We start from the raw sequence: 57,671 nt of genomic DNA on the forward strand, positions 1-57,671 counted from the left end.
CCGGGTTGCTCAAGGTCCTGCTGGCGATGCGCCACGGCATGCTGCCGCCGGTCGCCGGACTCGGGGAGCCGAACCCGCACCTGCGGCTGGAGGGCAGCCCGTTCCAGCTGATCCGGCAGGCGACCCCCTGGCATCGCCCGCCGGGCGGTGGCCGGCGTCGCGCCGGGATCAGCTCCTTCGGCTACGGCGGAGTGAACGCCCATCTGGTGGTGGAGGAGCCGGACGAGCCGGCGGTCCCGGCGGCGTCGGCGCCCTCGGCGGGTCCGCTGGTGTTCCCGCTCTCGGCCCGGACCCCCGAGGCGCTGCACCGCTATGCGACCGCGCTGCGTGCCGCCCTGGACTCGGACGTCGAACTGGTGGACGTGGCCCACACGCTGCGGCACGGCCGGGACGCGATGACCGAACGGCTGGCGGTGACCGCCGCCGACCGGCCGACGCTCGTCGCGGCCCTCGGCGCGGCGATCGACGGCACCGGCCACCCCGCGCTGGCCCGCCCCGACGGCGTCGCACCCGCCGACCGGTGGGTGGCCGGAGCCGAGGCCGGCTGGCCGGACACCGGCGGCACGCTGATCCCGCTGCCCACCTACCCGTTCGAACGACGCCGGTGCTGGGTCGGCGCGGAGCCGGAGCAGCCCGCCGTACCCGGCGAGCCCGCGGGCGTCTACGCGCCGCGCTGGCAGCCCGTCGCGGACATGAGCACCCGGCCGCCGGCCGACGGACCGGTCTGGCTGCTCGGCGGCGACGACTACCCGGCGAGCGACGTGCACCGGGTCACCTCCAGGTCGTTGGACTCGCTGCCCACACCCACCGTCGTGCACGCGGTCGTCACCGGCGGCGAACCCGCCGTCCGGGAGCTGTTCCGGGTGATCCGGCACCTGCAGACCCGCCCGGCCGGCGCGGGCGAGCTCACCCTGACCGTGGTCACCCGCGCCGCCGCGGCGGTGGACGGACCGATCACCGACCCGGTCGCGGCGGCCGCGCACGGGCTGCTGAAATCGGCCCGTCGGGAGTGCGAGAGGTGGCGGATCAGCGCGATCGACGTCGGCCCCGGTGACCCCACCACGGTCGCCGCCGCCACGCCGGGCGACTACGCCCTGCGCTCGGGTCGCTGGTACCAGCAGGTGCTCCGGCCGCTCGACGACACCCGTGCCCGGCCGGTGTTCCGCGACGGCGGGACGTACGTGCTGGTCGGCGGCGCCGGGGACGTCGGCCTGGACCTGGCCGAGCACCTGGTCCGGGAACACCGGGCCAGGGTGGTGCTGATCGGCCGGACCCGCCCGGACGGCGCCCGGGCCGCCCGGATCGCCGCGTTCGACCCGGCCGGCACGTCCGTGGAGTTCCACCAGGCCGACGCCCGCGACGCGGAACGGATGCGGGCGGTGTTCGACCGGATCGGCGTGATCCACGGGGTGGTGAACGCGGCGACCGTGGCGCGGGACCGCTCTCTGGCGGCGCTGGACGAGGACTGGTTCGCCGAGGGGCTGCACGCGAAGACCCGGACCACGCTGGCGGTCGCCGAGGCGATCGGCGGCCGCGACCTGGACTTCTTCGCGATCTTCTCCTCGCTGCAGTCGTTCCTGGGCAACCCCGGCCAGGCCGCGTACGCCGCCGCCTGCACGGCCCAGGACGCGATCGGGCAGGCACTCGCCGCCCGGCTGCCCTTGCCGGTCCGCGTCCTGAACTGGGGGCCGTGGTCGGGCTCGGCGCTCACCGAGCGCCACCGGGACCGGCTGGCCGCGGCCGGTCTTCATCCGCTCCCGCCCCGTACGGGCATCGAGGCACTGGCCGGCGTGCTCGGCCGACAGGAGGTTCAGGTGGTGGTCGTGTCGGGTACCGAGAAGGCGCTGGCCGGAATCGGCGTGCGCACGCCCGACCCGGAGCCGGCCCCGCCGGCTGTCACGTCGGCCATGCCGCGGCCCGGTTCGCCGGATGCCGAACCGTGGCGTGCGGCGGTGGCCGCCGACCTGCTGGCTCTGGTGCGGGGCGTGGCCGGGCTGCGCGCCGACGAGCTGACCGAGCACGACCAGCTCAGCCGGTTCGGCTTCGACTCCATCATGTACACCAAGCTCAGCCACCAGGTGAACGTGCGCTGGAACCTGGACGCGACCCCGGCGGCGTTCTTCGGGGTGGCCACCGCCGGCGAGCTGGTGGCGAAGATCATCGAGGAGTACGGGGAAGAGCTGGCCCGGCACTTTCTGCCCACGGCACCGACCAGCTCTCTTCCCGAGCCTCCCACCAGCTCTCTTCCCGAGCCTCCCACCAGCTCTCTTCCCGAGCCCCCCACCGGCTCGCTTCCCGAGGCGCCCACCGCTGCGGTCGTCGCCACGGCTGCGGCTGTTCCACCAGGGGCCGCCCCTTCGTCCGGACCGGTCTTTTCCGGCGGGGCCGTCGCACCCTCCGGTCGGATCGCGGGCGCCGGAGCCGCCAGGGTGACGGAACCCGCCGGTGCCGACGGCGTCGCCATCGTCGGCATGGCCGGGATGCTGCCCGGCTCCGACGACCTGGACGAGTTCTGGGCCCACCTGGCCGCCGGCGACGACCTGGTCACCGAGATCCCCGCGGACCGCTGGGACTGGCGGCGCATCCACGGCGACCCCGAACCGGGGGAGTTCCGCACCACCGCCCGCTGGGGCGGGTTCCTGCGCCGGGTGGACCTGTTCGACGCCGACTTCTTCGGCATCTCGCCCACCGAGGCGGTCGCGATGGACCCGCAGCACCGGCTGGTGCTGGAAGCGACCTGGACGGCGATCGAGGACGCCGGTATCCGGCCCTCCGACCTGGCCGGCACCGACACCGGTGTCTTCGTCGGCAGCAGCACCTACGACTACTTCGAGCTCCAGCACGCACTGGGGGTGCCGCTCGACGGGTACAACACCGTCGGCCGGGCGCACGCCATCCTGTCCAACCGGGTGTCGTACCTGCTGGACCTGCACGGCCCGTCCGAGACGATCGACACCGCCTGCTCGTCGTCACTGGTCGCCGTGCACCACGCGGCCGAGGCGATCCGGCGCGGGGAGTGCACGGTCGCGCTGGCCGGCGGCGTCAACGTGATCGCGTCGCCGACGCTGTTCGTCGACATGAGCCAGGCCGACATGCTCAGCCCGGACGGCCGCTGCCGCGCCTTCGACGCCCGCGCCAACGGCATCGCCCGGGCCGAGGGGGTGGGTGTCGTGGTGCTCAAGCGGCTCGCCGCGGCCCTCGCGGACGGGGACGTCATCCACGGCGTGCTGCGCGGCAGCGCGATCAACCACGGTGGCCGCAGCAACTCGCTCACCGCGCCGAACCCGGCCGCGCAGGCCGCCTGCATCGTGGCCGCGCACCACCGCGCCGGGACCGACCCGCGCACGGTGACCTACGTGGAGACCCACGGGACCGGTACCGAACTGGGCGATCCGGTCGAGATCGAGGGCCTCAAGACCGCCTTCCGGCGGCTGTACGCCGAGCACGGCACCGACGGCACCGGCCACCGGGTCGCGCTCGGCGCGGTGAAGAGCAACACCGGTCACCTGGAGGCGGCCGCCGGCGTGACCGGGCTGATCAAGGTGCTGCTCGCCATGCGCCACCGCGAACTGCCCGGCAACCCGCACCTGGAGACGCTCAACCCCTACCTGCGCCTGGACGGCAGTCCGCTGCACGTGCTGCGCGACCGTGAGCCGTGGCGGCGCGTCACCGGCCCGGACGGCACCGAGGTGCCCCTGCGCGCCGGGTTGAGCTCGTTCGGTCTCGGCGGTGTCAACGCGCACCTCGTGCTGGAGGAGTTCCGCACCGGGCCGAGCGCCGGTCGCACCGGGCCGTACCTGTTCGTGCTGTCCGCCCGCGACGCCGAGCGGCTGCGCGGCACCGCCGAGAACCTGGCCTGCTGGGCGCGGGACGCCGACGCGGTGGACCCGGCCGCCCTCGCCTACACGCTGCAGACCGGCCGGGAGGTCTTCGCCGAGCGGCTCGCCGTGGTCGCCGACGACCTCGCCGGACTGGTCAAACGCCTGGAGGAGTGGCTGGCCGGCACGACCGCAGACGGCGTCAGCGCGGGCGACGGGCGGGGGACCGGCACGGCGCTGCTGCTGGACGGCCCCGAGGGACGCCAGTACCTGCGCACCGTCGTCGCGGCCGGCAAGCTCGACAAGATCGCCCGGCTGTGGGTGGACGGCGTCGCGATCGACTGGGCCGAGCTGTGGCCGGGGGAACCGGTCCGCCGGGTTCCGGCGCCGACCTCCGCCTTCGCCAGGCAGAGCCACTGGATCACCCCCGGGCCACGGTTCGACCAGGCGCAGGCGGCTGCGGCCGGGCTCGCCGGAATCGACGCGGAGCAGGCGGCCGACGTATGGACCGAGCCGGCGCCTGCCGTACCGGTACCCCTGTCCGAGCCCGCGCCGGCACCGGCCGGTACGGACGCCGCCGCGTCGGCACCGGTCGTCACGGACGCCGCCGCGGCGGCCGTACCGGTACCCGCGTCCGAGCCGGCGCCGGCAGCGGCCGGTACGGACGCCGCGGGCGACCCGGAGGCGGCTGTGCGGGACCGCGTCCGCACCCTGCTCGCCGCGCACCTGGGCATGGCACCGGACCGACTGCCGCCCGACCGGGTGCTGTCCGACGTCGGTGTGGACTCGCTGGGGCTGCGCCGCCTCAGCCGTCGCCTCGGCGCGGCCTACGGCGTCGACATACCGGCCCGCATGTTCGGCGTCGGACAGACCGTGCGCGCTCTGGCCAGGGCCGTGCACGACAGGTACGGACCACTGCCCGCGGCCGCCGCACCCGAGCCGACACCCACGCCGACCGCCGCGTCCGGGCCGGTGTCCACGCCGGTCGTGGTGTCCGAGCCGGCGTCCATGTCGGCCGGGGCATCCGAATTGGCGTCCATAGCGATCGCCGCGTCCGAGTCGGCGGCCACGCCGGGCGCCGCGCGTGAGTCGGCGGCCACTCCGGTCGCCGTCCCCGAGCCGTCCCCCGCACCCGCCGCCGCCAACGGAGTCGGCGCACTGCTGGCCGGGCTGCGCGACGGATCGGTCACGGTCGACGACGCGCTGGCCGAGCTGCGGCAGGGGAGCGTCCGATGAGCCCGGCACTGCGCGAGGTCCTCGCCGCGGTCGCCGCCGGCGAGCTGCCGGACGAGATCGCCGAATCGCTGCTGCGCGGCCTGACCGAGCCGGTGCCCCAGCCGGTGCCGGGGCCCTACCCGCTCAGCCGTGGCCAGGCGTCGCTCTGGGCGATCCACGCGAACCGGCCCGGCACCACCTCCTACAACCTGCCGCTGGGGCTGTGGCTGGGCGACGGGATCGACCCGGACGTGCTCACGCGGGCCCTGATCGCCGTCGTGGAACGGCAGCCGGGACTGCGGATCGCCGTCCGGCTGGACGGGACCACGCCGGTGCAGGAGATCACCGAGCGCCCCGCCGAGGTGATCCGCCTCGACCTCGGGCATGTCACCGACGGGGAGTTCGCCGCACGTGTCCGGCGCCTGGTGCACACCCCCTTCGACCTGGAGCACGACCCCCTGCACCGGATGTGGCTGATTGCGGCCCCCGGTGGCCGGACCCTGCTGCTCCTGGTGTTCCACCACATGATCACCGACGGGATCTCCAGCCACCTGCTGCTGCGCGACATCGTTGCCTGCCACGACGCGCTGGCCGGACGAGGGGTCCTGCCGCCGGTCGAGCCGGCCACCCCGTACCGCGAGTTCGTCCGCAGCCAGCGGGAACTGCTCGACGGGCCGGAGGCCGAGAACCACCGCCGCTGGTGGCGCGACCGGCTGGCCGGTGCCTCCAGCGGTCCGGTCCTCGACGCGATCACCGATCGGCACCGGGGCGGGCCGCCCACCGCCGACACCGGCGAGATGGTGCAGTTCCGGCTGCCGGAGGCCACCTGGGCGGCCCTCCGTCAGGTTGCCGGCGCGGCCGGGCTGACCCCGTTCAGCGTGCTGCTGGGTGCCTTCGCCGCCCTGCTGCACCGGCACTCCGGTCACCGCGACATCAGCGTCATGGTGCCGACCGACGGCCGGATCTCCGAGCGGTTCGACCGCACCGTGGGCTATCTGATCAATCCGGTGGTGGTACGGGTCGACTGCGACCCGCGGCGCAGCGTCGCCGAGCTGATGACCGCCGTGCACGACCACATGGCGCAGGCCGAGGAGCACAGCTCCTACCCGTTCGCCGCCGTGGTCGGTGACCTGCGCGGCGCCGGTGACACCGCGGCCTCCTTCGACATCGGCTTCTATCTGCAACAGGGCGTCGGCGGCGACCAGGACATGGCCGCCGGGCAGACCGTCTTCCGCGACGCCCTGGCGCTGACCCAGGAGGGTGAGAACCCGCTGGTCGTCGAGGTGGTGGTGCGCGGGCCGGAGGCGCTGGTCTACCTCAAGTACGACCGTGAGCTGTTCGACCCGGCCACCGCCGAGCGGCTGGCCGAGCACTACCGGCTGCTGCTGGAAACCGTGGCCGCCGACCCGCGGCAGCCGATCGGCGGCCTGCCCCTCACCACCGCGGCGGAACGCGCCCTCGTCGACCGGGCCAACGACACCCGGGCCGCCCGGCCGCGCGCGACGACCGCGGCCGGCCTGGTGCTGGCCCGCGCGGCGTCGGCCCCGGAGCGGCTGGCGGTGGTGGACGCCGACGGTGCCACCAGCTACGGCGAACTGGCCCGGCGGGTGCACGCACTGGCGCGGACCCTCGGCGCGTCCGGCGTGGGCCGCGGCGACCTGGTGGGTGTGCTGTCCGGACGACGAGCCGCCATGATCGTGGCGATGCTGGCGGCGCACACCGTCGGTGCGGCCTACGTGCCGCTCGACCCGGATTTCCCGGCCGCCCGCCTCGCGCACATCTGCACCGACGCCGGTCTCGCCGCGGTCCTGGTCGACCCGGCGTACGCCGACCGCCTGCCGGCCGGGACACCGGGCGCCCGCATCCCGCTCGGCGACCCGGGCGACGCCGCCGCGGGCGACGCCGCCGCGGGCGACGCGGCCCCGGACAGGCAGGGCGCCTGCCACGACGACGATCTCGCGTACGTGCTCTACACCTCCGGGTCCACCGGCCGTCCCAAGGGCGTCGAGGTCACCCACGGCAACCTGGTCAACTTCCTCACCGCGATGGCCGACCGGCCCGGGTGCGCCGCCGACGACGTACTGCTTGCCGTCACCACGGCCGGGTTCGACATCGCCGGCCTCGAACTGCTGCTGCCGCTCACCCGGGGCGCCACCGTCCACATCGCCCCGGCCGAGGTCACCCGGGACGGCTTCGCGCTGGCCGGCCTGCTCGACAGCAGCGGCGCGACCATCGTGCAGGCCACACCGGCCACCTGGCAGATGCTGCTTGCCGCCGGCTGGCGCGGCCGGATACCCAGGCTGCTCTGCGGCGGGGAGGCGCTGAGCACCGAGCTGGCGGCCGACCTGCTCGACCGCTCCGGCGAGCTGTGGAACATGTACGGCCCGACCGAGACCACCATCTGGTCCTCGGCGCTGCGGGTACGCCGCGACCGGCCGATCACGGTCGGCACGCCGATCGCGAACACGACCTTCCACCTCGCCGGGCCGGACGGTGGCCCGGTCCCGTTCGGCGCCACCGGGGAACTGCTGATCGGCGGTGACGGCGTCGCCCGCGGCTACCGCGGCCGCCCCGAACCGACCGCTGAGCGTTTCGTCGAGGAGGACGGGCGGCGGCGCTACCGCACCGGGGATCTGGCCCGGTGGACCGAGACCGGCGAGATGCTGCTGCTCGGCCGCGCCGACCGGCAGATCAAGCTGCGCGGGCACCGGATCGAACTCGGTGAGATCGAGGCGGCGATCCGGCGTACCGGCGCGACCGGCGAGGCGCGGGTGGTCCTGCGCGAGGAGCGGCCCGGGCATCCGCGCCTGGTCGCCTTCGTCGTCGCCGAGCCCGCCGCGGCCGCGACGGTCGCCGGGCGGATCGAGGAGTGGCTTCCGGCGTACATGATCCCCTCCCGAACCGTGCCGATGACCGCGCTGCCGATGACCCCGAACGCCAAGATCGACGCGGTCCGGCTCGGCGGCGGCTCCCTGGACGAACTGATCCGCGAGTTCGGCCACGCCGAGCTGCCGCGGGAGCCCCGGCCGCACGACGACGGCCGGCTGCTGGCCGTCCTGCGGGAGCTGACCGCGGGTGTGGCCGGGGTGGCGCCGCAGGACATCCCGGTGGACCGGCCGCTCGGCGAGGCGGGTTTCGACTCGGTCGGTTTCACCCGGCTCGCGATGGCGGTCCGCACCCGCTTCGGCGTCCCGATCAGCCCCACGCTCTTCTACGCGCACCCCGCGCTCAGCGCACTCGCGGCCCACCTCGACGCCGACCACCCGGGCGCCTTCACCGAGACCCAAGGCGGGGCCGCAGCCGAGACCGGCGCCGGGACCGCAGCCGGAGCCGCAGCCACGACCGAAGGCGAGGCCGAGTCCGTCCCGGCGGTGGCCGCCGCCCGGGTCTCCGGGCCCGCGGTACCTCCCGCGGCCCTCGGCTACCCGCCCGTGGCGATCATCGGCGTCGGCGGTCGGCTGCCCGCCTCCGGGTCGCTGCACGAGTTCTGGACGCACCTCGCCGAGGGCCGCGACCTCACCGCGTCGTACCCGCTGGAGCGCGGCTTCTCCGCGCGGGTGTTCCCGGAGCGCTTCCGCGGCTCGTTCGTGCGAGACGTCGACGCTTTCGACGCGGGGCGGTTCCGGATCTCGCCGCGCGAGGCGGCCCAGATGGATCCGCAGCACCGGCTCCTGCTGCACGCCGCGGACGAGGCCCTGCTCGACGCCGGACTCGTGCCCGCGGCGCTGGCCGGGAGCCGTACCGGGGTGTTCGTCGGTCTCAGCGGCGCCGACTACCTGAGCCTGCTGGGCCCGGGCTCGCCGGAGATGGGCGATCACTTCCTGATCGGCAACGTCGCCTCGATCGCGGCCAACCGCATCTCCTACGTGTACGACCTGCACGGCCCCAGCGCGGTCTACGACACCGCCTGCTCCAGCTCCCTGGTGGCCATCCACCGCGCGGCCCGCGCCCTGCACCTCGGCGACTGCGAACTCGCCCTGGCCGGCGGCGCGAACCTGTTGCTGTCCCCGCACGGCTTCACCGGTCTGCGCCGCGCCGGCATGCTCAGCCCCGACGGGCGGTGCAAGACCTTCGACGAACGTGCCGACGGCTACGGCCGGGGCGAGGGCGTGGTCCTGCTGGCGCTCAAACTGCTGGAGCGCGCGATCGCCGACGGCGACCCGGTGCAGGGCGTCCTGATCGGCTCGGCCGAGAACCACGGCGGCCACACCCACTCGCTGACGGTGCCCAACCCGCAGGCCCAGCGGGACGTCCTGCTCGCGGCGCACCGGGCGGCGGCGGTGCCGCCCGACACCATCGGCTACATCGAGGCGCACGGCACCGGGACGCCGCTCGGCGACCCGATCGAGGTGGACGCGCTGCGGGAGGCGTTCGGGCAGCTCTACCGCGACTGGGGGCGGCCGGTCGTGGCGGGACGCACCGGGCTCGGCTCGGTCAAGTCCAACATCGGCCATCTGGAGGCCGCCGCCGGCGTCGCCGGCGTGGTGAAGGTGCTGCTGAGCATGCGGCACCGCCTGATGCCCGGCCTGGCCGGCCTGGGTACCCCCAACCCGATGATCGACCTGGCCGGCAGCCCGTTCCGGCTCCAGGCCGAGGCACAGCCCTGGGAGCCGCCGGACGGCGTGCCGGCACGCGCGGGCGTCAGCTCCTTCGGGATGGGTGGCAGCAACGTACACGTCGTCGTGGCGGAAGCGGAGAAGCACTGATGGGTATCAGCACCGAGGACCGTGCCGCCCGGCTGGTCGTCCTGTCGGCCGGCGGCCGCGACCAGCTCGACCGGTACCGGGCCGAGCTGGTCAACTGGCTGCAGGCGCACCCGGAGGCGGCGCTCGACCGGATCGAGAGCACCCTGCGCACCGGCCGCGAGGAACTGGCCGAACGCCTCGCCGTGGTCGTGACCAGCGTCGCCGAGCTGACCGATCGGCTGCTCGACGGCACCGGGGTGGTCACCGGCACCGCCGGGCCGGCCACCGGCGAGCCGGTCCAGGCCTCCGACCTCCACGAGACCGCCCGGCTCTGGGTCGCGGGCACCCCGGTCCGCTGGCCGGAGCGGCCGGAGCGGCCGGAGCGACCGGAGCGGCCCGAGCGGCATGGCCGGCGTCCGGCCCGGCTGTCACTGCCGCAGCCGCCGCCGGTGACCCGCCGGTACTGGATCAAACCGCCCGCCGCCCTCACCGCCGGGCCGGCCGAGCGGCTGCTCACCGGCGACGAGTTCTTCCTGCGCGACCACGCGCTGGGGCAGGTGCGCATCCTGCCCGCCGTCGCGGCCCTGGAGTTCGCCGTCGACGCCGCCGCCCGCGCCGGGCACGGGCGCGCCACCGGCGTCGAGAACGTCCTCTGGGCCCGGCCGGTCCTGTGCACCGGCGAACCGGTCCGGGTACAGCTGCGCTTCGTGCCCGTCGCCGACGGTGTCGCCTACGAGCTGCGGCGCGTCGACGGCACCCCGGACGGCGAGCTGTGCTCCACCGGCACCCTGCGTTTCGGCGCCGCCGCACCGGCCCCGTCCCTCGACCTGGCCGCGATACGCGCCCGCCTGCCCCGGGCCGCCTCCGCGGACGACTGCTACGCGGTCTTCGCCGCGCTCGGCGGCGGGTACGGACCGAGCCTGCGCGGGCTGCGGTCCATGCGGTCCGTCCAGGGCGAGGCGCTGGCCGAGGTCGCCGTTCCCGACGCCGCGGACCTGCCGTTCGACGACTTCACCCTGCACCCGTCGCTGCTGGACGCCATGCTGCAGGCGGCGCTCTGGACCGCCGCCGACCCGTCCGCGCCCCGGCCCCGTGAACTGCCCTTCTCCATCGACCGGGTGGAGATCCTCGGGCCGCTGCCGGATCACGGGTACGCCCATGCCGTCGCCACCGCGTCGGGCCACGACATCGCACTCGCCGACACCGACGGCCGCATCGCCGTCCGGCTGCACGGCGTGGTCACCCGCGCCGTCAAGGATCCGGCCGACGCGGTGGCCACCCACCTGCTGGCGCAGCGCTGGCAGGACGCCCCCGCCCGCCGCGGCGCCCCCGTCGGCCGCACGGTGTTCCTGGGAGCCGACGAGGACGCGCCCCTACCGGACTCCGGCCCGCTGGTGGTGGTCCGCCTGGGCGACGACGACCCGGTGCCCGGCCTGGTCCGGCTCTTCCGGACCTGGGCCGCGCGGCCCAACCGGCAGCCGGTCCGGGTGCTGCATGTGTTCCGCCCGTCCGGTACCGCCGCCGACGCCCGGCTGCTGGCTCTGGACGGCATGGCGCGCAGCATCGCCAACGAGCACCCGGACTTCCGCGCCGCGGTGATCGCGACCGACGACACCGACCTGCGGGCCGTCGCTGACGTCGAGGCCGCGGCGGACCACGAGTTCCGGGTCCGGTACACCGCGGCCGGCCGTCAGGTCCCCCGCTGGGAGCCGATCGTGCCCGCCCCCGCACCGGTGCCGCTGACACCGGCCGGGACGGTGCTGGTCACCGGTGGCGCGGGCGCGCTCGGCCGGCACCTCGTCACCCATCTGGGCCCGTCGGCGCGGTACGTGCTCACCGGCCGGTCCGCCGACGCCGACCTGACCGCCCTGCGCGACGCCGGGCTCGATGTCCACTACCTGCCCTGCGACCTGGGCGTACCGGGCGCGGCCGAGCGGCTGGTCGAGCACGTCCACCGGATGTTCGGCCCGTTGCGCGGGGTGCTGCACCTGGCCGGGACCACCCGTGACGCGTTCCTGCTGCGCAAGACCGACGAGGACATCGCCACGGTGCTGGGGCCGAAGGTCGACGGCACGCTCGCACTGGACCGGGCCACGGCCGCGGATCCGCTCGACTTCTTCGTCTGCTTCTCCTCGATGTCCGGCGCGGGCAGCCCGGGCCAGGCCGACTACGCGTACGCGAACCGCTTCCTCGACGCGTTCGCGGCCTGGCGGCGCGGCAGCGACCGGCCCGGCCGCAGCCTCAGCGTGCTGTGGTCGCTGTGGGCCGACGGCGGCATCCGGATGGACGCCGACGACGCCGCCCAGGCCCGTATCGCCGGCCGCGCCGGGCTCCGTCCGCTGCCGACCGCAGACGCCCTGCGCGCCTGGGACCGGGCGCTGGGCCACGACGGCGATCACGTGCTCGTGGCGCACGGCGAGCCGGATCGCATCCGCGGTCTGCTCGACCCGCCCGCGCAACCCGCGCCGGCTCCGGTTCCGGTTCCGGTTCCGGCGGCGGCCACCGGGCCGACCACCGCGGCCGCCGAGGACTTCCTGCGCGGCGTGCTGGCCGAGGTCCTCGACTACCCGTCGGAGGACATCGACGCGGACACCGCCTTCGAGCAGTACGGCATCGACTCGCTGCTGATCATGGATCTGACCCGGCGGCTGGAGGACCACTTCGGATCACTGCCGAAGACCCTCTTCTTCGAGTACCAGGAACTGCGCGGGCTCGCCGGCTGGTTCGCCGAGCAGCATGGCGGCCGCCTCGCCGAACTCACACCGGCTCCGGCTCCCACGCCGGTTCCGGCGCCGGAACCGTCATCGGTGTCGGCACCGGCACCGGTCGTCCCGGAAGCCGTAGCGGCCGTACCGGTCGCCGTCCCGAGGGGCGACCGTCCCACGCCGCCCGCCACGAACGTCCCGGAGCCCATCGCGATCATCGGCGTCGCGGCCCGGTTCGCCGAGTCCGACACCCTCGACGAGTTCTGGGCGAACCTGCGCGCCGGCCGCGACCTGGTCACCGAGATCCCGGCGGACCGCTGGGACTGGCGCGCCTACGACAAGGCCACCCCGGCGGACCGCGCCGCCGAGTACAGCCGGTGGGGCAGTTTCCTGCGCGGCATCGACCGGTTCGACCCGCTGTTCTTCGGTATCTCCCCGCGGGAGGCGGAGATCATCGACCCGCAGGAGCGGCTGTTCCTGCAGACCGCCTGGCACGCCATGGAGGACGCCGGGCTCACCCGGGCCGACCTGCGCGCCCGCCGCGTCGGTGTGTACGCCGGCGCCATGTACGGCCTCTACCAGCTCCACGAGGCCACCGACGGACGTATCGGAGCGTCGTCGCACGCGTCCATCGCCAACCGGGTCTCGTACACCCTGGGCGCGACCGGCCCCAGCCTGGGCGTGGACACCATGTGCTCCTCGTCGCTGACGGCCATCCACCTCGCCGTGCGCGACCTGCGGTCCGGTGAGGCCGAGATGGCCCTCGCCGGGGGCGTCAACCTGCACGTCCACCCGTACAAATACCGGTTCCTCGGCCAGGGCAGCTTCACCTCCAGCGACGGGCGCTGTCGCAGCTTCGGCGCGGACGGCGACGGCTACGTGCCCGGCGAGGGCGTCGGCGTGGTGCTGCTCAAGCCGCTGTCGGCCGCCGTCCGCGACGGCGACCACATCCACGGCGTCGTCCTGGGCAGCTCCGTCAACCACGGCGGCAGGACCAACGGCTTCACCGTGCCCAACCCGGTCGCCCAGAGCGACCTCGTCGAGCGGGCGATGGCCGAGGCCGGGGGCGACGCCGCCACACTCGGGTACCTGGAGGCGCACGGAACCGGCACCGCGCTCGGCGACCCGGTGGAGATCCGGGCGCTGGGCCGCGCGCTGGGCGCCTCCGGCCTGCCCCGGGGCAGCCTGCCGATCGGCTCGGTGAAGTCCAACATCGGCCACCTGGAGTCGGCCTCGGGCATGGCCGGGCTCTGCAAGGTGCTGCTGCAGATGCGGCACGGGGAACTGGTGCCGTCGCTGCACGCCGACCCGGTCAATCCGAACATCGACTTCGACTCCACGCCGCTGCGGGTGCAGACCGAGGCGGCCCCGTGGCCGCGCCGGGACGGCCTCCCGCGCCGCGCCGGGATCAGTTCGTTCGGCGCGGGCGGAGCCAACGCCCACCTGGTGGTCGAGGAGTACGTTCCCGGGCCGGCGCCGGCCGCCGCTCCGGGACCCTGGCTCTTCCCGCTCTCCGCCCGCACCCCGGAGAGCCTGCGCGCGCTGGCCGAGCGGTTGGCCGACGCCGTGCAGAACGGCCTCGCCGACCGGCTCGCCGACGTGGCGCACACGCTGCAGCACGGCCGCGAGGCCTGGGCCGACCGCATGGTGGTGCTCGCCGCCACGGCGGACCAGCTGGTCGCTCGGCTGCGCGCGGGCACCGGGCCCGGCGTGTGGACGGGCACCGTCCGCGGCCGTGCCGCCTCCCGCGCCACCGCTCCGACCGCCACGGACCCGGCCGCCACCGACCCGGCGGTCCTGGCCGCCGCCTGGACCGCCGGCGCGACCGTGACCTGGCCCGGCACCGGCCGGCGGCTGCCCCTGCCCGGCTACCCGTTCGAGGAGCTGCGCTGCTGGCTCACCGAGCGGATCTGGGCGCCGCCGGCGGCGCGCGGCCCGGCCCCGCATCCGCTGCTGGACGAGATCGAGCCGGCCGACAGCGTGGACGGCCTGACCTACCGCACCGCCTTCCCCCCGGAGCACCCGCTGATCGACGGACACCGCGTCGGCGACCTGCGGCTGCTTCCCGCCGCGGCGGTCCTGGAGATGGCCCGGGCCGCCGCCGCGAGCGCCGGGTACCGGGCGCCGGTGCAGCTGCGCGACGTCCGGTGGCTGCGTCCGCTCGTGGTCACCGAGGCCGCGGCCACCGCCCGGACCCGACTGCACCGCGACGGCGCCGGCCTGGCCTTCACCCTGCTCGGCGACGGCGGCGACCGGCTGGCCGAGGGCGTTGTCGAGGCGATGGCCGACGACCTGCCGGAGCCGGAGCCCGTACCGGTCGAGCTGATCCGGGCCACCCTGCCGCATCGGCACGACGGCGCGGACATCTACGCCGACCTGGCCGGAGCCGGCCTGGTCTACGGCCCGGCGCTGCGCGCCGTCGAGTGGATCGCCTCCGGCGCCGACGAGGCGCTGGCGAGCCTGCGCGTGCCGGCCGAAGCCGCTCGGTTCGCCGGCTGCGCACTGCCACCCGCCCTGGTCGACGGTGCCCTGCACACGTTCGCCGTGCTGCGCGACCGCGCCGGCGGCCCGCCCATGGTGCCGTTCGCACTCGCCGCCGCCGAGGTGTTCGGACCGCTGCCCGAACAGGTGTACGCCCATGTCCGCGCCGTCGGCCCGGACCGGTACGACCTGACTCTGACCGACCCGGACGGCACCGTTCGGGTCCGGCTGCGCGACCTGTCCCTGCGCCCGGCTCCCGCACCGCGGACGTCCGGCGCCGGGCCCGCGGAGCCCGCCGAGCCCGCCGAGCCCGCCGAGTCCGCCGTGACCGGGCGACCCGTCGACGACCTGATGTACCTGCCCCGCTGGTCCCCGGTACCTGCCGAGCCGTCGCCGGCGTCCGGCTCGGACACCTGGCTGATCCGTCCGGCCTCCGCCGCGCCGCTCGCCGCCGCCCTCGCCGCCCGGCTCGGCGGCTCCGTCACCGAGATCGAGCCCGAGCACTTCACGGCACCGGCCGGGCGCCCCGGCCAGGTGATCGTGCTCTCCGGCCCGGCGCGAGGACGCACCGATGACCCGGCCGCCCTCGAACTCGCGCAGGAGCGCGGCGTCCTGGCCCTGTTCCGTGTCGCCAAGGCGCTGCAACGGTCCGGCGCACCGGTACGGCTGACGGTGGTCACCGAGGACGCGCTGAGCACCGGCACCGAACCGGTCCGCAACCCCTACGCGGCCGGCATGCACGGGCTGGCCCTGTCCCTGGCCCAGGAACATCCACGCTGGCGGGTGGCCGTGGTCGACCGTTCCTCGGCCGACCCGATCTCCGCGGACGTCCTCGACGTGCCGGCCGGCGGCCCGTACGCCCTGCGCGCCGGTGTCCTGCACCGGCGGAGCCTGGTCCCCGCCGCCACGACACCGCGCGAGACGATCCGCCACGGCGGGGTCTACCTGATCCTCGGCGGTGCCGGAGGACTCGGCCTGGAGCTCACCGAGTGGTTGGTGCGCGGCTACCGGGCCAAGGTCGTGCTGGTGGGGCGCAGTGAACTCGACGCCGACCGCCGCGACCGGCTGCGCCGCCTCGACCCGGCCGGTGAGCTCGTCTCGTACCGGCGGGCCGATGCCACCGACCCGGCGGCGCTGGGCGAGGTGGTCGCGGCGGTCCGGGCCGAGCACGGCGCGCTGCACGGGGTCGTGCACGCCACCATCGTGCTGCGCGACCAGACCGTCGCCACGATGACCGAGGACACCTTCCGGGCCGTGCTGGACGCCAAGACCCGTACGTCGGTGGCACTTCACCGCGCCCTGGGCGATGCCGACGGGCTCGACTTCGTGCTGTTCTTCTCCTCGGCCGTGGCCCTGTCGGGCAGTGCCGGGCAGGCCAACTACGCCGCCGGATCGACCTTCGAGGACGCGTTCGCACACCACCTCGACGATGTGCTGGCCGCCCGCTCGGCCGTCATCAACTGGGGCTACTGGGGCACCGTCGGCATCGTCGCCGACGACCGGCACCGCGAGCGTCTGGCCCGGACCGGGATCCACTCGATCACCCCGGCCGAGGGCATGGCGGCCGTGCACGCCGTGCTCGGGCGCACCGACCGCCAGGTCGTGGTGATCAAGGCGACCGCCGAGGTGCTCGCCGCCGCCGGAGTCGAACGCCCCACCGCAGGGCAGCCCTGCGACGAGCTGGCACCCGCGGCGGCAGCGCTGCCGCCGGTGGCCCGGCTGTTGACCGAGTCCGACCAGGCACGTCTGGACGAGGTCGTGCTCGGCTGGCTCTGGGAACTGTTCCGGGGCGAAGGGGTGTTCCGGACCGGCGGCGAACGGTGGACCGCCGACGCGCTGCGGGAGCGGCTGCGGATCGCCGACGTGCAGTCCCGGCTCTTCGCCGAACTGCTGCGCGTGCTCACCGTCGCCGGTTTCCTGTACGACGACGGCGGCGCCCTGACCGCCACGGGCCGCCCGGCCCCCACCGACCCGGAGAACGACCTGGTCGCGCTCTGCGCACGGCAACCCGCGCTGAACCGCATCGACCGGCTGCTGAGGCCCTGCATGCACCATCTGTTCGGGGTGCTCCGCGGCACCGTCCGCGCGACCGAGGTGATGTTCCCCGGCGGCTCCACGGAGCTGGTGGAGGGCGCCTACAAGGGCAGCCCGGTGGTCGACCGCGCCAACGAACTCGTGGTCGCCGCCCTGCTGGACCGGGTGGGCCGGCTCGGCGGACCGGTCACGGTCGTCGAGGTCGGCGCCGGAACCGGCGGCACCACCGCGAGCCTGCTGCCCGCCCTGGCCGCCACCGGCGCGGAACTGGCGTACGTCTACACAGACATCTCGCCCGCCTTCCTGCAGCACGGCCGGCAGCGGTTCGCCGAGCGCTACCCGATGGTGCGCTTCCAGCAGCTCGACATCTCCGGCGACCCGCTCACGCAGGGCTTCCCGCCCGGCGGCGCGGACATCGTGGTCGCGGCGAACGTCCTGCACGCCACCCCGGACCTGACGCACACCCTGCGCGCGGTCGCGACGCTGCTCAAGCCCGGCGGGCAACTGGTGCTCAACGAGGCCACCAGCAACGTCGTCACCGCCACGCTCACCTTCGGTCTCCTCGACGGCTGGTGGCTGCACCGCGACACCGGCCTGCGTCTGCCCGGTTCGCCGCTGCTGTCGGGCCCCGGCTGGCGCACCGCGCTGGACCTGGCCGGGTTCGCCCGCAGCCGGGCGTTCCCCGCCGACGAGGGGCTCACCCAGCACGTCGTCGTCGCGGAGACGGGCCAGGCCGGGCCGGTGCCCGTCTCCGCACCCACGGCGGAGCCGGCCCCCGCCCCCGCCGCCGACCCCGCCCCCGCCGCCGAACCGGCGTCCGAGCCGCCCGCCGACGGCGCGGACCGGCTCGTCGAGGCCGCCCGTGAATACGTCAAGGACGCGTTCGTCCAGGTGCTCCAGGTGCCCCGGGACCGGCTGTGGCTGGACGAGACCTACGAGAACTTCGGGGTCGACTCGCTCACCGTGCCCCGCATCGCCGACCTGCTCGCCGAACGCATGGGGGACCTGCCGGCCACGCTGCTCTTCGAGCACCCGACCATCCGCGACGTCGCCGACCACCTGGTCGAGCGCCATCCGGACAGCGTGCGGGCTCTGGTGGCCGACCAGCCCCGGCCCGCGCCGCCCGTGGTCACCGAGCGCCCCGAAAGGCCGGCCGGGACGGCGCCGGCCGCCGACACCCGGATCGCCGTCATCGGCGTCGCCGGCCGGTACCCGCTCGCCGACGACGTCGACAGGTTCTGGACCAATCTGCGAACCGGGCGGGACTGCATCCGCGAGGTGCCGGCCGGGCGCTGGGATCCCACCCGGGCACCCGAGGTGAACGGCACACCGGTCAGCCGGTGGGGTGGCTTCCTCGACCGCATCGACGAGTTCGACCCGCGGTTCTTCCAGATGTCGATGCACGAGGCGGAGCTGACCGACCCGCAGGAGCGGCTGTTCCTGCAGACCGCCTGGCACACCCTCGAAGACGCCGGCTACCCGCGGGCCCGGCTCCGCGGCAGCCGAGTCGGGGTCTACGTCGGGGTCATGTACGGCCACTATCAGCTCTTCGAGGACGAGCGCGGCCTGGCCGGCGGGATGGGCTACGCGTCGATCGCCAACCGGGTCTCGTACGCGCTCGACCTGCACGGCCCGAGCCTCGCCGTCGACACCATGTGCTCGTCGTCGCTGACCGCCATCCACCTGGCCTGCGAGGCGCTGGCCGGCGGCAGCGCGGACTACGCGCTCGCCGGTGGCGTCAACCTCACCCCGCACCCCCGCAAGTACCGGCAGCTCGCGGCCGGCGGATTCACCGGAGAGTCCGGCCGCTGCCGCAGCTTCGCGGCCGGCGGCGACGGCATGGTCCCCGGCGAGGGCGTCGGCGCGGTCCTGCTCAAGCCGCTGGCCGCGGCCGAGCGCGACGGTGACCGCATCCTCGGCGTGATCCTCGGCAGCGCGGTCAACCACGGCGGCAAGACCGGCGGCTACGCGGTGCCCAGCCCCGGCTCCCAGAGCGAGGTCGTCACGAGCGCGCTGCGGGCCGCCGGCGTCGAACCGGCCGGCGTGTCCTACGTCGAGGCGCACGGCACCGGCACGGCGCTCGGCGATCCGGCCGAGGTCGCCGGACTGGCCCGGGCGTTCGGCGACCGCCCGGCCGGCTCGGTCGCCATCGGCTCGGTGAAGTCGTCCATCGGACACCTGGAGTCGGCGGCGGGCATCGCCGCCCTGACCAAGGTGCTGTTGCAGTTGCGCGCCGGGGAGCTGGCGCCGTCACTGCACGCCGAGCACCTGAACCCGGCCGTCGACTGGGCGGACGTGCCGTTCCGCGTCCAGCGGGAGGCGGCGCCGTGGACCGGCCCGCAACCGTTGCGCGCCGGTGTCAGCGCCTTCGGCGCCGGTGGCTCCAACGCCCACCTGGTCGTCGAGCAGTACCGGGCCGAACCGCGGCCCGGCGTCGCGCCGGTGCCCGCCGTGTTCCCGTTCTCCGGGCGGGACGCGCAGGCGCTGCGCCGGGTCGTCGAGCGGATGCTGAGCCGCCTGCGCGGTGCACCGGACGCACCGGGCGCGACGGGCCTGGCGGAGATCGCCGCGGCCGCCGGAGTGCCGGTCGGCGCCGTCGACGAGCCGCTCGACGAACTCGGCCTGGACCCGGCCACGATCATGCGGCTGGCCGGGCGGGACACCGCCCTGCACCCCGGCGCCGTGCACAGCGGATCGACCCTGCGGCAGCTCGCCGCGGCCCTGCCGGACGCGGCGGACCTCGACCTCGGCCGGCTCTCCTACACGCTGCAGACCGGGCGTGAGGCGATGGCACACCGGCTCGCCGTGGTCGCCCACCGGCCGGACGAGCTGATCGACCAGCTCGACGCCTTCCTCGCCGGGCGGCCCGCGGGCTGGACCGGCGTGGTGACCACGGAGCCGGGCGCCCCGGCCGCGCCGAGCGCCGATCCTCGCGACAACGCCCGCCGCTGGGTGCAGGGCGAGGTGATCGACTGGGCGGGCACGCCCGGCAGCGCGCCGGAACCGTTGTCACTGCCCGGCTACCCGTTCGAGCCGGTCCGCTGCTGGATCCGGCCCCCGGCGCCGACGGCCGCCACGCCGCCGCCCGCCCGCCCGGCCGGCTCCTCCGGCTCCGCGCTGCCCACCGTGCTGCGGCTGGTCAGCGGGGTCAGCGGCTACCCGGTGACCGACCTGGACCCGGCCGCCTCCTTCCACGATCACGGCCTGGACTCGCTGGCGTTGCTGAGGCTGGCCGGTGACGTCTCCGCGGCGTTCGAGGTTCCGGTCGGCCCGGACCAGCTGCTGGCCACCCCGACGGCCGCGTCGCTGGCCGACTGGCTCGCCCGCGAACACCCGCGGGACGTGCCCGCACCGTCCGCGACGCCGGAACCGGACGACCCGGTGGTGATCGTCGGCATGGCCGGGACGCTGCCCGGCTCCACCGACCTGGACGAGTTCTGGGCCGCCCTGGCACGCGGCGGCGACCTGTTCACCGACATACCCACCGACCGGTGGGACGCGGGGGAGCACCACGGCGACCCGGCCGCGCACCCGGAACACACCCGGGTGACCCGGGCCGGCTTCATCGGCGGCATCGACCGGTTCGACCCGCTGTTCTTCGGCATCTCCCCGCGCGAGGCCCGCTGGATGGACCCGCGGCAGCGGCTGCTGATGCGCACGGTGTGGGCCGCGCTGGAGGACGCGGGCATCGACCCGGGTGCCCTGGCGGGCAGCGACACCGGCCTCTTCGTCGGCGTCGGCTCCTCCGAGTACGCCGAACTGATCCAGCGCTCCGGCGCCGCCACCGACGCCTACTCGTCGACCGGCCTGGCCCCGTCGATGCTGGCCAACCGGATCTCGTACCAGCTCGACCTGCACGGCCCCAGCGAGCCCGTGGACACCGCCTGCTCCAGCTCGCTCGTCGCGCTGCACCGGGCGGCGGAGGCGCTGCGCCTCGGACGGTGCGACACCGTCATCGCCGGCGGCGTCAGCCTGATGCTGTCCCCGGTCACCTTCGCCTCGCTGGAACGCGCGGGGATGCTCAGCCCGGACGGCGTGGGCCGGGCCTTCGACGCCGACGCGGCCGGCTACGTACGTGGCGAGGGGGTCGGCGCCGTCGTCCTCAAGCGGCTCAGCCGGGCGCGCGCCGACGGCAACCCGGTCCTGGCCGTACTGCGCGGCACCGCGGTCAACCACGGCGGCCGCGCCAACTCGCTGACCGCGCCGAACCCGCGGGCCCAGGCCGACGTGATCCGGCGGGCCCACCGGGAGGCCGGGGTCGACCCGGCGACGATCGGCTACCTGGAGACGCACGGCACCGGCACGGTCATCGGCGACCCCGCCGAGACCAACGGGCTGCGCGAGGCGTTCGCCGACCTCTACCAGGACTGGGGCCACGACGCGCCGGCCCGGCCGCACTGCGCGCTCGGCGCGCTGAAGAACACCGTGGGCCATCTCGAACCGGCCGCCGGCATCGCCGCCGTGCTGCGCGTACTGCTGTCGATGCGGCACGGCCGGATCAGCGGCGACCCGCACGGGCCGCGGCCGAACCCGCACCTGGGCCTGGAGGGCACCCCGTTCGAACTCGCGACCGGGCCCCGGGAGTGGGCGCCGCCCGCACCCGGGGTGCCGCGCCGGGCCGGGGTGAGCGCCTTCGGGTACGGCGGAGTCAACGCGCACCTCGTCCTTGAGGAGTACCCGGCCGAGGAGCCGGTCCCGGCGCCGGGACCGGAACCGGTCGTGTTCGTCCTGTCCGCCCGGGACCCCGAGCGGCTGCGGGCGTACGCGCGCTCCTTCGCCGACCGCCCGGACCGCTGGGCGCACGACCTGGCGGGCACCGCGTACACCTTGCAGACCGGGCGTGGCGCGTACCCCGAGCGGCTGGCCTTCGTCACCGACTCCGCCGAGCACGCCGTCGCCGTGCTGCGGCGTTTCCTCGCCGGCGACACCGCGGGCCTGCACACCGGGCGGGTCGGACGGGACGCGGACCGGACTCCGTACGACGGCCACGGCGACGAGGAGACCGCGGCCGCCTGGATCCGGGGCGCACAGGTGGACTGGCAGCGCCGGTGGGCCGCCCCGCCGCGCAGGCGCTCGCTTCCGGCCTACCCGTTCGCGCCGGAACGGCACTGGTTCACCGAGGGCACGCCCGCCCGGCCGGTCAGCTGCTTCACGGCGACCTGGCAGGAGGAGCCGGTCCCGGCGGCCGGCGAGCACCCGGGCCGGGTGCTGGTCCTGGGGGATCTGCCGGTGCCCGGCGCGGTGCACGTCCAGGTCGGCACCGAGTACCGCGACGAGGGCTCGGTGATCACCGTCCGGCCCGGCGAGCAGGACGACTACGCGCGGCTGCTCGCCGAGACGCCGGCCCGGATCGTCCACCAGTGGCCGCTGCTCGCACCCGGCCGCGACGACCTGGGGATCGAGGCGATGTTCCGGATCGCGAAGGAACTGACGGCCGGCGGCGCCCGTACCCCGGTCCGGATCCAGGCCCTGGTGCCGGAGGACGCGCTTGCCGAGGCATGGGGCGGGTTCGACGCGTCGTTGCGGGCCGCGCTGCCGGGAACGACGTTCGGCGTCGTCCGGGTCGACGGTGCGGGCGACACCTCCGAGCTGCTCGCCGAGGTCGCCGCGCACCGGCTGTCGAGCGCGGCCGTGCGGCTGTCGGCGTCCGGCCGGACGGTGCGGGTGCTCAGCGAGATCCCCGCCCGTCCGGTGCTGCCCTCGCCGCTGCGTGACGGCGGCGTCCACCTGATCACCGGTGGCCTCGGCGGGCTGGGTGTCCTGCTCGCCCGGACGCTGCTGTCCCGTGGCGCCCGGGTGGCGCTGACCGGCCGCTCGCCGGCCGCCGAGCGGGCCGGGCAGCTGGCGGAGCTGCGCGCGCTCGGCACCGTCGAGTACTACCAGGCGGCCGTGGAGGACCGCACCGCGATGACCCGCGTCGTGGCCGAGGCGACCGCCGCCCTCGGCGGCCTCGACGGGGTGTTCCACCTGGCCGGCACCGCCTCGCGCACCCCGCTTCCCGGCAAGGACGTCGAGGAGCTGCGGGCGCACCTGCGCGCCCGGATCACCGGAACCGAGGTGCTCGACGAGGTCACCCGCGACCTGCCGCTGGACCTGTTCGTGCTCTACTCGTCGCTGGCCGGGCAGCTCGGTGACTACGGCCTGGTGGACTACGCGGTCGGCGCTCGCTACCTCGACGGGTTCGCGGACCTCCGGGAGCGGGAGCGTCTCGCCGGCCGCCGGCGCGGCCGTACCGTGTCGGTGGACTGGCCGATGTGGCGCGCCGGCGGGATGCACGTGGATGCCGAGGACGAGCGCCGCTATCTGGCCGGCACCGGTTTCCGCTACCTGGAGACGGCCGAGGGCGAGCAACTGCTCGACCTGGCGCTGCGCCTGGACCGCCCGCAGGTGGCCGTCCTGCCCGGTGACCCGGCCCGGATGCGTGAGCTGGTCGCCGGGATGCGCCTGCGCGACGACGGCGTGCCGGCCCTTCCGGCGCCGCCGCGGACTCCGGCGCCGGCCGTCGCCGCCTCCCCGGAACTGGCCACGCAGGTCCGGGAGCTGATCGGCGAGATCCTCGGGATGACTCCGTCCGCTCTCGACCCGGACGCCGGCTTCGGCGAGTACGGCCTGGACTCCTTCGGCCTGCAGAACCTGGCCGCGGCGCTGGCCGCCCGCTACGACGTGACCGTGGCGACGACGACGCTGTTCGGCGCCAACACGATCACCAAGCTCGCCGCGCACCTGGCGGACGAGCTGCCCCCGGCCCCGGCCGCGGTGCAGGCCGAGCCCGGCCCCGCGCCCTCGGAGCCCGTGCCCGCGGCGCCCGAGGCCGTGCCCGCGCTGCCGGAGTCCGTGCCGCACGGCGTGTCCGCGTCCGCGAGGGGCTCGCGGGGCGGCGCTCCGGCCGACCACGAGCCCATCGCGATCATCGGCCTGGCCGGGCGGATGCCCGGCGCGGACGACCTCGACTCGTTCTGGCGGCACCTCGCCGAGGGCCGGGACCTGGTCACCGAGACGCCCGCCGACCGCTGGGACTGGCGGGAGGTCGCCCGCCGCTTCGGCGGCACCGCCCGCTGGGGCGGCTTCCTGACCGGCGTGGACCACTTCGATCCGCTGTTCTTCCGCATCTCACCGGCCGAGGCGCAGGTCATGGACCCGCAGCACCGCCTCTTCCTGGAGCACACCTGGGCCGCGCTGGAGGACGCCGGGTGCCGCCCGGACCGGCTCGCGGGCGGCCGGGTGTGCGTCTTCGCCGGGGTGCAGTTCACCGACTACGAGTCGATGGTGCTGCGCGGCGAGCACGTCAACGCCCACGCCGGCACCGGTCTGGCCCGCACCATGCTGGCCAACCGCATCTCCTACCTGTTCGACCTGCGGGGCCCGAGCGAGAGCGTCGACACCGCCTGCTCCAGCTCGCTGGTCGCCCTGCACCGCGCCGTGCGGTCGCTGCGCGCGGGGGAGAGCGACCTGGCCGTTGCCGGCGGGGTGAGCCTCGTGCTGTCGCCCCAGACCGTGGTCGCCGGCAACCAGCTCGGCGTGCTCGCGCCCGACGGCCGGTGCAAGGCGCTCGACGAGCGCGCCGACGGGTACGTCAAGGGCGAGGGCGTCGGGGTCGTCGTGCTCAAGACGCTGTCGCGGGCTCTCGCCGACGGTGACCGGGTGCACGCGGTCCTACGCGGCAGCGCGGTCAACCACGGTGGCCGCGCGTCGTCGCTCACCTCACCGAACCCGCTCGCGCAGGCGGAGCTGCTGGTCGAGGCGTACCGGGACGCGGACGTGCCGATCGAGACGGTGTCCTACGTCGAACTGCACGGCACCGGAACCGCCCTGGGCGACCCGGTCGAGATCGACGGGCTGATCCGTGCCCACCGCACGCTGGCCGCCGGACCCGCGGTCACCTGTGGCATCGGCACGGTCAAGAGCAACATCGGGCACCTGGAGCCCGCCGCGGGCATCGCCGGCGTGATCAAGGTGGTGCTCGCCATGCGCCACCGGCAGCTGCCGCCGACCCTGCACCTGTCCCGGCTCAACCCGCTGATCGAGCTGGACGGCACCCCGTTCGAGCCGGTCCGCGAGACCCGGCCGTGGGCGCCGAGCGACGCCGACGGCACTCCCGTACCGCTGCGCGCCGGGGTCAGCTCGTTCGGCTTCGGCGGGGTCAACGCCCATGTCGTGCTGGAGGAGCCGCCAGCGACGCCCGCGCCGGTGGAGTCGGCCGGGCCGGAGGTCTTCCTGCTGTCGGCGCGGGACGAGGCCGCCCTGCACCGGTATGCCCGGGCGCACTGGACGTTCCTCGGCGACCAGCAGCCCGCGCTCTCCTCGCTCGCCCACACCTCGCAGGTGGGCCGGGTTCCGATGCCGGTCCGCCTGGCCCTGGTCGTCACGTCCGTGGCCGAACTGCGGGACCGGCTGGCCGCCTTCCTGGCCGGTGACATCGAGGCGACCACCGTGTCCGGCGACCACGACTGGCTCATCGAGCCGGAGGGCGTCAGCTACCTGCGCCGGCTGGCCCGGGAGGGGCGGCTCGACCGGATCGCCCGGCTCTGGCAGGACGGCGCGGCGGTGGACTGGGCCGCGCTGCGCACCGACCGGCCCGCCCTGACGTCCATGCCGACCTACCCGTTCGCACGCGAACGGCACTGGCTGGCGACCCCGTCAGCGGCACCGGCGGAGGACGATGCACGACGCCTGCTGGTCAAGGTGTGGGAACCGGTGCCCACGCCGCCCGGGCCGGCGCCGCACGCGCCGGTGGTCCTGGTCCGGGCCGAGACCGAGGCGCTGGCGACGGCGGCGTTCGGTGACACAGCCCGGGTGGTCCGCCTGGACGACACGGACGAGGAGAGCGGGCTGCGGGCCGCGGCGGCGATCGGCCGGGCGCCGGTCGTGATCGACCTCGTCGACCTGTCCGCGGTGCCGGTGTCCGACGTCCGCGTCGACTGGGCACGCATCGTGCTGGCCCGCGAGCTGACCGCGGCGAACCGGACCACCGGCTTCGCGTATCTGCACCTGACCCGGGGACTGGTCTCCTTCCGCGCGCACAGCCCGACGCTACGGGGCGCGGCGTTCGCGGGGCTGGTCCGGATGCTCTCCGCCGAGTACCGCGGGGTGTTCGCCCGCACCGTCGACGTCGACGTCATGGATCCGGACGCGCTGCGGGACGTGGTCGCCGCGGAGCTGGCGGCGACCGACCCGGTCACCGAGGTGTGTGTGCGTGACGGCGCCCGGTACACCCCGGCGCTCCGTCCCACCGCCAACGCCCCGGCGCCCGCCCGCTGGTCGGCCGACCTGGCCGGGCGGCCGGTGGTGATCAGCGGTGGGACCGGCGCGCTCGGCCGCCTGCTGGCCGCCGAGCTCGTCGAGCGGGGAGCGGACCGGCTGGTCCTGCTCGGGCAGTCCCCGCTGCCGGCCCGCGAGAACTGGGCGGAGCTGATGGCCGCGCCCGACACCGATCCGGCGCTGGCGACCCGGCTGCGCGATCTCACCGCGCTCGAACGCCCCGGGGTGCGCCTGCTGATCGAGAGCGTCCCGCTGGAGCGCGCCGGGGAGGTGCTGGACCGGATCCGGCAGGAGTGGGGACCGATCGCCGGGATCGTGCACTGCGCCGGTCTCGGCGTGATGACCGACCCGGCCTTCATCGGCAAACGCACCGCCGACATGCGGCGGGTGCTGGAACCGAAGACCACCGGCCTGCAGGCGCTCCTGGACGCGTGCGCGGACGACCCGCTGCGCTTCGTGGTGCTGTACTCGTCGGTCGCCGGTCAGGTGCCCGCGCTGGCGGCCGGGATGAGCGACTACGCGCTGGCGAACTCGGTGCTGGACCGGGTCGCCGAGCACCGGAGCGCCACCGGCGCCGGCACGCCGGTCTTCCGGTCGGTGCAGTGGCCGAGCTGGCAGGCGGCCGGCATGCCGGAGGTGGAGACCGCGGCGTACCGGGAGCTGGGGCTGCGGACCCTGGGCCCGCAGGACGGCGTGGCGCTGCTGGACGCGGCGCTGGCCGGGCCCGACCCGGTCGTGCTGCCGTGCCTGGTGGACCCCATCCGGTTCGACGCCCGCGCCCTGCTGACGGTCGCCGCACCCGAGCCTCCCGCACCCGCGCCCGCCGCGCCGGTCGCCGCCGCGGGCCCGCCCACGGGGCACGGGACCCGGGCCGGTGACGGCGTACGACGGCTCACCGAGGTCTTCGCGGCGACGTTGCGCCTTGACACCACCCAGATCCGGCCCGACGCCGACTTCGCCGACCTCGGTGTGGACTCGATCATGATCGCCCAGCTGCTCGCCGCGCTGGAACGTGACCTCGGGGTGGTCGCCGAACCCTCGGCGCTGCTGGAGAACCCGACCATCACCCAGCTGGCCGCCGCCCTCGACGACCAGCTGCCGGACGAGCCGGCGTCCGAGAAGCCCGAATCGGCGCCCGAGGAGCCGGAACCGGTGCGCACGCCGGAACCGGTGCGCACGCCGGGGCCGGTGAGCTCGCCGGGGCCGGTGAGCTCGCCGAAGCCGCGACTGCCGCGGGTGCGGGAGCCGGAGCGGGGAATCGCGGTGGTGGGCATCGCCGCCCACTTCCCCGGAGCGCCCGACCACGCCACGTTCTGGCGCAACCTGGTCGGCGGGGTGGACTCGGTGACCGAGGTACCGCCGTCGCGCTGGGATGCCGATCGCTTCTGGCACCCGGCCCCGGAGCCCGGGAAGACCGTCAGCAAGTGGGGCGGATTCCTGGACGCCATCGAGGACTTCGACCCGGACTTCTTCCGGCTCGACCCGGCCGGGGCCGCCCACATCGACCCGCTGGTACGGCAGTTCCTGGAGGCCGGAGCCGAGTGCCTGGCCGACGCGGGCCTGACGCCCGCCGAGGTGGCCGGTCGCCGGGTCGGGGTCTTCGCCGGCGCCCGGGCGGCGAACTTCGGCGCGCACCATGCCGCCGCGACGACCCACTCGATCAGCGGCATGGCGCAGAACTTCATCGCCGCCCACCTCTCGCACCACCTCGATGTGCGCGGCCCCGCCGTGGTGGTCGACACCGCCTGTTCCTCGGCGCTGGTCGCGGTGCACCTGGCCGCCCAGAGCCTGCGCACCGGCGAGTCCGACCTGGTGATCGCGGGCGGTGTCGAGATCCTGCTCGACGAGGTGCCGTTCGTCGGCATGAGCGGCGCCGGGGCGCTGTCGCCCAGCGGCCGGTGCCACACCTTCGACGAGCGCGCCGACGGCATCGTCCTCGGCGAGGGCGTCGGCGCCCTGCTGCTCAAGCGGGTCGAGGACGCGATCCGCGACGGCGACCGGGTGTACGCGGTGATCGAGGGCAGTGCCGTCAACAACGACGGCCGCACCATGGGCATCACCACGCCGAACCCCCGGGCGCAGCGCGAGGTCGTCGAGGCCGCGCTCGCCGCCGCCGAGGTGTCGCCGGCGCAGCTCGGTTACGTCGAGGCGCACGGCACCGGCACCATGATCGGCGACCCGATGGAGCTGAAGGCGCTCACCGAGGTCCTGCGCGGCGCTACCGACGAGCTCGGGTTCTGCGGTGTGGGCAGCGTGAAGACCAACATCGGGCACACGCTCAGCGCGGCCGGAATCGCCGGTCTGATCAAGGCGGTGCTGTCGGTGCACCACGGGCAACTGCCGCCCACCCTGCACTGCGCGACCCTCAACAGGCGCTTCGCCTTCGACCGGTCGCCGCTGTTCCCGGTCCGCGAGCTGCGGGACTGGACCGGGCGGGACGGCGTACGCCGCGCCGGGGTCAGCTCGTTCGGCTTCGGCGGCACCAACGCCCACATGGTGGTGCGCCAGGCTCCGGACGGCCACGTCCCGCGGCGCGAACCGCTGGACCCGCCGCGATATCGGCGGCGCCGCTTCTGGTTCGACGTGCCGGCACCGACCTCCGCCAACGGCAACGGGCGCCACGACGCCCCGGTGCCGCCGACGCCGTTCTTCCAGATCCAGTTCTGATGCGCGGGGAAGAGAACCTGATGGACTCCTTGGACGGGCTGACCTGTACCGTCGTGATCCGGGGCAGCGACCCCGTGCTGCGCGACCATCGTGTGCACGGCACCCGGATCCTGCCCGGGGTGGCGTTTCTCGACATCATCCTGCGGGTGGTGCAAGCCCGGGGCGCCGACCCCGGCGGGGTCGAACTGCGCCGTGTGCTGTTCCGCAACCCGGTCGCCGCCGGGCCGGACTTCGACACCGAGCTGACGCTGCGCTTCGCCCGCGCCGACGGCCACTTCCGGGTGTCGGTCACCGGCACCCGCCGCCCCTCCGGGCAGAGCGAACCGGTCCTGGACTGCCAACTGCACCTGGGCCGGCCGTTCCCGCAGCGCCGACGGGACCTGGAAGCCCTGCGCGCCGCCGCACGGCGGACCGTCGACATGGCCGACCTGTACGCGACGGTCCGCGCGACCGGTATCGAGCACGGCGTGTTCATGCGGGCCCTCGGCACCCTGCACGCCGGGCCGGACGAACTGCTCGCGGACCTCTCGCTGAGCGACCAGGCCGCCGAGTACGCCGAGTACTTCCACCTTCATCCCGCGGCGCTGGACTCCTCGACGCTGCTGCCGACCCAGTTCGCCGAGGCCGTGCCGGGTGACGGGGCACGCCCTTACATCCCGATGCTGATCGAATCGGTCCGGGCCGCGGGACCGCTGGGCGCACGGACCCTGGTGCACGCCACCCCGCCGCGCCCGGCCGGTCCCGACGGCGATCTGACCACGTGCGACCTGGAGTTCCACGCCCCGGACGGGACCGTCGTCGCCTGGCTGCACGGCCTGACCTCCAAACGGATCCGGGACGCCGCGGCGATCACCCGCCTCGACGCACACCCCCCGGCGGCGCAGGATGCCGACCGGATCGTGCATGAACTGATCGAGGCGAGGACCGGCCACGCCGACTTCGACGAGACGGCCGGGTTCTACGAACTCGGCCTGGACTCCACGGCGCTGCTGGGCATCGCCGCCGACCTGGAACGGGTCTTCGGCGTCGACTTCTCACCGACTCTGCTGTTCGAGCACAACACGTTCACCCTGCTGGCCGAACATCTCCGTCAGTACGAGGTCGTGGCCGCCCCGCCCGCGAAACCGGCGACCGAGACGGCCACCGGGCCCGAGACGGCCACCGGGCCCGAGACGGCCACCGGGCCCGAGACGGCCACCGGGCCCGAGACGGCCACCGGGCCCGAGGCGATCGGCGGGAGCGGGACGGCCGCCGGGACCGAGGCGAGCGGCAGGACCGGCACGGTCGCCGGAACCGAGGTGCTCGCCGGGACCGAGGTGCCCGCCGAGGTGGTGTGGTTCGAGGCGTACTGGCACGCGGTCGCGCTGCCGCCGCCCGGAGGGCCCGCGGCGCACTGGGTCACGACCGGCGCCCACACCCGGGCGGACTGGCCGTCCGCGCTCGCGGACACCGCCGCGACCGGTGTGCTGTGGCAGCCCGCCGACCCGGCCGACCTCACCGGTGAGGCCGTCGCGCTGAGCGAGTTCCTGGCAGCGGCGATCCGCGCGGGGCGGCGCACCCTGCGGCTGGTGTGCCACGTCGAGGACGACGACGCGCCGGTCACCGCGGTCACCGGTCTGTTCCGCACCGCGGTGCGGGAGAACCCGGGCCTGCGGGCCGCGGTGGTCCGTTCGCCCCGCCGGGCCGACGCGCTGGCCGAACTGGCCGCCGGGGCACCGGACGTGGAGGTGCGCCACGCGCACGGCACCCGCCAGATCCGGCTCGTCCGGCCCATGCCGGCACCGGCGGACAGGGCGTCGCTGCGGGAGCGCGGTGTCTACCTGATCACCGGAGGGCTCGGCGGGGTCGGGCTGGCCCTGGCCCGGCATCTGGCCCGGTCGGTACGAGCCCGGCTCGTCCTGTGCGGCCGTACCCCGGCCGGTCCCTCCGTGATCGCCGAGCTGACAGCCCTCGGCGCCGAGGTGGTCACCGAGGTGATGGACGTGACCCGCGCGGCCGACGTGGACCGGGCGGTGCGCACCGCGGTGGACCGCTTCGGAGCACTGCACGGCGTGGTGCACGCCGCCGGTGTGCTGCGTGACGGCCTGCTGGTGGGGAAGAGAGCCGATGACGTACGGACGGTGCTCGCCCCCAAGGTCGACGGCGCCCGGCACCTCGAGGCGGCAACCCGGGACCTGGGCCTGGACTTCCTGCTGCTCTGCTCGTCCACCGCCGGCACCTGGGGCAATCCGGGTCAGGCCGACTACGCGTGCGCCAACGCGTTCCTGGACCTGTTCGCCGGCACCCGCCGCGACATCGTGTCGGTGGGCTGGCCGGCCTGGGCGGAAGGCGGCATGCCGGTCGATGACGCCGCGCTGCGCCGGACGGGGCTGCGCGGGATGGAGACCCCGGCCGCCGTGGACGTGCTGCTGGCCGCCGTGGGCAGTGGCCGCTCCCACGTCGTGGTCCTGAACGGGGACGCGGCCCGGATCGCGGCCCAGTTCACCCCGCCCGGGACGGACCCCGAGCCGGTCGGCGCCGACGACGACGCGATCGCCGTGGTCGGCATCAGCGGCCGTTACCCGATGGCCCGCGACCTCGACGAGTTCTGGGCGAACCTGCGCGATGGCCGTGACTGCATCAGCACGGTGCCGGCCGACCGGTGGGACCACGCGGCGATCTACTCCGAGGACCGCCGGACGCCGGGACGCTCGTACGGCAAATGGGGCGGATTCATTTCGGGGGTGGACGAGTTCGACGCGGGGTTCTTCCACATCTCGCCGAACGAGGCGGCCGTACTGGACCCGCAGGAGCGGCTGTTCCTCCAGGAGGCGTGGCACGCGTTCGAGGAGGCCGGCCATGCGCCGTCGGCCTGGCGCGGCCGGTCCGTCGGCGTGTTCGCCGGGGTGATGTACAACCAGTACCAGCTGTACGGCGTCGGCGCGGAGCCGGGCCCGGTGCCCTCGTCGTTCAGTGCCTCGATCGCCAACCGGGTGTCGTACTTCCTGGACCTGCGCGGACCGAGCATCGCCCTGGACAGCATGTGCTCGTCCTCGCTGACCGCGCTGCACCTGGCCGTCGAGGCCATCCGCCGGGGGGAGTGCGAGGCGGCCCTGGCCGGTGGCGTCAACCTGGCCGTGCACCCGAACAAGTACCTGCTGCTGAGCCAGTCCTCCTTCCTGTCCACCGACGGGCGCTGCCGCGCCTTCGGCGAGGGCGGGGACGGCTACGTGCCCGGTGAGGGCGTCGGTGTGGTGCTGCTGCGCCGGCTGCGGGACGCCCTGCGCGACGGCGACCACGTGCACGCCGTCATCCGCGGTACCGCGGTCAACCACGGCGGCCGCACCGCCGGATTCTCCGTGCCGAACCCGGCATCGCAGGCCGCCCTGATCGCCGGGTCCCTGCGGCGCGCCGCGGTCGACCCGGCCCACCTCGGCTACCTGGAGGCGCACGGCACCGGCACCAGCCTCGGCGACCCGATCGAGGTCGCCGCGCTGGAGGACGCCTTCGACCGGATCGGTGCCGGCCCGGGCCCCTGGCCGCTCGGGTCGGTCAAGTCGAACATCGGGCATCTGGAGTCCGCGGCCGGCGTCGCGGCGCTCACCAAGGTCGTGCTCCAACTGCGTCATCGGGAACTCGTCCCGTCCCTGCACGCCGATCCGCTGTCCAGCGCGGTGCGGTGGGAGACCGCTCGGTTCCGGGTTCAGCGCGAACGGGCGCCGTGGCCGGGACGTGCGGACGCGCCGCGCACCGCGGCGATCAGCTCCTTCGGTGCCGGCGGGGCCAACGCGCACGTCGTCCTCGCCGACTGGCCGGAGCCGCCGGCCGTGCCGGAACCGGCCGAACTGCGGCTGTTCGTGCTGTCCGCCCGGGACGCCGCCCGCCTCGACGAGAGCGTGGCCCGGCTGGTGACGCACTTGGAGGGCACCGCCGCGGACGCGACCGCGGCCGTGACCGCGCTGCTGACCGAGGTCGGCGCCACCGCGGCACGACCCGACGAGCCGTTCGCCGAGCTGGGCCTGGACTTCCCACGTCTGGCCGACCTCGCCCACCGCGTCGAGGCGCTGTTCGGAAGCCGCCCGGCGATCGACGGGGAGACCACCGCCGCGAGCCTGGCCGCCGCCCTGGCCACGACCGCCGTCACGGTGGATCCGGCGGCGCTGGCGTACACGTTGTGGTGCGGGCGTGAGCACCTGGACGAGCGGCTCGCCGTCGTGGCCACGACCACCGCCGAGCTCGTGACGGCGCTGCGCACCGGGGTCGGCTGCCACCGCGGCCGGCGGCGCAAACCGGCCGCCGCGGTGACCGCCGACGGCCTCGACGCGCTCGCCGCCGCCTGGGTCACCGGGGCCGAGATCACCCCGCCGCTGCCGTCGCGAGCGCGCCGGCTGTCGCTGCCCGGCTATCCGTTCGCCCGGGACCGGCACTGGGTGGCCACCGGCACGGACCCCGGCCGGGTGCGGGACGACCTGGTGGAGCTGCCCGACGGGCACGTGCTGTCGGCCAGGATCTCCCGGGACGGCCACGGCTGGCTGGCCGACCACGCCGTCGACGGCAGCACGCTGGTGCCCGGGACGTTCTTCGCCGACCTGGCACTGCGGGCCGGCGCCCGGCTCGGCCGGCCGGTCGTGGCCGAGCTGGTGATCGAGGCGCCGCTGCCGTTCGGCGACGCCGACCTGCGGCTCACCGCGGCCCGGCCCGGCGGCGACGGGCGATGCGCCTTCGAGGTGCACGCCCGCGCCGCCGGAGAACCGGCCTGGACCCGGCACGCGACGGGCACCCTCGCCCCCGCCGACGGCGCCCCGCCCGGGCCGCCACCGCTTCCCGACGACGCCGAGGAACTCGACCTCACCGGCTTCTACGACCGGCTGCCCGGCTACGGTCCCGCCTTCCAGGGCCTGCGCCGCGCCTGGCGGGCCGGCGACACCGTGCATGCGGATGTCACCGTGCCCGGCGGCGGCGCCGGCCCGTACGCCGTGCACCCGGTCCTTCTCGACGCGGCGCTGCACACGGTGGCTCTCGGCGGATTCGTCCCCGGCGACCGGGCTCACCTGCCGTTCGCCTGGTCCGCGATCCGGGTCGCGGCGAGCGGCGCGGTCGCCGCGCGGGCCTGCGTCACCCCGGTGCGGCCCGGTGTCGTCTCGGTGCGGCTCACCGATGCCGACGGCGCGCCGGTCGCCTCGGTGGACGCGGTGACCCTGCGCCCCGCCGGAGCCTCGGCCGACCCGCTGTACCGCGTCGACTGGGCGCCCCTCGACGACGTCGTCCCCCTCTCGCGCGGCCGGTACGCCGTCGTGGGCCAGGACCGGGACGGCATCGGCGCCGCGCTCACCGCCGCGGGCGTGACCGTGACCCGGGCGGACACCGTGGCGGCGCTGACCGAACCCGCCGACGCGGTGATCGTGCCGGTCGCCGCCACGGGCACGTCGGCGTCCGCCGCCTTCGAACTGACCCGTGACGTCCTCGCCCAGGCGCGGCACTGGCTCGGCGAGACCCGTTTCGGCGCCGCCCGACTGGTCTTCGTCGCCGTGGATCCGGGCCCGGCCACGGCCGCCGCCTGGGGGCTGCTGCGCTCGGCGCAGTCCGAGCACCCGGGCCGCTTCGCTCTCGTCGAGCTGTCCGGGGCGGACCCGGCGGCGGCCCTGCCACGTGCCCTGGCCACCGACGAGCCGCAGTTGGCGGTTCGCGACGGGCGGCTGCTGGCGGCCCGTCTGGTGCGCGCCCCGGTCACCGAGGCGCCGCCACCGCGCCGACCGGGCACGCTGCTCGTCACCGGCGGCAGCGGTGGCCTCGCCACCCCGGTGGTGCGTCACCTGGTCGACCGGCACGGATTCACCGACGTGCTCCTGGTCAGCCGTAGCGGACGCGTCCCCGCCGGTCTCTCCGGGCTGAACGCGCGGATCGAACCGGCCGCCTGCGACATCGGTGACCGGGCCGCGCTGGCCGCGTTGCTGGCCGGCCGGACGATCAGCACCGTGGTGCACGCCGCGGGCGTGCTCGACGACGGTGTGGTGACCGCGCTGGACGCCGACCGGCTGGAGACCGTGTGGCGGGCCAAGGCCGATGGCGCCCACCACCTGCACGAGCTGTTGCCCGAGGCCGAGCTGGTGCTCTTCTCCTCGGCGGCCGGCGTGCTCGGCGGACCCGGCCAGGGCAACTACGCCGCGGCCAACGCGTATCTGGACGCGCTGGCCCGGCACCGGGTCGCGGTGGGTGGCCGGGCGGTGTCGGTGGCCTGGGGGCCGTGGGATCTCGACGACGGTATGGCCGCGGACCGGGAACGGCTGGCCCGGGCCGGCCTCGCAGGGCTGACGGCCGAGGCGGGACTGCGTCTGCTGGACGCCGCCCTGTCCGGTACCGAGCCCGAGGTGGTCGCCCTGCGCTGGGGTTCGGACGCCCCGGCGGCCGTACCCCCGATTCTGCGCGGCCTGCTGAGCGCCGCACCGGCGGTCGTCGCCGACCCGGGCCTGGCCGGGCTGGGAGCCGCGGAGCTGCGCGCCCGCCTCTCCGGCCTGGTCCGCGGCGAGGCCGCGGCCGTGCTCGGGTACGCCGGTGCCGCCGCGGTCGACCCGGGGCGCTCCTTCCAGGAGCTGGGTTTCGACTCGCTGAGCTCGGTGGAGTTCCGCAACCGGCTCGGCGCGGCGCTCGGCCTGACGCTGGAGGCGACGCTCGTCTTCGACCATCCCACCCCCGGCGACCTGGTGGAGCACCTCGCAGGGCGGTTCGACGGCGACACCGGCGGGACCGACGACCTGCCGGCGCTGTTCGCCGACTTCGACCGCCTCGCCGCGGATCTGACCGGGGCGGCCACCGACGAGGTGTCCCGCGGCCGGGTGGTGCGACGGGTGCGTGAGCTGCTCACCGCCCTGAGCCCGGAGACCGCCGAGGCGCCGCTGGACGTGTTCGCCACCGCCACCGACGACGAGGTGTTCGCCCTGATCGACGCCGAGCTCGGCAGCCCCGTACCGGGTCAGGAGGACCGATGAGCAGCGAGGACAAACTCCGTGACTACCTGCGCCGTGTCACCGCGGAACTGCAGGTCACCCGCCGCCGGCTGCGGGAGGCGGAGAGCCGGTCCGCCGAGCCGGTCGCCGTGGTCGGCATGGCCTGCCACTACCCGGGCGGCGTCGAGTCGCCCGAGGACCTGTGGGCGCTGGTCGCCGAGGGCCGCGACGGCATCACCGGGTTCCCCCGTGACCGCGGCTGGGACGTGGACGGGCTGTACCACCCCGACCCCGACCACCCCGGCACCTCCACGGTCCGTGACGGCGGGTTCCTGCACGACGCCCCCGCCTTCGACGCCGGATTCTTCGGCATCTCGCCGAAGGAGGCGCTGTTCACCGACCCGCAGCAGCGGCTGGTCCTGCAGACATCGTGGGAGGCGGTGGAGCGGGCGGGCCTCGACCCGGCGGCGCTGCGGGAAACCCGTACCGGGGTGTTCACCGGGGTGATGCACCACGACTACCCCGGTGCCCAGGGCGGCGGCAGCGTCGTCTCCGGGCGGGTCGCTTACCAGCTCGGGCTGCGCGGCCCGGCCGTCACCGTGGACACCGCGTGCTCGTCGTCGCTGGTCGCGCTGCACCAGGCGGTCCGTGCCCTGCAACGCGGCGAATGCGACATGGCGCTGGTCGGCGGGGTCACCGTGATGGCCACGCCGAGCGCGTTCGTCGAGTTCAGCCGGCAGCGCGGGCTCGCCCCGGACGGGCGGTGCAAGCCCTTCGCGGCGGCCGCGGACGGCACCGCCTGGTCCGAGGGTGTCGGTGTGCTGGTGCTGCAACGGCAGTCCGCCGCGGCGGCGGCCGGCCGCCGGGTCCACGCGATCGTCCGTGGCGTCGCGGTCAACTCAGACGGGGCCAGCAACGGCCTGACCGCCCCGAACGGCCCCGCGCAGCGCCACGTGATCCAGGACGCCCTGGTCGACGCCGGTCTCACCCCGGCCCAGGTCGCGGCGGTGGAGGCGCACGGCACCGGCACCCCGCTGGGTGACCCGATCGAGGCGCAGGCGGTGCTCGCGGTGTACGGCGGCGACCGACCGCGACCGCTGTGGCTGGGCTCGATCAAGTCCAACCTCGGGCACACCCAGGCCGCGGCGGGCGTCGCCGGGATCATCAAGATGGTGATGGCCATGCGGCACGGGGTGCTGCCCCGCACGCTGCACCTGGACCGGCCCTCGCCGTACGTGGACTGGTCGGCCGGATCGGTCGAGTTGCTGGCCGAGCCGGTGCCGTGGCCGGCCGGCGACGAACCGCGCCGCGCGGCCGTCTCGTCCTTCGGCGTCAGCGGTACCAACGCACACGTCATCCTCGAAGAGCCGACCGCGGCCACCCCGCCCCTCGGCACCGCGCCCGCCACGGCCACCCCGCCCCTCGGCACCACGCCCGCCACGGCCACCCCGGCACCCGTCACCGCGCCCGCCGCGTCATGGCCGTGCGCCTGGGCCGTGTCCGGCCGGTCGCCCGCCGGGCTGCGTGCCCAGGCCGCCGCGCTCGCCGCCGATCTCGGCGCCCGGCCCGACCAGGCCCCGCGGGACGTCGCCTCGTCCCTGGTCACCACGCGGACCGGACACGAGCACCGGGCCGTGGTCTGTGCCCACGACCGTGCCGAACTGCTCGCCGGTCTCGCCGACATCGCCGCCGGACGGCCGTCACCGACGGTGGTGGAGGGCGTCACCGGGGCGCCCGGTCCGGTGGCCTTCCTCTTCCCCGGCCAGGGATCGCAGTGGCGGGAGATGGCGGTGCGGCTGCTTGAGAGCAGCCCGGTCTTCCGGGACCGGATCGCCGAGTGCGAGGCCGCGCTCGCGCCGTACGTCGACTTCGAACTGACCGCCGTGCTGCGCGGCGAGCAGGACTACGACCGGGTCGACATCGTGCAGCCGGTGCTGTTCGCGATGATGGTGGCCCTTGCCGAGGTGTGGCGTTCGGTGGGCGTGACCCCGGCCGCCGTCGTCGGCCACAGCCAGGGGGAGATCGCCGCCGCGTACGTCGCCGGTGCGCTGACCCTGCCGGACGCCGCCCGGGTGGTGGCGCTGCGCAGCCAGGCGCTGGTGGAGTTGTCCGGCCTCGGCGGCATGATGTCGGTGGCGCTGCCCGCCGAGCAGGTCCGCGAACGCCTGCGCGCCCGGGCCGGTCGGCTGTCGTTGGCCGCGGTCAACGGCACGTCCTCGGCCGTGGTCTCCGGTGACGCCGACGCGCTGGACGAACTGCTCGCCGAGCTGGAGGCCGAGGGCGTCCGGGCCCGCCGGGTGGACGTGGACTACGCCTCGCACAGCGCGCACGTGGAACGCGTGCGGGAGAGGGTTCGCACCGCGCTGGCCCCGGTGACCCCGCGCCCGCCTGCCGTACCGTTCTTCTCCTCGGTCGAGGGCCGCTGGATCGATGGCGACGACGCCTTCGACGCCGACTACTGGTACCGCAACCTGCGTGAGCCGGTCCGTTTCGACGAGGCGGTCACCGCACTCGCCGGCCACGGCTGCACCACGCTGCTGGAGGTCAGCCCGCACCCCGTGGTGGCCACCGGCGCCCAGGAGACCGTGGACGCGATCGGCGCCGAGGTCGCCGTCCTGCACACGCTGCGCCGCGACGAGGGCGGCCCGGAGCAGCTGGTCCGGTCGCTGGCGCAGCTGCATGTGCAGGGGGTCCGTCCGGACTGGTCCGCGGTGTGGCCCGGGGCCCGGCCGGTGGAGCTGCCCACCACCGCGTTCGTGACCGAGCGGTACTGGCTGCCGGCCGGCGGTGGAGACCCGTCCGCCCTGGGCCTGGACGCCGTCGAACATCCGGTCCTGCGGGCCGCCGTGCCCGGGGCCGACCGGCTCGTGCTGACCGGACGGCTGTCGGCCGCCACCCACCCGTGGCTGGCCGACCACACCGTCGAGGGGCATGTCGTGCTGCCCGGCGCCGCCCTGGTGGACCTGGTGTCCCGGGCCGGTGACGAGGCCGGTTGCCCGGTGATCGAGCAGCTGACCCTGCTCGTCCCGCTCGTGGTGCCGGAGGACGCGGAGGTCCGGCTGCGGATCGAGGCCGACGAGCCCGGTACGGACGGGGCGCGGGAAGTGACCGTGCAGGGCCGGGTCGGCGCCGGCGGCTGGACCCTGCACGCCACCGCCGTCCTCACGCCCGGCGGCGACCCGCCGCCGCCCGCGGCGACCGCGTGGCCGCCGGCCGGCGCCGAGCCGCTCGACGTGGACGAACTGTACGAACGGCTGGACAGCGCCGGACTCCGGTACGGGCCGGTGTTCCGTGGCGTCCGCGCGCTGTGGCGCGACCGGGCCGGGGACCTGTACGCCGAGGTCGCCCTGCCCGGCGCCGAGCCGGACGCCTTCGGCATCCACCCCGCGCTGCTGGACGCCTGTCTGCACCCGCTGGCGCTCGGCAACCACCTCCGCGGCGGGGCGCAGGACCGGCCCGCGCTGCCGTTCGAGTGGACCGGGGTCCAGGTGCACGCCGTGGGCGCGGACACCGTCCGGGCCACGCTCACCGGCGCCCGGGACGGCGCCGTCCGCATCGAGCTGACCGACCCGGCGGGGACGCCGGTCGCGTCGGTGCGGTCCCTGGTGCTCAGCCCGCTCCCGGAGGGCGCACTCGGCCTGCCGGACCGCGGTGACCTGCTGCTTCCGCAGTGGACGCCCCGGACGCTGCCGGACGGTCCCACCGCTGGGTACGTGGTCCCCGATCCCGCCCTCGCCCGGTTGCTGCGGGTGTCGCCGAGCGACGACGCCGCGCCGTACGTCCTGGTCCCGGCCCCGTCCGGCCCACCCGCCGTGGCCGCCGAGCGGGCGCTCGCCCTGGTGCAGGAGTGGCTGGCCGACGAGCGCCGGGCCACGTCCAGGCTGGTCGTGGTGACCCGGCGGGTCCTCGACGATCCCGGCGAGGCCGCGACCGCGGCGCTGGTGCGCTGCGCCCAGTCGGAACATCCGGACCGCTTCGCGGTGCTCGACCTCGCCGACGGCCACGACGCCACCGTCGCGGCGGTGCCGGCCGCGCTGGCCGCGGACGAGCCGCAACTGGGCCTCGCCGCCGGCGCCGCGCGGGAGCTGCGGCTGGTCCGGGTGCCCCGGGCGGGTGAACCGGTCGGCGACCTCGGCACCGTCCTGGTGACCGGTGCCTCCGGCACGCTCGGCGGGATCGTCGCCCGGCATCTCGTGCACGACCTGGGCGTCCGCGGCCTGGTGCTGGCGAGCCGGCGGGGACCGCGGGCACCGGAGGCGGCCGCCCTGGCCGCGGAGCTGACCGCCGCGGGCGCGCATGTCTCCGTGGTGGCGTGCGACGTCGCGGACCGGGCGGAGCTGACCGCGCTGCTCGACACGACCGACGTCGGCACCGTGGTGCACGCCGCCGGGGTGCTCGACGACGGGCTGGTCACCGACCTCACACCGGAGCGGCTGGCCCGGGTGCTGCGCCCCAAGGTCGACGCGGCCTGGCTCCTGCACGAACTGCTGCCGCAGGCCCGGCTCGTCCTGTTCTCCTCCGCGGTGGGCGTGCTCGGAGGACTCGGCCAGGCGAACTACGCCGCGGCCAACGCCGCCCTGGACGCGTTGGCCCGGACACGCCGGACCGCCGGGCTGCCGGGGGTCTCACTGGCCTGGGGCCTGTGGGAGGACGAGAGCACCATGACCGGCGGCGCCGACCTGGCCGGGTTCCGCCGTTCGGGGTTCCCGCCGCTGCCGCGCGACGCCGCCCTGGCCGCGCTGGACGCCGCCCTGACCGTCGCCGAGCCGGTGCTCGTGCCGATCCGGCTCGACCTGGCCGCGCTGCGGGCCGGCGGCGACGCCGTACCGCCGGTCGTGCGGGCCCTCGCCGGGACGCCGGCGCGGCGTACGGCGACCCGCGGCGGCGCCGCCGACTCCGAGTTGGCGGCCCGGCTCGCCGGCAAGAGCCCGGCCGACCGGCACCGGGTGCTGCTCGACCTGGTGCTGGGGCACGCCGCCGCCGTGCTGGGACATGCCTCACCCGACACGATCGACCCGGACCGGGCGTTCAAGGACGCCGGGTTCGGCTCGCTCAGCGCGGTTCAACTGCGTAACCGGCTCTCCGGGGCGACCGGGGCGCGGCTGCCGGTCACGCTCGTCTTCGATCACCCCAGCCCGGCCGCGCTGGCCCGGCACCTCGACGAGCGCCTGGCCGGCGCGGAGCGGCCGAGCGCCGCCCCGGTGGCCGTCGGCACCGCGGACGACCCGGTCGTGGTGGTCGGCATCGGCTGCCGGCTGCCCGGCGGCGTCCGCGGCCCGGATGACCTGTGGGACCTGCTGGTCTCCGAACGGGACGCGATCGTGCCGTTCCCGGACGACCGTGGCTGGCCCCTCGCGGAGCTGCACGACCCGGACCCGGCCGCGCCCGGCACCTCGTACGCGCGCTCCGGCGGGTTCGTCTCCGGTGTGGCCGAGTTCGACGCCGCCTTCTTCGGGGTGTCGCCGCGGGAGGCACTGGCGATGGACCCGCAGCAGCGGCTGCTGCTGGAGACCGTCTGGGAGACGTGCGAGGACGCCGGCATCGACCCGGACGCGCTGCGCGGCACCGGTACCGGCGTGTTCATGGGCGCCATGTACCAGGACTACGGCCGGCTGCTGGAGGGCGCCGCGGCCGAGGGGTTCCTCGCGCCGGGCGTCGGCGGCGGCGTGCTGTCCGGACGAGTGGCGTACACCTTCGGGCTGCAGGGACCGGCCGTCACCGTGGACACCGCCTGCTCGTCGTCCCTCGTCGCCCTGCACCTGGCCGCCCAGGCGATCCGGACCGGAGAGTGCGACCTCGCGTTCGCCGGCGGGGTGACCGTGCTCGCCACGCCCGCGGTGTTCGTGGAGTTCAGCCGCCAGCGCGGGCTCGCCGCGGACGGCCGGTGCAAACCCTTCGCCGCGGCCGCCGACGGCACCGGCATGGGCGAGGGCGTCGGCGTGGTCCTGGTCGAGCGGCTGTCGCGGGCCCGCGAGCACGGTCACCAGGTGCTGGCCGTGCTGCGCGGCAGCGCCGTCAACTCCGACGGGGCGAGCAACGGGTTCACCGCGCCGAACGGCCCGGCCCAGGAGCGGGTGATCCGCGCGGCGCTGACTGCCGGCGGGCTGGGTCCGGCCGACGTCGACGCGGTCGAGGCGCACGGTACGGGTACCGTCCTCGGCGATCCGATCGAGGCGCAGGCGGTGCTCGCGGTGTACGGCGGCGACCGCCCGCGACCACTGTGGCTGGGCTCGATCAAGTCCAACGTCGGGCACACCCAGGCCGCGGCCGGTGCGGCCGGGGTGATCAAGGCGGTGCTGGCGCTGCGGCACGGCGTGCTGCCGCGCAGTCTGCACATCGACGAGCCGTCGCCGCACGTGGACTGGACCGCCGGCGACGTGGCGCTGCTGGCCTCGGCGCAGCCCTGGCCGCGCCGCGAGGCGCCGCGGCGCATGGGGGTGTCCTCGTTCGGCATCAGCGGCACCAACGCGCACGTGGTGATCGAGGAGGCGCCGCCGGCGCCGGACGTGCGGGAGGAGGAACGACCGGTCCTCGACGGGGTGCCGTGGCTGCTGTCGGCACGGTCCGAGGCAGCGTTGCGCGAGCAGGCCGCCCGGCTGGCGGCCACCGCCGCCACCGATCCGCCGGCGGTGGCGTACGCGCTGGCCACCACCCGTGCCGTCCACAAGCACCGGGCGATGGTCACCGGCGGGGACGAGACCGCGCTGCGGGCCGCGCTGGCCGCCCTCGCCGAGGGGAACACCGGGCCGGCCGTGCTGCGCGCCACCGCCGCGCGGCACCGGCTGGTCCTGCTCTTCACCGGCCAGGGCAGCCAGCTGCCCGGGATGGGGCGCGGTCTGTACGAGACGTTCCCCGAGTACGCACGGACCTTCGACGAGGTGAGCGCGCACTTCACGCTGGACACCCCGCTGCGCGAGGTGGTGTGGGGCGACGGCCGCCTGCTCGACCGCACGGAGTACACACAGCCCGCCCTCTTCGCGCTCGAGGTGGCCCAGTTCCGGCTGGTCACCGCCTGGGGGCTGCGGCCGGAGATGCTGATCGGCCACTCGATCGGCGAGCTGTCCGCGGCGTACGTGGCAGGCATGCTCACGCTCGACGACGCCGCCACGCTCGTCACCGCCCGGGGGCGGGCCATGGCGGGACTGCCGGCCGGTGGAGCGATGGTGTCCGTACGGGCCGCCGAGGCGGTGGTCCTGCCGCTGCTGGCCGGGTACGCCCACCGGGTGTCGATCGCCGCGGTGAACGGCCCTGACGCGGTCGTGCTCTCCGGGGACGAGGACGCCGTGCTGGAGGTCGCCGGTGTGCTGTCCGACCATGGGCATCGCACCCGCCGGCTGCGGGTCGGGACGGCGTTCCACTCGGCCCGGGTGGAACCGGCGCTCGCCGAGTTCCGGGCGGTCGCCGAGACGGTCACGTTCCAGCAGCCCCGGATCCCGATCGTCTCCACCGTGCGGACCGACGAGAAGATGATCTCGCCGGCGTACTGGGCGGACCAGCTGCGTGGCTCCGTCCGCTTCCTCGACGCGGTGCAGGAGGCGGACCGGGCAGGGGGTACCGCGTTCCTGGAGCTGGGCCCGGACGCGGTGCTGGCTCCGGCCTTACGCGCCTGCCTCCCCACGGCACCGGTTCCCGCGCCGGCCCTGGCCCGACGGGACCGCGAGGACACCAGGGCCGCCCTCGAAGCGCTCGGCGCCCTGCACACGCACGGCGTACACGTCGACTGGCAGGCCGTCCACACGGACCACGAACCACAACGCCGCCCGTTGCCCCGGTACGCGTTCCATCCCCGCCGCTACTGGCCCACCCCGACACAGCAGCCCCCGACCTTGGCACCGCAGGTTCAGACTTCGGCACCGCAGACTCCGGCTTCGGTGTCGCAGCCTCCGACCTTGGTCTCGCAGGCCGGGACCCCAGCGCGGCAGGCCCCCGCTCCGGTATCGCAGGCCCCGGCCCCGCTCCCACCGACCCCCGCCCCAGCGCCCCGCCCCGACCCCGACGCTCTCTGGACGGTGCTGGGTTCCGGTGACCCGGGGGCCGCGCTGAGCATGCTCGGTCTGCGGGGTGACGAGACGCCGCTCCAGGTTCTCGCGGCCGTGGCGCGGTTGCGGCCCGGTGCCGGTGCGGCCCGGCGGCCGGTGCGATGGCGACCGGTGCCGGACGCCGTGCCCCCGGTCCTGGACATGACCGTGGCGCTGGTGCCGCCGCCCGGCGACGACCCGGACCTGACCGATGCTCTCGCCGGGGCGCTGGCCAGACACGGTGCCCGGGTGGCGGTCGACGCCACCGAACGGGCCGATCTGGTGATCGTCCTGCCCGGTGCGGAACCGGCCGCGACGCCCGGGGTGCCGTTGTGGGTCCTCACCCGGGACGGCTCGCTGCCGGCGGTCGCGGATCACGTCGTCGACCTTCCGCCGGAGACGGAGACGGATGCCCTGGCCCGGGCCCGGCTGTGCGCCGTGATCGGACAGGGGTACACCGCGGCACGGATCCGGCCGGAGGGGGTGTTCGTCGCCGAGTACGCGGATGAGGATCCGGCGGATCCGGCTGATTCAGCTGATCCGGCGCTCCCGGACGTCGCGGTGCCCGAGCCGGCCCCGCGCGCCGACCCCCCGGCCGCATCCTCCGCATCCTCCGCATTCCCCGCGTCCACCGCGTCCGCTCCGTCCGGCGGGTTGCGGGCGGCGCTGGCGAAGCTGCCCCGCGACCGGTGGGACGCCGAGGTCCTGGCCGGAGTGCGGGAGCTGGCGGCGGCCGTGCTGGGGCACGACTCGGGCGCCGAGATCGACGCCGGTGACGAGTTCTTCGATCTGGGGCTTTCCTCCGTCACCGCACTGGAATTGCGTGATCACCTGGGCGCGCTGACCGGTCTGGAATGGGCGGCGGATGTGCTTTATGAATGCCCCACTCCGCAGGCTCTCGCAGATCTCGTGGTTACGCGAATGAGTGAGGGGGAATAGGCGGCCGACTGGCCAATTGGTCATCTATTTCGGCGTGGCCCGTAGGGGGTCTTGCCTGTTCAGGCGTGCCCAAAAGGGGCCGAAAGCGCCCCGGAAAATGCCCCGGAAAATTGAGGTGGACAACGCCTCGAATGGTGAATAGCATCGGCGAAGAACGGCTCCGGCGATGCGTGAGAAATTGCCTGCATTGACCTCCCTGTATTGACCTCTCGATATTCAGGAGAATTGCCAGATGTCAAGCCCTTCCGTGTGGAACGTGGTGCTCGACGCAGCATCGGACGCCGACGTCGTGCTCGCCACCGACTTCCCGGTGACGGGCCGCAACGAGGGCGGTTTCGCCGACCTGACGCCCAGCCTGGGACTGGACTGCGCGCTGTGGCAGACCGTCGCCCCGGCCCGGGTCCCCGGCCCCGGTATCGACCAGGACGAGTACCTCGCGCCCTGGCTGGCCGAGGTCGCCGCGAGCGGACGTACGGTCCGGGCGGTCCTCGGCTACTGCGCCGGATCGGTCTTCGCCGGCGCCCTGGCCGAGCGGATCGCCGACCGGCAGCCGGTCGCGCCGCAGGTGGTGGTCTTCGACCCCGAGCTCGTCGACGTGCCCACCGTGCACCTGCAGTTCGGCCGCGTCATCGGCAACATGACCGCCGTACTGACCCCGGCCGAGGTCGACGAGCTGGCCGGCGCGGCGGAGCGCCTGGCCGCCCGGCCCGGGATCACCCCGGCCGAGTTCGCAGCCGAGCTCTACGCGATCTTCGAGCCGATCGGCTCGGCCGCGCTGCGCCGCGCCGGCCTCGACGAGGACTACGCCGGTGAACTGGTGTCGCTGGTCGGCTCGTTCATGACCTATCTCGGCGTCGCCGCCGGACTGGACCCGCGTCCCGGCTGGTCCCGGGCCACCGTCGTCACCTCGGCGAGCCCGACCAGCGGACTCAACCGGATGCGCGCCACCCCCGGCCTGGCACCGATCGCCGTCGCGGACGAGGTCCGGTTCGAGGTGGAGCACCGCGACCTGCTGCGCACCCCGGAGGTCGCCACGACCGTGGCCGACCTGCTCGTCGCCGACTCCCAGGCCCGCCGATGACGGCCGGCGCGGCGGAGGCCCACGTGCGCGCCTCGCGCAAGGAGACCGCCCTGTGGCTGCTCGACGACCTGGTGCCCGGCAGCGGCGCGAACAACCTGTCACTGGCCTTCCGCGTCGCCGGTCGCCTCGACCCGACGGCCCTGGCCACGGCACTCGACCTGCTGCCGCGCCGGCACGAGGTGCTGCGCACGGTCTTCCACCGCACCGACGACGCTCTGACCAGGACCATCCTGCCCAGCCTCCACATCGCGCCCGAGCAGGCCGCCGGGCAGGCCGCCGGGCACGGTGACGAGCACGGTGCCGAGCGCGACACCCTGACCGCTTTCGTGGCCCGCCCCTTCCGGGCCGACGGGAACCCGCTGCTGCGCGCCCTCCTGCTGCACGGCCCCGAGGACGACGTCCTCTGTCTCGCGCTGCACCACGCCATCGCCGACGTGCAGTCCACCGCCGTCCTGCGCGCCGAGTTCGTCGAGTTCTACGAGGCGGCGCTGGCCGGCCGGACCCCGGAGCCGGACCCGGTGCCCGCCTGGCACGAGCCCGCACCCTCCGAGCAGAGCGTGACGTTCTGGCGCGACACCATGGCCGGGTTCCGCTCGTCCGGCTTGGAGCTGTGGTGCGAGAAGCCGGCCCCGGCGACCACCACCCTGGAGGGCGACGAGGTCACCCACGTCCTGTCGCCCGAGGCGCACGAGGTCGTCCGGCGGCTGCAACGCGAGCTGCGCGCACCCGAGTCGGTCGTCCTGCTCACCGCCTACGCGGTGCTGCTGGCCGGACACGGCGCCGGCCCCGACCTGACCATCGGATCGCCGGTCAACACGCGCGGCCGGGAGGCGGCCGGGGCGGTCGGCTACCACAGCAACCTGGTCACGCTGCGCCTGCTGACCGGGCGCACGGCAGGTTTCCGAGAGCTGGTCGGCCGGGCGCGCCGGGTCTTCATGGAGGCGATGGCCCACGCGGACATGCCCGCCGACGAACTGCTCGACGTGGTCGAGCGCGACGGTTCCGGCTGGCGCAACGTGCTGTTCCGGCACGTGTTCAACTACGTGCCGTTCACCGCCGGCCAGCGCACCTTCACGGTGGCCGGCGCCGCGGCCGAACTGGTCGTGGTCGAGAACGGGTTCAGCCAGTTCGACCTGGAATTCTTCGTGACCTCCGACCGGGACACCGCCACCGTGCGCGCCGCGTTCTACACCGGAGTCCTGGACCGCGCGGACGTCGAACTGATGGTCCGCCGCTACGACGCGTTGCTGGTCGCCGTCGGCGCCGCCCTGGACACGCCGGTCGGCTCGCTGTCGATCTGGTCGCCGGAGGACCACGCGGTCGTCGAAGCTGCCAACGCCACCGACCAGCCGATCGACCTGACATCGGTGCTCGCCGGATTCGCCGAGCGCGCCGCGGCCGAGCCGGACACCCTCGCGGTCCGGGACGGGGACCAGCGGGTGAGCTACGGCCGCCTGTGGTGCGCCGCGGCGCACACCGCCGAGCGGCTGGCGGCGGCCGGTGTCCGCCCCGGCGACGTCGTCGCGCTGCTGGTGCCGCGCGGTGCGGCGCTGGCCGCCGCGGTGTTCGGCACCTGGCTCGTCGGTGCGTCGTACCTGCCGCTGGATCCGCACCACCCGGCGGAGCGGATCGCCTACCAGCTCGACGACGCGGGTGCACAGGTCGTGGTGACCGGCGAGGGGCTCACCGCGCCCGGCGACCGGCGGACGATCCCGGCCCCCGACGTCGCCACCGCCCCCACCGTCCCCGTCGACGCCGGCAGGGCCGGCGCGGCAGGGCCGGACGCCCTCGCGTACGTGATCTACACGTCCGGATCCACGGGACGGCCGAAGGGCATCCCGATCACGCACCGGAGCCTGGTCAACCACATCACCGACTACGCGGAGCGCTTCGGCGTCGCCGCGACGGCACGGCCCACCGGCTGGCTCAGTACGTACAGCTTCGACACCTCGTCGCTGGAACTGATGATGCCGCTGCTGCACGGCGGCCACACGGTCGTGCTGCCCGACGAGGCCCGCACCGACGGGGCCCTGCTGGCCGAGGCGATACGCGCCCACGACATCGGATTCCTGCAGGCGACCCCGACCACCTGGCGACTGGTCGCCGACCGGATCACCGATCTGGTCGCCGGCCGCACGCTGCTCAGCGGCGGCGAGCCACTGCCCGGCGGGCTGGCCGCGACCCTGACCGGGGCGGGTGCCGAACTGTGGAACGTCTACGGCCCCACGGAGAGCACGATCTGGGCGACCGCCGGCCGGGTACCGGCAGATCCCGGCGACCGGGTGGACGTGGGGACGCCGATCGCCAACACCCGCATCTTCATCGCCGGCCCGGACGGGGAACCGCTGCCGATCGGCCTGCGCGGCGAGCTGTGCGTCGCCGGCATCGGTGTCGCCTCCGGCTACCACGGACGGCCCGACCTGACCGCCGAGCGCTTCGGGGTGGACTCCCGGTGGGGACGCTTCTACCGCTCCGGAGACGTGGCGCGCTGGCTGCCGGACGGCCGTATCGACCTGCTGGGCCGCATGGACCGGCAGGTGAAGCTGCGCGGCAACCGCATCGAGCTGGGCGAGATCGAGGCGGTGCTGTCCGATCACCCGGACGTCGAGGCGGCCGCCGTGCTGGTGGTCGGCGACCCCGCCGCGGACGGCAGGCTGGCCGCTTTCGTACAGGTTCCCTACCGGCCCGAGGCGGTGGGCGAGCTCTGGGAGTATGCCCGGCAGCGGCTGCCGCGCTCGGTGGTGCCGCACCGAATCCTCGCGGTGGAGGCGTTCCCGCGTACCGGCAGCGACAAGGTCGACTACCTGGCGCTGGCGGACCTCGCCGCGCACCGGCCGGCCGCGGCCGAGGGCGACGCCGCGGGTCCGGTCGGCGGCGACGCGCTGACCACCACCCTGACCAAGCTCTTCGCCGAACTGCTCGACCGGCCGGACCTGGACGCCGACGCCCACTTCTTCACCAGCGGCGGGCACTCGCTGCTCGCCGCCTCCCTCGCGCAGCGCATCAAGGACGAGACCGGTGTCCGGCTGGCTCTCACCGACGTGTTCGAGAACCCGACCCCCGCCGCGCTGGCCGGCCGCCTGCGCGGGCTCGGGTGAGCGGCCGAAGAGGACCACGCACCATGCTGACACCGGTCTTCCTCTTCGCGGGTCAGGGCTCCCAGTACCACGGCATGGGCCGGTGGCTCTACGGTGCCGACCCGGTCTTCCACGACGCGCTGGACTCGCTGGACGCGGTGGTGCGCAAGGTCCACGGCCACTCGGTCATCGCCGCGATCCACGGCGGCGACCGCGGCCCGGAGCTGCCGATGACCCGCCTGTCGCTCACCCAGCCGGCCATCTTCATGGTCGAGTACGCGCTGGCCCGCATGCTGCGCGCCCGCGGCTTCGAACCGGAACTGGTGCTCGGCGCCAGCCTGGGCGAGGTCGTCGCCGCCACGGTGGCCGGCATCTTCGACCCCGAGGAATGCCTGCGCTCGCTGCTGGAGCAGGTGATGCTCTTCGAGGCGGAGTGCCCGCGCGGCGGGATGCTGGCGGTCCTCGCCGACGCCGGTCTCGTCGACCGCGATCCCGCGCTGGCCGGGGCACACCTGGCCGCGATCAACGCGCCGGACAACTTCGTGCTCGCGGGCACCGCCGACCGGCTCGACGACATCGAGCGCCACCTGAACGCCTCGGGTGTGCTCTGCCAACGGCTTCCGGTGCTGTTCCCGTTCCACTCGCCGCTGATCGACGGCGTACGCGACGCCTTCACCAAGCTCGTGGGCGGTCTCACCCCGCGAACCGCCACGATCCCGCTGATCTCCGGAACGACCGGTGCCGAGGTGCGCCACCCCGACTCGGACCACTTCTGGCGGGTCCTGCGGGAGCCGTTCGACCTGTCACGAGCCCTCGAACCGCTGCTGGCCCGCGACGACCTGCTCTTCCTGGACCTGGGCCCGTCCGGGTCGATGGCCAACCTGGTGCGGGCGCGGCTTCCCGAGGGCAGCCGGTCCCGGGTGCTGCCGCTGCTCTCCCCGTACGCCCGGGACGAGGTGCTGTACCAGGCGGTGCTCGACACCCGCTCGGTCATCGCCGCGCCGGCTCGACGAACCGAGGTGACCACCATGACCGCTCCGACGCCCGTGGCCGACCCCGCCACCCCGGGCGACGGCTTCGACGTCTATGTCTTCCCCGGCCAGGGCGCCCAGGCCAAGGGAATGGGCCGAAATCTGTTCGACCGGTTCCCCGAGCTGGTCGAACGGGCCGACACCGTCCTCGGCTACTCGATCCGTGAGCTGTGCCTGGAGGACCCCGGCCGCAACCTGCGCGACACCCGGTACACCCAGCCCGCCCTGTACGTGGTCGGTGCCCTCTCCTGGCTGGCCGCCCTGCAGGAGGGCGGCCGTCTGCCCGACTACCTGCTCGGGCACAGCCTCGGTGAGTTCGCCGCCCTGTTCGCCGCGGGCGTCTACGACTTCGAGACCGGACTGCGCCTGGTCGTCGAACGCGGCCGGCTGATGGGACAGGTCACCGGCGGCACCATGGCCGCGGTCTCGGCCGTCGACGCCGACCTGGTCCGGGAGGTGCTGCGCGACAGCGAGCTGTCCGGACTGGACATCGCCAACTACAACGCGCCGACCCAGACAGTGGTCGCGGGCCCCGCCGACGCGGTCAACCGCGCGCTCGCGCTGTTCAAGGACAAGGGCGCCCGCTGTGCCCCGCTCAACGTCAGCGCCCCCTTCCACAGCCGCTACATGGCGCAGGCCGCGGAGGAGTTCGGGCGCCTGCTGGACGCCACGGCGTTCGCCGCCCCGAAGATTCCCGTGATCAGCAACGTCGACGCCCGGCCGTACGAGCCGGACGCCGTGGCCGCCACCCTGCGCCGCCAGATCGTCTCCCCGGTGCGGTGGACCGACAGCATCCGGCTGCTGATGGGCCGAGGCGACTTCCGGGTCCGCGAACTGGGCCCGGGGCAGGTGCTGACCAAGCTGATCGCCCGGATCCGGGAGGAGGCCACCCCGCTGCGGCCCGAGCCGGCCCGGACCGTGGCGCCGACCGGGCCGGTCACCGCTCCGCCGCCGCGGCGCGCGGAGCTGGGCTCGGCGGCGTTCCGGCGCGACCACGGGGTTCGGCACGCCTACGTCGCCGGTGGGATGCACCACGGTGTCAGCTCCGTCGAGCTGGTCGCCCGGCTGGCCCGCTCCGGCCTGCTCGGCCACTTCGGTGCGGCCGGGCTCCCGCTCGCGGACGTCGCCGACGCGATCCGCGGCATCCGGGCGGCCGCCGGGGCCGACGCGCCGTTCGGGGTCAACATCACCTATGACCCGTTCGACCCGCGCGCCGAGGCCGACATGGTCGATCTGCTGGTCCGTGAGAACGTCCGTCTCGTCGAGGCGGCCACCTACGTCGAGGTGACCCCCGCGCTGGTGAGGCACCGGCTGACCGGTGCCCGCATCCTGGCGGACGGCACCGTGCACGCCCCCCGCAAACTGCTGGCCAAGGTGACCCGCCTGGACACCGCCCGCCTGTTCTTCGCGCCACCGCCGCGCCCCCTCGTGGCACGGCTGGTCGACGACGGACTGCTCACCGCCGAGGAGGCCGCGGCCGGCGAGCGGATCGCCCTGGCCGACGACATCTGCGCGATCGGCGACGGAGCCGACTACACCGACCAGGGCGCCCTGCCCGCGCTGCTGCCCTCGGTACGCCGACTGCGGGCACAGCTCGGCGGAGTCGCCTCCGGCGTACGCGTCGGGGGCGGTGGAGGCATCGGCTCCCCGGAGGCGGCCGCCGCCGCGTTCGTCCTGGGCGCCGACTTCGTCCTCACCGGGTCGATCAACCTCTGCACCGCCGAGAGCGGGCTCAGCGAAGCCGCCAAGGACCTGCTGCCGAACCTCGACGTGCACGACACCGCGTACGCCCCCTACGGCGCGCTGTTCGAACTCGGCGGCCGGGCCCGGGTGCTGCGCAAGGGCGTGCTCTTCCACGTGCGCGCCGGAAAGCTCTACGACCTGTGGCGTACCTACGACTCCTGGGGCGCCGTGCCCGGCCGGATCCGGTCCCGGGTGGAACGCGACTACTTCGGCGCCGGATTCGAGGAACTGGCGTCGCGGGTCGTCCCCGCCGGCGAGCCGGCCGACCCCAAGCGCCGGATGGCCCTGGTCTTCCGCTGGTACTGCGCCCAGGCCCAGCGGTGGGCGATCGAGGGCACCCCGGAGCGGGTCGCGGACTACCAGGTGGCCTGCGGGCCGGCGCTGGGCGCCTGCAACCACTGGCTGCGCGGCACCCCGTACGAGGCCTGGCGTGACCGGCACGCCGACGAGCTGGCCGACCGACTCATCACCGAAGCCGCCGAGATCGTCGGGTCCACCGGCGTATAGCAAAGGAGAGCGTTGTGTCCGAGACCGTCCGTCCCGTCGACGGCCTGCCCATGACCCGTGGCACCTGCCCGTTCGACCCCGCACCCGAGCTCGCCGAGCTGCGCGAGGAGCAGCCGGTGGCCCGCATGGTCTTCCCGGACGGCCACCTCGGCTGGCTGGTCACCGGCTACGACGAGGTCCGCCGGCTCCTCGCCGGCCGGGGCATGAGCTCGCGGGGCGACCTGCTGCGCACGCCGATCCCGCTGCCGATGGCCGGGAACCGGACCGACCTGGCACCGGGGATGTTCACGGCGATGGACCCGCCGGAGCACACCCACTACCGGCGCCGGCTGACCGCCTGGTTCTCGGCCCGGCGCACCCGGACCATGGAGCCGAGGCTGACCGAGCACGTCGAGCTGTATCTCGGCAGGATGATCGAGGAGGGCGGTCCCACCGATCTGGTCGCCGCGTTCGCCGAGCCGGTCGCCGGGCTGGTGATCTGCGAACTGCTCGGTGTTCCCGCCGACCGGCGGGACGTGTTCGTCAAGGGCATCAAGGCCCTGCTGACCGTCCATTCCAGCGCGGAGGAGGCGATCGCCGGCTGGCAGAACGTCGGCGGGCAGCTGATGGAGCTGATCCGCACCAAACGCGAAGAGCCCACCGACGATCTGCTCGGCACGCTGGTCGCCGACGGCGATCTCAGCGACGAGGAGCTGGCGACCATCGGCAGTGTGCTGCTCGTGGGCGGCTACGACACCAGCAAGAACATGATCGCGCTGGGCACCTTCGCCCTGCTGGCACATCCCGACCAGTACGCGGCGCTGGCCGCGGACCCGGGCTTGGGCGCGGGCGCGGTGGAGGAACTGCTGCGTTACGTGACGGTCATGCACGCCGGCTCGATCCGCGCGGCCGGCGCCGACATGGACTTCGACGGGCACCACTTCACCGAGGGCGACGCCGTGTCCCTGTCGCTGGCCGCGGCGAACCGGGACCCGGCGCTCTGCGACGACCCGGACCGCCTCGACATCACCCGGCCGCCGGTGGCGCACCTGTCGTTCGGTTACGGCATTCACCAGTGCGTCGGCCAGCAACTGGCCCGGCTGGAACTGCGGATCGCGTTCGAGGCGCTGGCCCGACGGCTGCCCGGGCTGCGGCTGGCGACCCCCGCGGACCAGATCCGCACCACCCCCGAATCGATCATCTACGGCGTCCACGAGCTGCCGGTGACATGGTGAACGGAGACCACCCGGTGTACCGAGAGATGCTCAAGTCGAAGATCCACCGTGCCACGGTCACGCAGGCGGACCTGCACTACGTCGGCTCGCTCACGCTCGACTCGACGCTGATGGCCGCCGCGAACCTGCTGCCCGGGGAGAAGGTCGACGTCGTCGACATCGACAACGGCGCCCGGCTCAGCACCTATGTCATCGAGGGGCCGGCCGGTAGCGGCGTGGTCGGCATCAACGGCGCGGCGGCCCGGCTGATCAGCCCCGGTGATCTGGTGATCATCATCTCGTACGCGGCGATGACCGAGGAACAGGCTCGCGCGTACCGGCCGAGCGTGGTCTTCGTCGACGACGGCAACCGACCGCAGCACGTCGGTTCCGACCCCGCCGAGGCGCCGGACGGCGCCGACGACCTGATGCGCGGCGACACCGTCGACGCGTGACCGCACCGATCCGGCGAACTCGGAGACCCTAATGAGCCAACCCGATGTGATGACCGCCTTCACCGCCGGTCTGGCGGACATCAACCTCGACGAGTCCAGAGCACCCCGCTCGGGGGCGAAGGCCGCCGGGATGAAGTCGGCCAGTTCCTCCATCTACGACATGGCGGCCACCCTGTCCGGTCGCGGCGAGCTGTGGAACTGGGGGATGTACGACCCCGGTCTGGCAGCCGAGATCGAGGACCGGCTGCCCGGGTTCACCGACTTCGGCACCGACGGTTTCAGCGAGCAGCTCTACTACCTGGCCCTGCGCGACCTGCCCGACGGTCTGGACGGGTGCGCCGACCGGACGGTCCTGGAGGTGGGCTGCGGGACGGGCGAGGGGCTCAACTTCCTGTCCCGGCTCGTCCCCGGCGCCCGGATGACCGGCCTGGACCTGTCGCCGAAGGCGATCGCCCGGGCCGAGGCCACGCTGGCGCGGGGCGAGACCCTGCGCTTCGTCCAGGGCGACGCCGAGAAGCTGCCGTTCGAGGACTCCTCGGTGGACGTGCTGATCAACATCGAGAGCTCGCACACGTACCCCGATCTGGGCCGCTTCCTGCACGAGGCCGCGCGGGTGCTGCGGCCGGGCGGGGCGCTGTCGCACATCGACGTGTTCACCCGTCAGCGGCTGCGGACGATGCGGGGGATCACCGAGGAGATGCCGCAGCTGAAGTGGATCACCGATCACGACGTCTCCGCCGAGGTCCGCGCCGCGGTGCGCCGCCGGATGGCCCCGGGCAGCCGCTTCCGCCGCACGCTCGACCGGCAGCGGATGAACCCGCTGGTGCGCACGATCGCCACGCACAGTCAGATCCTGATGTTCGGCGGCATGTTCGCCGACTACCGGCCTCCCGCCTCGATCAAGGTGCTCAGCCGGCTGGGCCTCGTGCCGTGGATGAGCGGCCTGCCGATGGAGAGCTACCGGCACCAGGTCGCCGTCCGAGTCTGAGGGGGAGAAGTGACCGTACGGCTGTTCGCCGTCGCCGCCGGGACCGAGGGCGGCCTGCTCGCCGCGATCCGCGGGCACGCCGGCCGGATCCGCGCCGGCCGGGATCTGCCCTCGCTGGCCCGGTACTGCCACGACGCGGCAGCCGGGACGTCCGGCCTGGCCCACCGGGCCGCTCTCACCGCCGAGTCCTACGACGACCTCGCCGGGGGACTGGACAAGCTGGTGCAGGAGTGGGCCGACCGGGTGACGGCTCCGTCGCCGTCCCGACGACCCGGCCTGGTGTTCGTCTTCGCCGGTCAGGGCGCCCAATGGGACGGCATGGGCCTGGAGTTGCTGGACACCGAGCCGGTGTTCCGCGCGGCGCTGCGGCGCTGCGACGAACGGGTGCGCGCGCTGGCCGGCTTCTCGGTGATCCAGCAGCTGAGGGCCGACCCGGCGGCGTCGCGGCTCGGTGAGATCGATGTGCTGCAGCCGACGATGGTGTCGCTGCAGATCGCCCTGGTGGCCCTGTGGCGCAGCTGGCACGTGGAGCCGGACGCGGTGACCGGGCACAGCATGGGCGAGATCTCCGCCGGGTACGCGGCCGGAGCACTCACCCTCGACGACGCCCTGCTGATCGCCTGCCGCCGCAGCGCCCTGCTGCGGCGGATCGCCGGCCGGGGCGCGCTGGCCACCACCGAGCTGTCGCCCGAGGCCGCGCACGCCCTGGCCGCCGCCAGCGGTGGCCGTATCTGTGTCGCCGGGGAGAACAGTCCCCGCTCGACCGTGCTGGCCGGGGACACCGCCACGCTGACCGCCGTGGTCGAGGACCTCGACCGGCGCGGCGTCTACTGCCGGATGGTGCGGGGCACGGTCGCCTCGCACAGTCATTACGTCGATGAACTGCGCGACGACCTGGCGACGGCGCTGCGCTCGCTGAGACCGGTGCCGTCCCGGGTGCCGATCTACTCGACCGTGACCGCGGCGCCGGTCCCCGGCACCGAGCTCGGGCCCGCGTACTGGATGCGCAATCTGCGGGAGCCGGTCCGGTTGGCCGCCACCACCGGGCGGCTGGCCGAGGACGGTCACGAGATCTTCGTCGAGGTCAGCACTCATCCGGTGCTGCTCTCCAGTCTGCGGCAGACGCTGGAGAGCGCCGGACGGCCGGGGGAGGTGCTGCCCTCCGGCCGCCGGCGGACCGAACGCCGGGCCATGCTGTCGTCGCTCGGCGCACTCTTCACGCACGGGCGCGACCCGCACTGGCCGACGTCCGCCCCGCCGATGCCGGCGCTCACGCCCTACCAGGCCGCCGTCCTGGCGGCCGTCCGGCGCCCGCGGCCCTCGCCGGCCGCGGTGGGCTCAGGATGACCGGCCGGGCCCGACGAGGGAGACGAGCCGGTAGGCGCCCGACTCGCGGTGCAGGAATCCGTCGTCGACCAGGAACCGCCGCAGCGAGACCGGGTCCAGGCCGGTGCCCTCGCACCACGGCCGCAGCAGATCGGTCACGGTGCGCTCGTCGTACTCCCGGCCGGCCTCGAAGGTCGTCGCCGCGACGTGGTCCAGGACGGCCCGCCGGGTCTCGTCGTCGTCCTCCGGCAGCCGGACCAGCACCGTGCCACGGACGTAGCCGCGCAGTCCGGGATCGGGCTGTTCGGCCTCCGCCTGCTCCTGCAGGCGGAGGCCGGCGATCTCGGCCGCGGCGTCCAGGGCGGCCTCGTCGACCGCCAGCCGGCCCCGGCCCTGGCTGACGACCAGTCCCTCGCGCAACAGTCGGCCGATCGCCGGGGCGGCCTCCGGGGCGGCGAGCCCGGTCGTGGCGAGGATCTCCGCGGACGTCGACGAGCCCAGGGCTATGGCCGAGAAAACCCGCCGCAGAGCGGAGTCGGAAAGGAGAACGGTGAATGTCTCGGGCGTCATCGTCCCCGCCGCTTGATCTTGATGGTCTCCAGGTCGGTGCAGACGGACCGCAGATCGCACACATCGGCGCCGAGGTCCCGGACGGCGGCCGTGGCCAGTTCCTCGGCCCCGGCGACGACCTCGTCGATCTTGTCCTCGGCGTCGGCCTTCACGACACAGCGGAAGGTGAAGGTGAGCAGGGTCCGTTCGTACGTGACGGTGCCCTCCTCGGTGAACTTCGACTGGAACAGGTCGTGCTTGTCGGCCACGGCCAGCAGCTTGGCGCGCCGGTCGTCGTCGAGCGCCGCGAATTTGCCGTAGACGATGATCTGGTAATTCTTGCGGGGCATGGTGGTGGTGCTCCTCAGATGTCGGGGGGACGGGGACGGTCAGGACACACCCAGCCGCCGCGGTTGCCGCGGCAGCAGGAACAGCAGGCAGAGCACCGCGGCCAGGCCTGCGGACGCCCAGTAGAGGGCTTCGCTGAAGGTGGCGGTGAACGTCCCGGAGTTGATGTCGGCCAGGGCGTTTCCGATCGCCTTCTGCTGGGCGGGGTCATCGGTGCCGAGGGCGCGGCAGGTGTCGGGCACGGCGCTGAGGTCGGCCTGGTCGTGGGAGTCGACGGCGCAGGCGCGGATCTCGGCCTGGTGCGCGGCGACGGCCGGGACGTTCGGCAGCACCCGGTCGGCCTGCGTCCCCGCGTTGGTGGCGAGGCCGGAGAAGAAGATCGCACCGATGAGGGCCACGCCGAGGGCGGCGCCGAGCTGACCGGCCGCGTTGATCAGGCCGGACGCCGCACCCGCCTCCCGTGGCTCGACATCGTTCAGGGTCATGCCGGTCAGCGGGGCCAGCAGCATGCCCATGCCGGAGCCGAGCAGCAGCATCGGGACGACGGCGTGCCAGGAGGTGATCCCGTCGCCGGCCTGGTCGGCGATCCACGCGTACAGCAGGAGCCCGGCCATCATCAGCAGTGCCCCG

General features: G+C 74.9%; 15 protein-coding genes (2 of these 15 cut by a window edge). 12 read left to right on the forward strand and 3 right to left on the reverse strand.

Translation table 11 applies throughout. The features are described 5' to 3' along the window. The 12 genes from ACFWPQ_RS20165 to ACFWPQ_RS20220 all read left to right on the forward strand — a co-directional run. Positions 1–5,054, forward strand: the end of a protein-coding gene (locus ACFWPQ_RS20165) for an SDR family NAD(P)-dependent oxidoreductase (protein WP_384036173.1). It extends 8,410 nt beyond the left edge of the window; 5,054 of the gene's 13,464 nt are visible here — the last part of the coding sequence; its start codon lies off the left edge, out of view; the stop codon is at positions 5,052–5,054. Beyond that, complete coding sequence (locus tag ACFWPQ_RS20170) at positions 5,051–9,739, forward strand: amino acid adenylation domain-containing protein (RefSeq protein WP_384036176.1); 4,689 nt, start codon at positions 5,051–5,053, stop codon at positions 9,737–9,739. Before ACFWPQ_RS20165 ends, ACFWPQ_RS20170 begins: the two co-directional genes overlap by 4 nt. Continuing rightward, positions 9,739–28,863, forward strand: coding sequence for an SDR family NAD(P)-dependent oxidoreductase (locus ACFWPQ_RS20175; protein ID WP_384036179.1), 19,125 nt, complete (start codon positions 9,739–9,741; stop codon positions 28,861–28,863). Before ACFWPQ_RS20170 ends, ACFWPQ_RS20175 begins: the two co-directional genes overlap by 1 nt. 20 nt (positions 28,864–28,883) lie before the next feature. Beyond that, positions 28,884–35,828: an SDR family NAD(P)-dependent oxidoreductase gene (locus ACFWPQ_RS20180; protein WP_384036182.1), complete on the forward strand. Its 6,945-nt coding sequence runs from the start codon at positions 28,884–28,886 to the stop codon at positions 35,826–35,828. Beyond that, positions 35,825–44,743, forward strand: coding sequence for an SDR family NAD(P)-dependent oxidoreductase (locus tag ACFWPQ_RS20185; protein ID WP_384036185.1), 8,919 nt, complete (start codon positions 35,825–35,827; stop codon positions 44,741–44,743). Before ACFWPQ_RS20180 ends, ACFWPQ_RS20185 begins: the two co-directional genes overlap by 4 nt. 232 nt (positions 44,744–44,975) lie before the next feature. Next, on the forward strand, positions 44,976–45,824 hold the full coding sequence (locus ACFWPQ_RS20190; protein ID WP_384036188.1) for a hypothetical protein: 849 nt from the start codon (positions 44,976–44,978) through the stop codon (positions 45,822–45,824). Positions 45,825–45,847: 23 nt separating this feature from the next. Continuing rightward, on the forward strand, positions 45,848–48,922 hold the full coding sequence (locus ACFWPQ_RS20195) for an amino acid adenylation domain-containing protein (RefSeq protein WP_384036191.1): 3,075 nt from the start codon (positions 45,848–45,850) through the stop codon (positions 48,920–48,922). A 23-nt stretch (positions 48,923–48,945) separates the two neighbouring features. Beyond that, entirely contained in the window at positions 48,946–52,182 is a 3,237-nt protein-coding gene (gene fabD / locus ACFWPQ_RS20200; protein WP_384036195.1) for an ACP S-malonyltransferase, read from the forward strand. 14 nt (positions 52,183–52,196) lie between these two features. Next, on the forward strand, positions 52,197–53,396 hold the full coding sequence (locus ACFWPQ_RS20205; protein ID WP_384036198.1) for a cytochrome P450: 1,200 nt from the start codon (positions 52,197–52,199) through the stop codon (positions 53,394–53,396). Between the two features lie 14 nt (positions 53,397–53,410). Continuing rightward, positions 53,411–53,830, forward strand: coding sequence for an aspartate 1-decarboxylase (panD, locus tag ACFWPQ_RS20210; protein ID WP_384036201.1), 420 nt, complete (start codon positions 53,411–53,413; stop codon positions 53,828–53,830). 31 nt (positions 53,831–53,861) lie between these two features. Further along, positions 53,862–54,818: a class I SAM-dependent methyltransferase gene (locus ACFWPQ_RS20215; RefSeq protein ID WP_384036204.1), complete on the forward strand. Its 957-nt coding sequence runs from the start codon at positions 53,862–53,864 to the stop codon at positions 54,816–54,818. Positions 54,819–54,827: 9 nt separating this feature from the next. After that, the gene (locus tag ACFWPQ_RS20220) at positions 54,828–56,165 is read left to right on the forward strand and encodes an acyltransferase domain-containing protein (RefSeq protein WP_384036207.1); all 1,338 of its coding nucleotides are present in this window, start codon (positions 54,828–54,830) and stop codon (positions 56,163–56,165) included. Here ACFWPQ_RS20220 and ACFWPQ_RS20225 read toward each other — a convergent pair. The 3 genes in view from ACFWPQ_RS20225 to ACFWPQ_RS20235 are tightly spaced (at most 39 nt apart) and all read right to left on the reverse strand, a layout consistent with a single transcriptional unit that may run on beyond the window. Next, entirely contained in the window at positions 56,157–56,714 is a 558-nt protein-coding gene (locus ACFWPQ_RS20225) for a DUF2087 domain-containing protein (RefSeq protein ID WP_384036210.1), read from the reverse strand. The genes ACFWPQ_RS20220 and ACFWPQ_RS20225 overlap by 9 nt on opposite strands. Then, positions 56,711–57,043 carry a DUF6204 family protein gene (locus ACFWPQ_RS20230; RefSeq protein WP_384036212.1) on the reverse strand — a complete coding sequence of 111 codons (333 nt, stop codon included), beginning with the start codon at positions 57,041–57,043 and terminating at the stop codon, positions 56,711–56,713. The genes ACFWPQ_RS20225 and ACFWPQ_RS20230 overlap by 4 nt, the downstream gene beginning before the upstream one ends. Before the next feature lie 39 nt (positions 57,044–57,082). Continuing rightward, a protein-coding gene (locus ACFWPQ_RS20235; RefSeq protein WP_384036215.1) for an MFS transporter crosses the window boundary here: on the reverse strand, positions 57,083–57,671 show its 3' end. It continues 1,076 nt past the right edge of the window; the window shows 589 of its 1,665 coding nt (coding positions 1,077–1,665); its start codon lies beyond the right edge, outside the window; it ends in the stop codon at positions 57,083–57,085.

Origin of the sequence: Streptomyces sp. NPDC058464 (genome assembly GCF_042721035.1) — a bacterium.
Taxonomy (GTDB): Bacteria; Actinomycetota; Actinomycetes; order Streptomycetales; family Streptomycetaceae; genus Streptomyces.

Excerpts from the sequence above, each read along its gene's own strand:
- ACFWPQ_RS20170 (WP_384036176.1), top strand. The coding sequence starts at position 5,051 with ATGAGCCCGGCACTGCGCGAGGTCCTCGCCGCGGTCGCCGCCGGCGAG.
- ACFWPQ_RS20175 (WP_384036179.1), top strand. The coding sequence starts at position 9,739 with ATGGGTATCAGCACCGAGGACCGTGCCGCCCGGCTGGTCGTCCTGTCG.
- ACFWPQ_RS20180 (WP_384036182.1), top strand. The coding sequence starts at position 28,884 with ATGGACTCCTTGGACGGGCTGACCTGTACCGTCGTGATCCGGGGCAGC.
- ACFWPQ_RS20185 (WP_384036185.1), top strand. The coding sequence starts at position 35,825 with ATGAGCAGCGAGGACAAACTCCGTGACTACCTGCGCCGTGTCACCGCG.
- ACFWPQ_RS20190 (WP_384036188.1), top strand. The coding sequence starts at position 44,976 with ATGTCAAGCCCTTCCGTGTGGAACGTGGTGCTCGACGCAGCATCGGAC.
- fabD (WP_384036195.1), top strand. The coding sequence starts at position 48,946 with ATGCTGACACCGGTCTTCCTCTTCGCGGGTCAGGGCTCCCAGTACCAC.
- ACFWPQ_RS20215 (WP_384036204.1), top strand. The coding sequence starts at position 53,862 with ATGAGCCAACCCGATGTGATGACCGCCTTCACCGCCGGTCTGGCGGAC.
- ACFWPQ_RS20225 (WP_384036210.1), bottom strand. The coding sequence starts at position 56,714 with ATGACGCCCGAGACATTCACCGTTCTCCTTTCCGACTCCGCTCTGCGG.
- ACFWPQ_RS20230 (WP_384036212.1), bottom strand. The coding sequence starts at position 57,043 with ATGCCCCGCAAGAATTACCAGATCATCGTCTACGGCAAATTCGCGGCG.